General features: G+C 37.3%; 50 protein-coding genes, 2 tRNA genes, 2 pseudogenes and 1 riboswitch. Of the genes and pseudogenes, 27 read left to right on the top strand and 27 right to left on the bottom strand.

The window, feature by feature from the left end; all coding sequences use genetic code 11:
- Nucleotides 1–94: 94 nt before the first annotated feature.
- Genes JEM49_RS01120 through JEM49_RS01110 form a run of 3 tightly spaced genes read right to left on the bottom strand, consistent with a single transcriptional unit; the run spans nucleotide 95 to nucleotide 2,235 of the window.
- Nucleotides 95–733: an NAD(P)H-binding protein gene (locus JEM49_RS01120; protein WP_087176613.1), complete on the bottom strand. Its 639-nt coding sequence runs from the start codon at nucleotides 731–733 to the stop codon at nucleotides 95–97.
- Nucleotides 734–751: 18 nt separating this feature from the next.
- A complete protein-coding gene (locus tag JEM49_RS01115; protein ID WP_025005599.1) occupies nucleotides 752–1,408 on the bottom strand; it encodes an alpha/beta fold hydrolase in 657 nt (218 codons plus the stop codon).
- An 11-nt stretch (nucleotides 1,409–1,419) separates the two neighbouring features.
- On the bottom strand, nucleotides 1,420–2,235 hold the full coding sequence (locus JEM49_RS01110; RefSeq protein WP_191335625.1) for a glycosyltransferase family 2 protein: 816 nt from the start codon (nucleotides 2,233–2,235) through the stop codon (nucleotides 1,420–1,422).
- 158 nt (nucleotides 2,236–2,393) lie between these two features.
- Here JEM49_RS01110 and JEM49_RS01105 point away from each other — a divergent pair, with 158 nt between their 5' ends.
- Complete coding sequence (locus JEM49_RS01105) at nucleotides 2,394–3,338, top strand: DUF1002 domain-containing protein (RefSeq protein WP_201873273.1); 945 nt, start codon at nucleotides 2,394–2,396, stop codon at nucleotides 3,336–3,338.
- A 45-nt stretch (nucleotides 3,339–3,383) separates the two neighbouring features.
- Here the strand turns inward: JEM49_RS01105 and JEM49_RS01100 are convergent, their stop codons facing one another.
- Nucleotides 3,384–4,142, bottom strand: a complete 759-nt coding sequence (locus tag JEM49_RS01100) for a ribonuclease H family protein (RefSeq protein WP_087176616.1) — start codon at nucleotides 4,140–4,142, stop codon at nucleotides 3,384–3,386.
- An 87-nt stretch (nucleotides 4,143–4,229) separates the two neighbouring features.
- On the opposite strand from JEM49_RS01100, the gene JEM49_RS01095 reads away from it, so the two are divergent.
- Both JEM49_RS01095 and cls read left to right on the top strand, forming a co-directional pair.
- Nucleotides 4,230–5,156 (top strand): alpha/beta hydrolase, encoded by a 927-nt coding sequence (locus tag JEM49_RS01095; RefSeq protein ID WP_025005603.1) that lies wholly within the window; start codon nucleotides 4,230–4,232, stop codon nucleotides 5,154–5,156.
- 21 nt (nucleotides 5,157–5,177) lie between these two features.
- Nucleotides 5,178–6,635, top strand: coding sequence for a cardiolipin synthase (cls, locus tag JEM49_RS01090; RefSeq protein ID WP_201873271.1), 1,458 nt, complete (start codon nucleotides 5,178–5,180; stop codon nucleotides 6,633–6,635).
- On the opposite strand, the gene JEM49_RS01085 is transcribed toward cls, so the two are convergent.
- Nucleotides 6,630–7,109, bottom strand: a complete 480-nt coding sequence (locus JEM49_RS01085; protein ID WP_025005605.1) for a hypothetical protein — start codon at nucleotides 7,107–7,109, stop codon at nucleotides 6,630–6,632. The two genes, cls and JEM49_RS01085, sit on opposite strands and share 6 nt — an antisense overlap.
- A gap of 91 nt (nucleotides 7,110–7,200) precedes the next feature.
- Here JEM49_RS01085 and JEM49_RS01080 point away from each other — a divergent pair, with 91 nt between their 5' ends.
- Genes JEM49_RS01080 through JEM49_RS01070 form a run of 3 tightly spaced genes read left to right on the top strand, consistent with a single transcriptional unit; the run spans nucleotide 7,201 to nucleotide 9,248 of the window.
- Nucleotides 7,201–7,905 carry an NAD-dependent protein deacylase gene (locus JEM49_RS01080; protein ID WP_191451193.1) on the top strand — a complete coding sequence of 235 codons (705 nt, stop codon included), beginning with the start codon at nucleotides 7,201–7,203 and terminating at the stop codon, nucleotides 7,903–7,905.
- A 49-nt stretch (nucleotides 7,906–7,954) separates the two neighbouring features.
- Nucleotides 7,955–8,473: a methylated-DNA--[protein]-cysteine S-methyltransferase gene (locus tag JEM49_RS01075; protein WP_191451194.1), complete on the top strand. Its 519-nt coding sequence runs from the start codon at nucleotides 7,955–7,957 to the stop codon at nucleotides 8,471–8,473.
- Nucleotides 8,460–9,248, top strand: a complete 789-nt coding sequence (locus tag JEM49_RS01070) for a TerC family protein (protein ID WP_087176620.1) — start codon at nucleotides 8,460–8,462, stop codon at nucleotides 9,246–9,248. Before JEM49_RS01075 ends, JEM49_RS01070 begins: the two co-directional genes overlap by 14 nt.
- A gap of 37 nt (nucleotides 9,249–9,285) precedes the next feature.
- On the opposite strand, the gene JEM49_RS01065 is transcribed toward JEM49_RS01070, so the two are convergent.
- The gene (locus JEM49_RS01065; protein WP_087176621.1) at nucleotides 9,286–9,648 is read right to left on the bottom strand and encodes a DUF488 domain-containing protein; all 363 of its coding nucleotides are present in this window, start codon (nucleotides 9,646–9,648) and stop codon (nucleotides 9,286–9,288) included.
- A 69-nt stretch (nucleotides 9,649–9,717) separates the two neighbouring features.
- On the opposite strand from JEM49_RS01065, the gene JEM49_RS01060 reads away from it, so the two are divergent.
- The 4 genes from JEM49_RS01060 (at nucleotide 9,718) to JEM49_RS01045 (ending at nucleotide 14,059) form a co-directional block, all read left to right on the top strand.
- Nucleotides 9,718–10,350 carry a DNA-3-methyladenine glycosylase gene (locus tag JEM49_RS01060; protein ID WP_201873269.1) on the top strand — a complete coding sequence of 211 codons (633 nt, stop codon included), beginning with the start codon at nucleotides 9,718–9,720 and terminating at the stop codon, nucleotides 10,348–10,350.
- A 48-nt stretch (nucleotides 10,351–10,398) separates the two neighbouring features.
- Nucleotides 10,399–10,572: riboswitch (Lysine riboswitch) on the top strand.
- Between the two features lie 105 nt (nucleotides 10,573–10,677).
- Complete coding sequence (locus JEM49_RS01055) at nucleotides 10,678–12,291, top strand: ABC transporter substrate-binding protein/permease (protein ID WP_201873267.1); 1,614 nt, start codon at nucleotides 10,678–10,680, stop codon at nucleotides 12,289–12,291.
- A complete protein-coding gene (locus JEM49_RS01050) occupies nucleotides 12,291–13,046 on the top strand; it encodes an amino acid ABC transporter ATP-binding protein (RefSeq protein ID WP_013436961.1) in 756 nt (251 codons plus the stop codon). The genes JEM49_RS01055 and JEM49_RS01050 overlap by 1 nt, the downstream gene beginning before the upstream one ends.
- A gap of 80 nt (nucleotides 13,047–13,126) precedes the next feature.
- A complete protein-coding gene (locus JEM49_RS01045) occupies nucleotides 13,127–14,059 on the top strand; it encodes a DUF805 domain-containing protein (protein ID WP_201873265.1) in 933 nt (310 codons plus the stop codon).
- 98 nt (nucleotides 14,060–14,157) lie between these two features.
- On the opposite strand, the gene JEM49_RS01040 is transcribed toward JEM49_RS01045, so the two are convergent.
- From JEM49_RS01040 to JEM49_RS01005, 8 genes are all read right to left on the bottom strand, one after another.
- Nucleotides 14,158–15,072 carry an HNH endonuclease gene (locus tag JEM49_RS01040; protein ID WP_201873262.1) on the bottom strand — a complete coding sequence of 305 codons (915 nt, stop codon included), beginning with the start codon at nucleotides 15,070–15,072 and terminating at the stop codon, nucleotides 14,158–14,160.
- Nucleotides 15,073–15,717 carry a YfbR-like 5'-deoxynucleotidase gene (locus tag JEM49_RS01035; RefSeq protein WP_013436958.1) on the bottom strand — a complete coding sequence of 215 codons (645 nt, stop codon included), beginning with the start codon at nucleotides 15,715–15,717 and terminating at the stop codon, nucleotides 15,073–15,075. It abuts the gene before it with no gap.
- A 198-nt stretch (nucleotides 15,718–15,915) separates the two neighbouring features.
- A complete protein-coding gene (locus JEM49_RS01030) occupies nucleotides 15,916–17,049 on the bottom strand; it encodes a glycosyl hydrolase family 8 (protein WP_201873261.1) in 1,134 nt (377 codons plus the stop codon).
- A gap of 9 nt (nucleotides 17,050–17,058) precedes the next feature.
- The gene (locus JEM49_RS01025; protein ID WP_201873260.1) at nucleotides 17,059–18,366 is read right to left on the bottom strand and encodes a glycosyltransferase family 2 protein; all 1,308 of its coding nucleotides are present in this window, start codon (nucleotides 18,364–18,366) and stop codon (nucleotides 17,059–17,061) included.
- A 131-nt stretch (nucleotides 18,367–18,497) separates the two neighbouring features.
- The gene (locus tag JEM49_RS01020) at nucleotides 18,498–19,358 is read right to left on the bottom strand and encodes a hypothetical protein (protein WP_201873252.1); all 861 of its coding nucleotides are present in this window, start codon (nucleotides 19,356–19,358) and stop codon (nucleotides 18,498–18,500) included.
- Nucleotides 19,359–19,460: 102 nt separating this feature from the next.
- Complete coding sequence (locus tag JEM49_RS01015) at nucleotides 19,461–19,601, bottom strand: hypothetical protein (RefSeq protein ID WP_003548644.1); 141 nt, start codon at nucleotides 19,599–19,601, stop codon at nucleotides 19,461–19,463.
- Between the two features lie 71 nt (nucleotides 19,602–19,672).
- Nucleotides 19,673–21,451 (bottom strand): glycerophosphoryl diester phosphodiesterase membrane domain-containing protein, encoded by a 1,779-nt coding sequence (locus tag JEM49_RS01010; protein ID WP_201873250.1) that lies wholly within the window; start codon nucleotides 21,449–21,451, stop codon nucleotides 19,673–19,675.
- A gap of 92 nt (nucleotides 21,452–21,543) precedes the next feature.
- On the bottom strand, nucleotides 21,544–21,948 hold the full coding sequence (locus JEM49_RS01005; RefSeq protein ID WP_201873247.1) for an iron-sulfur cluster biosynthesis family protein: 405 nt from the start codon (nucleotides 21,946–21,948) through the stop codon (nucleotides 21,544–21,546).
- 199 nt (nucleotides 21,949–22,147) lie between these two features.
- On the opposite strand from JEM49_RS01005, the gene JEM49_RS01000 reads away from it, so the two are divergent.
- The 3 genes from JEM49_RS01000 to htpX all read left to right on the top strand — a co-directional run bounded on the left by JEM49_RS01000 (nucleotide 22,148) and on the right by htpX (nucleotide 24,823).
- A complete protein-coding gene (locus JEM49_RS01000) occupies nucleotides 22,148–23,254 on the top strand; it encodes an SLC13 family permease (protein WP_056945544.1) in 1,107 nt (368 codons plus the stop codon).
- Between the two features lie 97 nt (nucleotides 23,255–23,351).
- On the top strand, nucleotides 23,352–23,912 hold the full coding sequence (locus JEM49_RS00995; RefSeq protein ID WP_025005621.1) for a LemA family protein: 561 nt from the start codon (nucleotides 23,352–23,354) through the stop codon (nucleotides 23,910–23,912).
- A gap of 14 nt (nucleotides 23,913–23,926) precedes the next feature.
- Nucleotides 23,927–24,823 carry a zinc metalloprotease HtpX gene (gene htpX / locus JEM49_RS00990; protein WP_025005622.1) on the top strand — a complete coding sequence of 299 codons (897 nt, stop codon included), beginning with the start codon at nucleotides 23,927–23,929 and terminating at the stop codon, nucleotides 24,821–24,823.
- A 31-nt stretch (nucleotides 24,824–24,854) separates the two neighbouring features.
- Here the strand turns inward: htpX and JEM49_RS00985 are convergent, their stop codons facing one another.
- Nucleotides 24,855–25,796 carry a helix-turn-helix domain-containing protein gene (locus JEM49_RS00985; protein ID WP_056945543.1) on the bottom strand — a complete coding sequence of 314 codons (942 nt, stop codon included), beginning with the start codon at nucleotides 25,794–25,796 and terminating at the stop codon, nucleotides 24,855–24,857.
- Between the two features lie 155 nt (nucleotides 25,797–25,951).
- Between JEM49_RS00985 and JEM49_RS00980 the strand changes: the two genes are divergently transcribed.
- Genes JEM49_RS00980 through pepI form a run of 3 tightly spaced genes read left to right on the top strand, consistent with a single transcriptional unit; the run spans nucleotide 25,952 to nucleotide 28,850 of the window.
- Nucleotides 25,952–27,301, top strand: a complete 1,350-nt coding sequence (locus tag JEM49_RS00980; protein WP_201873244.1) for an ATP-binding cassette domain-containing protein — start codon at nucleotides 25,952–25,954, stop codon at nucleotides 27,299–27,301.
- 2 nt (nucleotides 27,302–27,303) lie between these two features.
- Nucleotides 27,304–27,957, top strand: coding sequence for an energy-coupling factor transporter transmembrane component T family protein (locus JEM49_RS00975; RefSeq protein ID WP_087176634.1), 654 nt, complete (start codon nucleotides 27,304–27,306; stop codon nucleotides 27,955–27,957).
- Nucleotides 27,958–27,965: 8 nt separating this feature from the next.
- Nucleotides 27,966–28,850 carry a proline iminopeptidase gene (gene pepI / locus JEM49_RS00970; protein ID WP_201873228.1) on the top strand — a complete coding sequence of 295 codons (885 nt, stop codon included), beginning with the start codon at nucleotides 27,966–27,968 and terminating at the stop codon, nucleotides 28,848–28,850.
- Between the two features lie 137 nt (nucleotides 28,851–28,987).
- On the opposite strand, the gene JEM49_RS10645 is transcribed toward pepI, so the two are convergent.
- From JEM49_RS10645 to yycF, 10 genes and pseudogenes are all read right to left on the bottom strand, one after another.
- Nucleotides 28,988–29,134, bottom strand: coding sequence for an SLAP domain-containing protein (locus JEM49_RS10645; RefSeq protein ID WP_241146561.1), 147 nt, complete (start codon nucleotides 29,132–29,134; stop codon nucleotides 28,988–28,990).
- A gap of 31 nt (nucleotides 29,135–29,165) precedes the next feature.
- A pseudogene (locus JEM49_RS10775) lies at nucleotides 29,166–29,363 on the bottom strand (SLAP domain-containing protein); the annotation flags it as partial.
- Nucleotides 29,364–29,503: 140 nt separating this feature from the next.
- Complete coding sequence (locus JEM49_RS00960; protein WP_191335439.1) at nucleotides 29,504–29,893, bottom strand: hypothetical protein; 390 nt, start codon at nucleotides 29,891–29,893, stop codon at nucleotides 29,504–29,506.
- Nucleotides 29,894–30,024: 131 nt separating this feature from the next.
- The gene (rlmH, locus tag JEM49_RS00955) at nucleotides 30,025–30,504 is read right to left on the bottom strand and encodes a 23S rRNA (pseudouridine(1915)-N(3))-methyltransferase RlmH (RefSeq protein ID WP_014918062.1); all 480 of its coding nucleotides are present in this window, start codon (nucleotides 30,502–30,504) and stop codon (nucleotides 30,025–30,027) included.
- A 479-nt stretch (nucleotides 30,505–30,983) separates the two neighbouring features.
- Nucleotides 30,984–32,225: a S1C family serine protease gene (locus JEM49_RS00950; RefSeq protein WP_201873226.1), complete on the bottom strand. Its 1,242-nt coding sequence runs from the start codon at nucleotides 32,223–32,225 to the stop codon at nucleotides 30,984–30,986.
- 81 nt (nucleotides 32,226–32,306) lie between these two features.
- Complete coding sequence (locus tag JEM49_RS00945) at nucleotides 32,307–33,104, bottom strand: MBL fold metallo-hydrolase (protein ID WP_191335442.1); 798 nt, start codon at nucleotides 33,102–33,104, stop codon at nucleotides 32,307–32,309.
- A 16-nt stretch (nucleotides 33,105–33,120) separates the two neighbouring features.
- Nucleotides 33,121–33,945 (bottom strand): two-component system regulatory protein YycI, encoded by an 825-nt coding sequence (locus JEM49_RS00940; RefSeq protein ID WP_201873223.1) that lies wholly within the window; start codon nucleotides 33,943–33,945, stop codon nucleotides 33,121–33,123.
- A gap of 2 nt (nucleotides 33,946–33,947) precedes the next feature.
- Nucleotides 33,948–35,297, bottom strand: a complete 1,350-nt coding sequence (locus JEM49_RS00935) for a YycH family regulatory protein (RefSeq protein WP_201873222.1) — start codon at nucleotides 35,295–35,297, stop codon at nucleotides 33,948–33,950.
- Nucleotides 35,287–37,143, bottom strand: coding sequence for a cell wall metabolism sensor histidine kinase WalK (gene walK, locus JEM49_RS00930; RefSeq protein WP_087235880.1), 1,857 nt, complete (start codon nucleotides 37,141–37,143; stop codon nucleotides 35,287–35,289). The genes JEM49_RS00935 and walK overlap by 11 nt, the downstream gene beginning before the upstream one ends.
- Before the next feature lie 63 nt (nucleotides 37,144–37,206).
- Nucleotides 37,207–37,923 carry a response regulator YycF gene (gene yycF / locus JEM49_RS00925; protein ID WP_056945541.1) on the bottom strand — a complete coding sequence of 239 codons (717 nt, stop codon included), beginning with the start codon at nucleotides 37,921–37,923 and terminating at the stop codon, nucleotides 37,207–37,209.
- 135 nt (nucleotides 37,924–38,058) lie between these two features.
- On the opposite strand from yycF, the gene JEM49_RS00920 reads away from it, so the two are divergent.
- From JEM49_RS00920 to JEM49_RS00910, 3 genes are all read left to right on the top strand, one after another.
- A tRNA-Lys gene (locus tag JEM49_RS00920) sits at nucleotides 38,059–38,131 on the top strand.
- Between the two features lie 120 nt (nucleotides 38,132–38,251).
- The gene (locus tag JEM49_RS00915) at nucleotides 38,252–38,473 is read left to right on the top strand and encodes a hypothetical protein (RefSeq protein ID WP_025005631.1); all 222 of its coding nucleotides are present in this window, start codon (nucleotides 38,252–38,254) and stop codon (nucleotides 38,471–38,473) included.
- A gap of 141 nt (nucleotides 38,474–38,614) precedes the next feature.
- A tRNA-Lys gene (locus JEM49_RS00910) sits at nucleotides 38,615–38,687 on the top strand.
- A 127-nt stretch (nucleotides 38,688–38,814) separates the two neighbouring features.
- On the opposite strand, the pseudogene JEM49_RS10405 reads toward JEM49_RS00910, so the two are convergent.
- Nucleotides 38,815–39,015 (bottom strand): annotated as a pseudogene (locus tag JEM49_RS10405) (hypothetical protein); the annotation flags it as partial.
- A gap of 197 nt (nucleotides 39,016–39,212) precedes the next feature.
- Between JEM49_RS10405 and JEM49_RS00905 the strand changes: the two are divergent.
- The 8 genes from JEM49_RS00905 (at nucleotide 39,213) to JEM49_RS00870 (ending at nucleotide 45,687) form a co-directional block, all read left to right on the top strand.
- Nucleotides 39,213–39,971: a lysophospholipid acyltransferase family protein gene (locus JEM49_RS00905; RefSeq protein ID WP_201873220.1), complete on the top strand. Its 759-nt coding sequence runs from the start codon at nucleotides 39,213–39,215 to the stop codon at nucleotides 39,969–39,971.
- Between the two features lie 101 nt (nucleotides 39,972–40,072).
- A complete protein-coding gene (locus JEM49_RS00900; RefSeq protein WP_201873218.1) occupies nucleotides 40,073–40,909 on the top strand; it encodes a glycosyltransferase in 837 nt (278 codons plus the stop codon).
- Nucleotides 40,910–40,926: 17 nt separating this feature from the next.
- Nucleotides 40,927–41,883: a glycosyltransferase family 8 protein gene (locus JEM49_RS00895; protein ID WP_201873215.1), complete on the top strand. Its 957-nt coding sequence runs from the start codon at nucleotides 40,927–40,929 to the stop codon at nucleotides 41,881–41,883.
- 11 nt (nucleotides 41,884–41,894) lie between these two features.
- Nucleotides 41,895–42,692 carry a glycosyltransferase family 8 protein gene (locus JEM49_RS00890; protein WP_201873212.1) on the top strand — a complete coding sequence of 266 codons (798 nt, stop codon included), beginning with the start codon at nucleotides 41,895–41,897 and terminating at the stop codon, nucleotides 42,690–42,692.
- Nucleotides 42,689–43,558, top strand: coding sequence for a lysophospholipid acyltransferase family protein (locus JEM49_RS00885; protein WP_201873210.1), 870 nt, complete (start codon nucleotides 42,689–42,691; stop codon nucleotides 43,556–43,558). Before JEM49_RS00890 ends, JEM49_RS00885 begins: the two co-directional genes overlap by 4 nt.
- Before the next feature lie 91 nt (nucleotides 43,559–43,649).
- The gene (locus tag JEM49_RS00880; protein ID WP_056945469.1) at nucleotides 43,650–43,868 is read left to right on the top strand and encodes a cytochrome b5 domain-containing protein; all 219 of its coding nucleotides are present in this window, start codon (nucleotides 43,650–43,652) and stop codon (nucleotides 43,866–43,868) included.
- Nucleotides 43,869–44,023: 155 nt separating this feature from the next.
- Nucleotides 44,024–44,203 (top strand): helix-turn-helix domain-containing protein, encoded by a 180-nt coding sequence (locus tag JEM49_RS10400; RefSeq protein ID WP_233187241.1) that lies wholly within the window; start codon nucleotides 44,024–44,026, stop codon nucleotides 44,201–44,203.
- Between the two features lie 569 nt (nucleotides 44,204–44,772).
- Nucleotides 44,773–45,687 (top strand): LysR family transcriptional regulator, encoded by a 915-nt coding sequence (locus JEM49_RS00870; protein WP_087236497.1) that lies wholly within the window; start codon nucleotides 44,773–44,775, stop codon nucleotides 45,685–45,687.
- Nucleotides 45,688–45,725: 38 nt separating this feature from the next.
- On the opposite strand, the gene brnQ is transcribed toward JEM49_RS00870, so the two are convergent.
- Nucleotides 45,726–47,084, bottom strand: coding sequence for a branched-chain amino acid transport system II carrier protein (brnQ, locus tag JEM49_RS00865; protein ID WP_201873275.1), 1,359 nt, complete (start codon nucleotides 47,082–47,084; stop codon nucleotides 45,726–45,728).
- Nucleotides 47,085–47,228: the final 144 nt, after the last annotated feature.

The following is a 47,228-nucleotide window of genomic DNA, read 5'->3' as shown; positions in this document are numbered from 1 at the left end:
AAAAAAGCTGACTGCTAGGTCAGCTTGGCCCTATCCATCCCCGCATTAAAATACGGGGATTTTCGGGCGTTTTTCATTAAAATGATCCACATTTTTAATACCAGCTAGGCTTATCTCCTTCAGTACCTGGCTTACCTAAGCCAATTGATTCGCCAACGTCTTCTTTAGGATTCTTGATCAAATGATAAACATATGCGGCAACTGACTTACGTGATACTTCAGTATCCTTGATTGGTTCACCCTTCTTAGACTTTTCATAATCTACTTCATCTTTATTGTCCATCCAAGTTGGACGAATAATGGTGTAGTCTAAGCCAGATTCTTCAATTCTCTTAGCAGCCTTGGCATATTCAGTAATGTAGTCACCTAAAGTTTCCTTGTTCCATTCACCAAACTTGCCTGGAACTTCATCATAAATGCCCAAAGTAGAAATCCAAATCAATCTCTTAACGCGGGCATTCTTCATTGCTTCAATAACGGCTTCTGCTTCAAGATCAATATCATCTTTGCCGCCTAAGTTAGCGTAAACAATGTCTTGGCCCTTCATAGCTTTTTCAAGTTGTGCGGCATCAGTTGCGCTGCCTTCAAAGATTGTAGCTTGATTCTTTTTATCTTCCATACGCTTAGCATTACGTAAAAATAATGAAGGTTGAACTTCTTTATCTGCAAACAAAAATCTTTCAGCAATTTGGGCTACTTGTCCGTGAGCACCAAGTACTACAACTTTAACCATAATTTTTCTCCTTTTTAATTATTTACAAAATTCTTTAATCAAATCTAATAGCTTAAGGCTACGCACTGCATAGCTATCGTGTGTTTGACGTGGCATAATAACTAATCTCGCATTGGGCATAAATTGACTATACCAGCGAACGTGTTCCACCTTAACCCAATCTCTTTCTCCAACTACACAAAGTGTTGGTATCGTGATTTTCTTCAAATCATCAACAGAGATAAAGGACTCGGTTAATTCGACACGACTATCACGATCAAGCTTCAAAAAGCGGTGAAACCCTTCAGTTAAGTAGTGGTATGGACGAATGCCGGCACCATTAACAAATACCCCAGCAACAATCATTTTCTTAAAAATTGTTGGATATTTTCTAGCTAGCATCATCGCAACTAATCCACCTGCATCAAAACCGAAGCAGTAACATCCTTCGATGCCTACTTGCTTAATAAAGGCATAAACGTCTTCCACTTCAGTATGATAGTGTTCCGCAATATCACCTTCACTTAATCCATGACCACGCATATCGAGTACATAAACCGTGTAATAAAGAGAAAGTGGGGCAACGATTTTATCAAACATGCCCCCATCTAGATGGTGACCATGTAAAAGAAGCAAAGGTGCCCCTTTGCCTAGTTTATGATAATAAAATTCGATGCCATTAACTTTTTCTTTCATAAAAACCTCTCTTATTGAGCGTCACTATCACGCAAAGCTGAACGATCTAGCTTTTTACGCATCTTTTCTTCTTCACGATCTTTCATAATAGTTTTAATGATCTTGTGCCATACACGATAATTACCGCGAAAATTATCCGCTACCTTCTTAAAGTTAGGTTGGTGAATAATACTGCCTTTTCTTTGCCAATAATGATAATACGGCTTTTGAGTATAGTACACACCTCTAGCTACTGAAGTATATTTAACGTTAAAAATCTGATCCTCTAATAAAGAGATATCACGATCAAATCTTAAGTGATATTTATTGATAATCGCTGTTTTATAAGCTTTGTTCCAGCTATATCCCTTCATTGGTGAACCAAATACATTAGTTAATTTAAGGTAAGTTTCACCACGTGTTAAAAATCCACCTTCTGGGTGGCCAACAACACGTTCTTTTTTATCAGGGTAATCAATCCAATAACCGCATGATACAAGATTTACATTTGGATGTTCTTCAAAGGCATTAATAAAGAATGCAGTATAGCCTGGATCTACCCAATCATCGCCATCATGAAAGGTGACATATGGCGTGTCGATATATTTTATACCAACATTACGTGCGTCAGAAGGCCCTCCATTTTCCTTTTGAATTAATTTGAAATATGGAAAACGGGAGGCATAGCTTTGCGCTACCTCAACCGAATTGTCAGTTGAGCCATCATCAACCACAATTAGCTTAAATGCTTTATTAACTTGCTTAAGCAAAGCATCGAAAGCACGTGGCAAGTATTGTGCCGTATTATAAACCGGCATAATAATAGTTAACTTTGGCACTTGTAACATAATGTCCCCCTTTATTGCTACTTATTATATCATCTTTAAGAATCAGTTCGAAATTAAGAAAGTTTTAGAATATGCTCCTATTAAATTTTTAAAAATTTCTAGTATAATGAGGCGTATTAAACAGAATATATTTTCGATGAAGAGGAAGAAGATTAATCATGAAAAAATCACTTACATTAATTACGGCAATTTTGCTTAGCGTTGTCGCGATACTTTCTTTTGGCAAAAAACAGACAGTACTCGCTGACGACGACACCCCAGTGGTCACTCTGGGAACATCTTTAACCGAATCACAAAAACAAGGTACTCTGAAAACCTTAACTGCTCCATTAAATGGCGGCAATTATCAAACCATTACAGTTACTGGTTCAGACCTAGTTAAATATTTAAACCCATCTGGTGATAATTTCACCACTTCATCTGGTGTTTGGTCCAGTGCAATGATTCAAAAAACAAATAGTGGCTCTGGAATCAACGTTAAAATTTTAGACTATAACGGTAAAAACAATATCACAACTATTACCGCTAACCAATACAAAAATGCAGCTTTAACCGCAGGAATTACTGATGCTAATATTTATGTAACCAGTGCTATTCCGATTGATGGTTCTGGTGCTTTAGCCGGTGTTTATGCCTCATATGCTAAAAACGGTAATGCTTTAAATCAAAAACAAGTTAATGCAGCTCAAGATGAAATGAATACTTTGAGTGGCATTACCCAAGACAACAAGGGCAAAAAAGGTTATTCTGATGCTCAATTGAACAATGCGGTTGCTGGCGCCAAATCAGAAATGGCTAAACAAGGACAAAATATTTCTGACAGCCAAATTCGTGATATTGTGAATAATCAAATTAATATTAATCACTTAGGCAACACCATTAACAACAATCAAAAGAATCAAATTATTAATTTGTTAATTGAAATTCGTGATTCTGGTGCTTTAAAGAATGGAGATTTTAAAGGCCAAGCTGCTAAGCTTTCTAACCAAATTGAAAATGGTGCTAAGAACATCTTCAATAAATTCAACACTCCTGAAAACCGCAATCTTTTCCAACAAATTTGGGATAGCATTGTCAATTTCTTCAGTGGTTTGTTTAAGTAAACAAAAATACCTGATTTTTTGAAATCAGGTATTTTTTTATGCTTTTTACATTTTATTGTCCATATAGCGATTTAATTCATGATCCACAAATTCATTGCCTCGATTATTGGCGTGGCCTTTAGTCCATTCAAATGTACTATCTGGGAAATGCTTAAGCAAACGATCAAGTTCTTGCCATTCTGCCACATTTTTTAAAGGTCCGCCAGAACGCTTCCAACCGCGTTTCTTCCAACCGGCTAACCAGTGCTGATTAATTGCATTTAAAACATACTTAGAATCTAGCACAAACAATAAATGCTTTTCATTAAAGCCAAGCTCAATTAGTTTTTTCAAAGCATTAATCAAAGCAGTCTGTTCCATCTTATTGTTAGTTGCACCATATTCACCGCCTGAATCATGAACTTCTTGATCATCCCATTCAATCAAATAAGCCCACGCTGCTTTATCAGTTTTCTTAACATGGCCGCCCTTATATACGCCTGTATTACGAGTACCGCCATCAGTATAAGTCACTGCAAAAAACTCTACGGTTGAATGCGCCGTTACTTTTTTAGCTTGTGGCTTATTTTTTACTCTATTACTTTCTTGTTTAATCTTGGCAATGGCATTTTGCAAGGTATCTTCACCCTTTTGCAAAATATCTCCCTGAGTCCCATTGTTTAAACCTAGATAGTCAGTCGCATCAGTAATATTTTCAAATGACTTATACTCTGCTCCGGAAAAACCATCTACCTGCTTTTTTGCATCATCCCACGTGCGGTAGACGCCTGGTACACGACCATTTTTTACAGCATAAAACTTCATGATTCACCTCAAAAACAAAAAATCTCTACCCAATGTTAAAATATAATTATTATTCATTATAGGGAATTATGTAAGAAGGTGGCAAAAATGTTCTTTAACTCCAAAAAATATGCCGAAGAAGCTGAAAAGAACCATAAATATGATCTAAAACAAGAACCCAGCATGTTTAACATGATCTCATTAGGTCTGCTTGCTTCCTTTGCCCCTACACGTATCTTTCTCAAGTTACGCAAACGACACATCGAAAACAAGGCAGTAATTCAAGAAAGTTCAGTAAAGCAAGTTCCTATTATTTACTTCCATGGCTTTCGCGGTGGAGATTACACTACTAATGTAATGGTTCATCAAGCAATGCATGATAAGGGAACCGATAAATTTTTAAAGGTTACGGTTGATTTATTAGGCAACTTCAAATTAGAAGGTACTTGGTCCGGCGATGAGCATCCTATTGTACAGGTTGCCTTTCGTCAAAGAATTGTGGGAATTTACGGCATTGATTATTATCTTAGCTTTGTTTTACCCTTTCTTTCTAAAAAATATCACTTCAAAAATTATATTGCTGTAGCTCACTCTTTAGCCTGTCCTTGCATCATTAGAACGGAAATGAAGCATGCCTCTAGTAAAACTTTCCCTCATTTAATTAAATGTGCGTTAATTGCCGGCCCCTTTGACGGTGTTACTTATCTAGGCGATATCCCTAACGTAAATATTCTTAATGAGAATGGCCGTCCTAGTGTCATGAATCCTCATTATTTATATTTGCTTTTTAATCGCCGAAAATTCAATTCAAATATTTCAGTGCTAAATATCTACGGCAATGTTCTTGATAACACTAACACTGATAAATTTATTTCTGTAGTTTCAGCTAAAAGCATCCGCTACATTTTGGCTCCTAAAGCACATTTCTACCAAGAAGTAGAAGTTCGCGGCAAAAATGATGCAGAACATAGTTGGATGCATGATAATCCATTCGTTATTGATATTGTTGATAAATTTCTCAATTTAAAAAAATAGACTGTATTTGGGAGGAAGAACATGGTCTGGTGGCATGATTTTATCAGAATTATCTTTATTACTAACACACTCCTTGCTTTTTACATCGTTTTCCACCGAAGGCGATCAGTTTCTACAACTTGGGCCTGGTTAATTATTTTGCTTATTTTTCCAGTAGTTGGTCTTACTCTTTATGCATTTTTCGGCCGGGGTATTTCCCAGGAAAATATTTTTTCAATTAATAAGCAACACCACATTGGCTTACGCAACGTTCAAAAATCAATTGCTAAAGCACCCAAAGAAGTCAGCCCCTCTGACACTTCTAAATTAGGCGAAATCGCGATTCATTTTTTTAACCGCAATAATGAATCTCCTCTCACCAAAAACAACAACGTGGAACTCTATACTGAGGGTGAAACCTTCTTTCATGATTTGCTCAAAGACATAGTTCGAGCAAAGAAAACTATCAATGTAGAGTTTTATACTTTTTATAGCGACAATATTGGTAACCGTGTTTTACAACTTTTAATCCAAAAGGCTAAACAAGGTGTAAAAGTACGAGTTATCTATGATGCCTGGGGATCAATGGGTGCAACCAAGGCCTGGTTTGATCAATTACGCAAAGCCGGCGGAGAGGTTTTGCCTTTTATTACTTCCAGAAATATGATCACTAGATATCGAATTAACTATCATTTGCACCGTAAGATTGTTGTAATCGATGGGCGTATTTCCTGGACTGGTGGCTTCAATATCGGTGATCAATACTTAGGAAGGAAAAAGAAATTTGGTCATTGGCGTGATAGTCAGGTGCGCATCGTCGGCTCTGCTTCTTTGTTATTGCAAGAGCGATTCGTGATGGACTGGAACGCTTCAATCAAACGTCCTGAACAAATTATTCGCTTTAACGATACGCTTTTCCCTGATCTTGATGAAAAAAAGATCCATCGCGGAGATGTTGCTACACAGATCATTTCTGATGGCCCTGACCGTTATATTCCCTATATGCGTAACGGTATGATGCGCTTAATGCAGCTAGCGAGAAAAAGATTATGGATTCAAACACCTTACTTAATTCCTGACGATGCCGTCTTTGCCACATGGCAAACTATCGCTATGTCTGGTGTCGATGTGAGAATCATGATCCCGTGCAAGCCCGATCACCCTTTTATTTACCGGGCTTCTCAATGGTATGCCAATGAGCTTACACGCTGCGGCGTAAAAATTTATATTTATGAAGACGGCTTCTTACATGCCAAGACTACTATCATCGATGATTATTTTTCTACCGTTGGTTCGATGAATCAAGATTATCGTTCATATGATCTTAACTTTGAAGACAATGCCATTTTCTATGATAAAAAATTTACTAAAAAAATGATCGAAGTTTTTGAAGCAGATATGAAAAAGTCTCACTTGCTTACTCACGAGGAAATAAAAAAGCAAGGTCGTATATTACGAACCTTGCAAAGTTTTTCACGGATGCTTTCCCCAATCTTATGATTGGATTTCAACGGGAATATTTTTACCTATATATTTTTGCAATGCGGCAATAACTTCGTTAACTTGAATTCGAAACCGCATCATATATGCCTTATTATTGTTAGTTCTAAAAATGGCCATTACTAATGGCTTTTTAGGATTAGGGACATTAATTAATGTGACACTAGAGATTTCATCGTACTTAACCGTTCGCTTAAAGTAACCTGAAACCACCATTTTTTTAGGACTAAAACCTGAAAAACCATCAACTATGCTAATTAACAAGAATAAGGCTAAAAATACGTTTAAACCTGGATCACCTTTTTCAATGTAGTTCCAGGTAAAACCTAACCAAATAAAAATAATTGCCCAAACGATTGAGGAGATACGATAGTGTCCACGAAATTCTACTTTAGCTTGCCAATACCAACTGTAGCAAGCATAAGCTAGCATCAATATATTAACTACAATGTAAAAATAAGACATATAAGCCATAAAAATCCCCTCAAAAAATTTATTTCTTTTAATTATAACAAAGACAGGATTCATAATTAAACAAACAGATTATAGAACAGAGGCATAAACTATGAAAAAATCTGATTTAATAGAATTGCAACAAGAAATTGATAAAGCAAACCACATCGTTTTTTTAACCGGCGCAGGTGTCTCAACTCATTCAGGCATTCCTGATTATCGTTCAAAAAATGGGATTTATAACGGCGTGCAAGAAAGTCCGGAAAATATTCTTAGTGAAAGCACTCTTTACAACCGTCCAGGATTTTTCTACCAATTTGTAATGAATAATATGTATTTCCCAGACGCTAAACCCAACCTAATCCACCAAAAAATCGCTCAAATTTGCAATCAAAAAGGTGATCTTATTACCCAAAATATTGATTGTTTGGATACGAAAGCCGGAAATAAACACGTGACAGAGTTTCATGGAAATCTATATAATATATATTGTACTAAATGTCACCATTCAATTTCTTACGAAAAATATTCTCAAAATTACATCCATCAAAATTGCGGTGGCATTATTCGACCAGACATAGTACTATATGGTGAATCAATTAAGCCTGAAACTTTAACTAAATCCGTTGAAATTATGCAAAAATCTGATTTAGTTATTATTTGTGGGACAAGTTTTGTAGTTTATCCATTTGCTCAACTTTTGGCCTATCGCAATGAGAAAGCAAAGATTTTTTCCATTAACAAAACTAAGATTCCTGCATCAGGAATTAAACAAATTATTGGTGACGCTCTTGATGTATTTAAAATATTGAATTAATATAACATTTAATATTTTCAAAGTGAAAATTTATGTAGGTGGTGAAAACATGGTAGAGGTTTTTTATTATGATTATGTGACGATCAAACCATGGACTTACTTTTTAACAGCTTCCAGATTTGGTTTGACTTACGTAGGGCTCAAAGGTGACAAAAGCGTTTCTCCCATTTTTAGCTTTTATCCTCACCGAATGCTTGTACATGATCCTAAAAAATTAGCTCCATATATTGAACAATTAAAAGAATATTTCGCTGGAACAAGAAAAAAGTTTGATGTTCCGATTGATATTTCTGAATTTGGCACTGAATTCCAAAGAAAAACATTACAAGTTGTGCAAAATCTTCCATATGGTTTTACAGCCAGTTACGGTGATATTGCAACATCATTACCTAACGCTACTTCTGCACGCGCAGTAGCACATGCGGTAGCGTTAAATCCTGTTTTGATTTTTATTCCAGACCACAGAGTTATTCTCTCCAATAATCAAGTGGGAACTTATCGTCTAGGACAAAAAGAAAAAGTTAGGTTAATTGATTTAGAAAAGAGTCATATGCATGGCAATCTTTAAAATGTATGCCCCATTTTTTGACCTAGGCAACTGGACTCATGTTTTAACCAGTGGTAAAGATTGGATGATTATCCTAACCCTGATTTTAATGGAATGTTTGCTTTCCGTTGACAATGCCGTAGTTTTAGCAGCACAAACGCAAGTGTTGCCTACAAAAGCAGAAAAGGAAAAATCATTATTATATGGTTTATGGGGTGCCTACCTTTTCCGCTTTATTGTTATCGGAATTGGAACATATTTAATTCATTTTTGGGAAATTAAATTAGCTGGTAGTATTTATTTATTCTACCTAGCTTTTAAGTTTTTCTATGATCAGCGTCACCCTAAACAAGCCGCTGAACGTGAAAAAGAAAAGGAAGAGCGTGAGGCCGCTCACCATAAAGGAAAGAAAAAGAAGAAACACGTTTTGTCTTTATTCTGGCGAACGGTTATCTCAATTGAATCCATGGATATCGTATTTTCTATCGACTCAGTTCTGGCGGCATTAGCTGTCTCAAGTAATCCTGTCGTAGTTTTAATCGGTGGAATGATCGGTATTCTCTGCATGAGAGGGGTTGCCGAAATAATTATTAAATTAATGGATATCATCCCTGAATTACAGCCAATGGCTTATCTATTAATTGGGATTATCGCCTTAAAATTACTTTTAGCACTTCCACCTCTTCGTTTTGAATTACCAAACATGGTTTTCGCCATCATTGTTTTTACTATTTTAACTTTGACTATTCTTTTCCACTTCTGGCGTGTTAAACGTCATGGACATAAGCATATTTAAAATAAAAAAGCTTATCTGTTATGATAAGCTTCTTTATTTACTTCAATTTCTTTTCTACATATTTCTTCAAAACAACCGCTTGATTATGTTCCCTATTTTTAGCCCCATAAAGAAAGAGTACATCACCTATTTTCAATTTCTCTTGTACAGTTTTGATAAACTCAGGCATAAAATCATTGGCATCTAATTCTGTAATATACTTTTGTTCAAATTCCGGGAACTTCTCATCCTCATGATTAAACCATTTTCTTAAATCATTTGTCGGTCCAATCTGCTTATCCCATTCATCCAGGGCCGCTTTAACTTTGCTTATTCCTCGTGGCCACATACGATCAACTAATATTCTATAGCCAGCAGGTTGCTCATGATCATAAATTCTTACTAATTTTATTTCACTCATTTGAAAGAATCCTCTCTTTTAGATTAGTCTATAACTAAGATTAAAAAATTTAAACCAGAAAGGCGTTAAATGAACTACACAAATTACTTTACTAATCGTCCAACTGATGAAATTACACACGATTTAATTGGACGACCTCTTATTTATAATGAGGGAAAAGAAAAATTAGGTGGCTATATTGTCGAGGCTGAAGCGTACATGGGCAAAGATGATCGTGCAGCCCACTCTTATGGCGGTCATCGCAGTCCCGCTAACGAAGGACTTTACCGCCGCGGCGGCACCATTTATATCTACGCACAAAGACAATATTTCTTTTTTGATGTTGCCTGTCAAGAAGAAAATGAACCACAAGGGATTCTTATCAGAGCAATTGAACCTGTTTGGGGAATTGATACTATGATTAAAAACAGAAACGGCAAAAGCGGCGTTTTGCTTACTAATGGCCCAGCCAAAATGATGCAGGCTTTTGGAATACACGACAAGAATTGGAATTTGCATTTTCTTTCTGATTCTCCATTTATAATTGATCTTGAAGACAAACACAGAAAACCTGCCCAAGAGATTATTGCAGATAAACGCGTGGGTATTAATCAATCTGATCCTATTTGGGCTAATAAAAAACTACGTTATTACGTAGCTGGAAATCCTTACGTTTCAGATATGAAAAAGAGAAATTATGCTAAAGATAATGGATGGACTTGACATATTTTAATTTTTCTTTTATTATCTTTCCATAGTTAAATAATTTTCCAATGCAATAGAGGTTGCGACAACCACAAGATAATTCAGAGTCCGCGAAGACAATGAAGGTTATCTTAGGGCTGCCGCCGAAATGGATTTAACATTCGCGTGTTGATCTGTTGGGCTATAGAACAATATTCTATAGACTGTCCTGGTTAGTCCCCAGGGAGCGCTATAAGATTTGGTTTTAATACTGATGATTATGACCTCGTTGCTGATGAAGCACCGAGGTTTTTATTTACGCTTTATTGTATTGGCTTTATGTTGAAAACATTGGAGGGTTTTTCATTGAAGTCAAGATTTAGATGGATTGCAGCATTACTAACAATCCTGATCGGTTTATTTATTGGATTCAGCTTTAACAGCCGAGAGACTCAAGCTGCTAAAAAAGATTCCAGCGTATTAAAAATAGGTATGGAAGCTAACTATCCACCATACAATTGGACTCAACCTAAGAAGACAAACGGTGCTGTGCCAATTGATGGCTCAAATTCTTATGCAAATGGTTATGACGTTCAAATCGCCAAAATTATTGGTAAGAGACTTCACAAAAAAGTTGTGGTTGAAAAGACTCAATGGGATGGTTTATTACCTGCTTTAACTTCCGGCAAAATTGATTTAATCATCGCTGGTATGAGTCCTACTGCTGAAAGACGTAAGGCTATCAACTTTTCAGAGCCATACAGAAAGAGTACTTTCGTTGTTATTACCAATAAAGCAAGTAAATACTCAAATGCTAAGAAATTATCTGATTTTAAGGGTGCTAAGTTAACTGCTCAACAAGGTACTTTGCACTACGATTTAATCAAGCAATTAAAGGGTGCTAAGCGTGAACCAGCTATGCGTGACTTCTCAGCCATGCGTCAAAGTTTAGCTTCTGGTACCATCGATGGTTATGTTGCAGAAGACATCGAATTCGAAAGTTACCACAGCGTTAACCCTAACATCATTGCCGTTAACTTGAACAAGATGGCTGGTTTCCACGTTGATCATGATGATTCCGTAACTAGTATTGGTGTTAAAAAGGGCAACACTAAATTACTTAACGAAGTTAACGCTACTTTAAGAACTATTTCTAACAAAAAGCGTGATCAATTGATGTCACAAGCCGTTAAGGAACAACCTAAGGCTGGTAACGAAACTAAGAAGGAAAACTGGTTAGTAACTACCTGGAAGCAATACGGTGGCATGATCATGTCCGGTATTGGTATGACTTTACTTTTAGCCTTAGTTGGTACTATTGTTGGTTTCTTTATCGGTTTGCTTGTAGGTATCGTTCGTACCATCCCTACCCCAACTACTCGCGGTAAGCGTTGGGCTTTAAACTTCGTAAAATGGTTATTATCAGTTTACGTTGAAATTTTCCGTGGTACTCCAATGATGGTTCAGGCCGCTGTAATTTACTACGGTATTGCTCAATTCTGGCACTTAAACTTAAACAGAACTATTGCCGCTTTAATCATTGTTTCAATCAATACTGGTGCCTACCTTGCCGAAGTTATCCGTGGTGGTATTATTTCTACTCCAGAAGGACAATTTGAAGCAGCTAGTGCACTTGGTATGACTCACAACCAAAGAATGTGGCACATCATCTTGCCTCAAGCTATTAGAAACTGTTTACCATCAATCACCAACGAATTTATCGTTAACATCAAGGATACTTCAGTATTGAGTATCATCTCAGTTTCTGAATTGTTCTTCGTTGGTACTACTATTGCCAGTCAATCATTCAAGTTCTTCCCAACTTACTTAATGATTTCAGCAATCTACTTAATTTTGACATTTACTATTACCAGAATCTTCAACTTTATTGAAAAGAAACTTGAAGGTAAAAAGAACTACAACTTGATGGCTAACCAAGTTCAAGTTGGTACTCCAAAAGATGCGGAGGCAAACAATTAATGACTGAATCAAACGAAGTAATTTTAAGTTTAAAGCATATGCAAAAGTCCTATGGGGCTCACAAGGTATTGAAGGACATTTCTTTCGATATCAACAAAGGCGAGATCGTGACCATCATTGGTCCTTCCGGTGGTGGTAAGTCTACTACCCTTCGCTGCATCAACTTGCTCGAAGAACCTACTGGTGGCGAGATCGATTTCCACGGTGAAAACATTTTGGCACCTGGTTACAACCGTAATACCTTTAGATCCAAGGTCGGCATGGTATTCCAGCAATTCGACTTATTCGAAAACAAGAATGTTTTGGAAAACTGCATGATCGGCCAAGAATTGGTCCTCAAGCGTTCAAAAGACGAAGCACGTAAGATTGCTATGGAGAACCTTAAAAAGGTTGGTATGGATCCATTTATCAAGGCTAAACCACAACAATTATCTGGTGGTCAACAACAGCGTGTTGCTATTGCCCGTGCGATTTCAATGAATCCAGAAGTTTTATTGTTCGACGAACCAACTAGTGCCCTTGACCCAGAAATGGTTGGCGAAGTACTAGACGTTATGCAAAAGCTTGCTACAACCGGTTTGACGATGGTGATCGTTACCCACGAAATGGGCTTTGCCAAGAGCATTTCAGACCGTGTATTGTTCATCAGTGACGGTATCATTACTGAACAAGGTTCACCTGATCAAATCTTTGATCATCCAAAGAACGAAAAAACACAAAAGTTCCTGAGTAACTTCAGAAAAATGGACTTTTAAAATTTTAAAAGCAGAGAAGTTTGATTACTTCTCTGCTTTTTTAGTTTATAATTAATAAAAAATTAATTGGAGGAATATTTATGAATGAAAGAGTGTATTACTTCGTCAAATCGTATGATGAAGATTTACCAAAACCACCCGCAGAAAGTTTTGGTCAAATTTTAAACGAAACCTACTTGCATCCCTTCGATTGGAGCGCAAGAACCACTCGTAAGTCCTACTGGTGGAGCGTCTTAACCAACTTCATTATTGCCATTTTAGCTATTGTAGTTGGCTTCTATGCTTTCAATGAAGGCCTTAATCCGGGTATCAGAGTAATCGACGCTGTGGTTGCGATTGCTATCTATGTCTGGGTATTTCTAGCTGGTCTTGGTCAAATGATCCGTCGTTTGCATGACGTTGGCTACAGCGGCTACTGGTACTGGGCTACCTTCACTGGTTATGGCACAATGTTTATGTTTTACTTAGTACTTCAACCATCTGTCCAACACAAGGTTAAATGGGGCAAGTACTTGTTCAGCGATCAAGATTATCCTGAGGACGGCGCAAAAAGTAATGTTCCTATACCAACTATTGGTCAAATCTTGAAGGAACACTTCTTTGACTGCTTCAAGTGGGATGCTAGATCTACTAGAACCTCATTCTGGGTAGGTACTGCAATTAGCCAAGTTATCATGACAATCGGCGTACTTGCTTGTTACCTACTTGCTTTCATGCTTTTAGCTCCTTTCAGCGTTACTGAATTTGATTCTGGCGATGCCAAGGTAATCGGTGTAATCTTCATCATTTTTATTATTTTCTTTATTGCAGCAGCTATTTGGGCCTTTTTAGCACAATTAGGTCACACTGTTCGTCGTCTGCACGACGCAGGCTTTAACGGTGGTTGGTGGTGGCTGGGCGTAATTCCTTACGTTGGTCAACTGTTGCTAGCATTCTTGCTCTTCCACCCTACTGTCCAAAATGAAGTTAAATGGGACAAATATTTATTTGATCCAGAAGATCGAATTAGATAGATCAAAATTAAAAAGATCATTCCTATATGGGGATGATCTTTTTAAAACTCATTTTCTATTTTAAATTGAGTTTACAAAAAATAGCGCTTTTTTACGTTTTAAATAATATCCTTATTTTCCTTAATGCGAGCTAATTTCCAGCCCGTATCAAAATACATCTTGCGCGTTTGACGCAAATCATCATAATCACTTTGTAAACTATCAATGGCATCCTGTAAGCTCTTATTTTGCTTTCTAATCGCATTTAGCTCAGGATCATTGATCACACCCTTAAGGTGTACTTGAGCCGCTAAATAGCGCCGACGATGCTCAAATTCTTCTCTCAAAGTACCCAGCGCATCTTCATACTTAACTAGCTTTTTATTGATCTCAGAAATTTGATCATTAAGTTGAATAAACAACTTATAAGGCATATCCGACTTAATTCGGTTGCATTCCGCACAAGCTAAAGTTAAATTATCTAAGCTGTTGTTGTGACTAAGAGAAACAGGATCCTTATGATCTACGCTGCGGCCACGTCTGCCGCAATATTGGCAGCGGTATTTATACTTGGCCCGAATGCGTTCACGATCAATAAAATCAACTTCGTTTAACTGGAAATTGATCTCCAAATCCATTCCCTTTAAATTTTGCTCAAAAGTTACGCCTTGGTTAGGCACATAATTAAGCTTGCCATCTTCGCTTTTAATTACCGCCAAATTCAAATCAGACCTTTTAATCTGTTGGCGGGCGATTTCATTGCCATCATAATCTTGTAAAAAGGCCTCGTATTTTTTACGGTCCTTTTTATTTTTCACAATAAAACCTGATTGATCTTGTTTCTTTGCACCGACAAACGTGTAAAGCAAGCTTTGAGCAAAAGTTGCGACCGCATCATTTGCGTAATCTTCCGGATTCAGGTTGCGCGTGATACAAATGTCGCAAATACTGGTCAACTTAGGATTCATTAACCCCTCTTGCTTAAAATGCAAAGAGTCCATGCGTAGCCCGCATGAACTACATTGAAATTTCACCTAATCATCCCCTAACAATAGAATGCTAAAAGCTATTCGTTGCATCTTATCCTTTCCCGCGAAATCACCTTTAAAAAGATCTGGCAAAATTTTCTTAATAAAGTATTGTACGCAAACTAAATCGTCGAACTTCTTGATCGTTTCAAGACTTTCCTTGAACATTTGCATATAAACCGGGTTCGGATTACCTAATTCGATTTCTCCATAAGCTTCATATAACAAATCTAATTTATCACAGATTGATAAAATTTTACCCTCTAAAGTATCATCTTTGCCTTCTGAGAGACGTTTAGTATAAATTTCTTGAAATTCTTCTGGAATCTCATCCTTAATGAACTTGGTGGTCATTGTTTCTTCAACGTCACCAATCATCTTTCTAAGTTGAGGAGTAGCGTATTTAACCGGTGTCTTAATATCACCGATGAAACGTTCAGTATAATCGTGATTCAAACTCTTTTCGTAAAGGGCCTTCCAATTGATCTTCTTATTGCCGTGAACTTCTTCGATATCACCCATCATTTGTGCGAGTTCAGCTGTTCTGAAGCAGTGATCAGCTACTGAGTGGTGGTGGTACTTGAAGTAACCTGGTGCACGATCGATTGACTCTAAACTGTTAAAACCTTGAATGTATGCATTTAATCCCATTTTTTGTCCTCCTCTTAAAAATTTATTGCTAAAAATGTTTAAAAATTTTTACTATGTTATCAAAAATCAAAATAAGATGCAAATATAGCTGCCATAATGGTCGGTATCCTAGCTTTGCGACGAGCATTTGCCGGGATGCAAGAACAAGTGAATAAATAAAAACAAAAATAAAAAAAGTCCCACTTTTGTGGGATTTTTTTATAGCTTATCAGCATCTAAAGCAGCCATTGTCGTCAATGCGGCATCATAATAATTATTTCGCGGTAAATGACGCGTAAAAATATACTGCTGAGACATGAACAAATCGTCATAGCCTTCATTTCGATTGAACGATACGGCATCGAAAATCGGTGCACTGAAGCTGGCAGACTGGTACTTGTTTAATGGCTTGCCTTTTAGAGTATAGCCTGCTGTTATGGTGTTTTGCTTACTAAAGAATTTAAGCATCCTCTTTAAAGTGTTCTGTGCTGAGCGATCATTGCATCCCGCCAACATCATCGGAACACGACAAGCATTAGCAGAATAGTAGCCATCATTTTCTGTTGAAATAGTCTTGGGCTTAACCGGTTTGGCGTCATTTTTGCTTACCCAAGCAAAATCAGGCACTAAGCCAGTTTTATTTTGATGACTGAGCTGGTTAAGTCGCTTAAGCATCGTATTTTTGATCACGAGCCAGCGCTTATCATCTGTTTCTTGATAAAAGTTGTCGAAGAATTCCGGCATCACATCAGAAGTCCGCATTAAATTGTAGTACTTGGACTTCGAATCAGCCCAGTCTCCGACAGTCAGCGTTTCAGTATCAGGATTGTACTCATAGCGCAAAATATCTTGCAAAATGGCATGCGCTTCTTTTTGATACTTATCATCATGCCACTGCTTGCTGGCTAGTAATAATGCCTGGGCAATAAATAAGTCACCGTCTGTGGCACTATTTTTATTAATCGTCCAGTGACCATTATTTTCAACGGCACGCCAAGACATTAATGCTGTCTTGTCTTTATTAATCGTTTCGCGGTGCTTGAGATAAAAATTATTCAGTTGATCAAAATATTCTTTCTTGCTCCACTTTCTTTTAGCAGACAAAACAGCAATATACATGCCGTAGCCTTGCCCTTCAGATAGCGCGGTTCTGGTTTTTGTTTTTGGCGTCGTATCAATAAAACTCTCTTGTTTATTAACTTTAACAACGTAATCTTCGTGCCATTGTCTATAAAAATTGTGGCGCAATTGGCTACCGTTTTGCAATCGTACATATGCCATAATCCCTGAAAAAATAGCGATAATAACTATAAAATACAGGGATAAATGATGATTATGATTTAGTCTCTTCATTTTTCTTCCTTAATCGGCAAATCTCTTCGTCTTAACCCACTTAGTACTATCACGGTGGAACAATCTATCGGCCGTAACTGAACATACTGCATGAACGGAAACTACGATAAACAATTGCGAATATGAGAAATATGAGGCCAAGGCTAGCCAAATTTGCCCAGTAGTTGCCTGGCCAAACTGCGTACACATGGCCGCATAAATTTGCAAAATATAAAGCAAAATCATCAGTAGCCAATTAAGCAACAAAATCTGTGCCAGCAAGATGTTGCTTGAAGTAATTGTGAATGGCAATTGCACTCCTGGCTGCCAAATGTGGACGATCATTGCAATCACATTGGCTAAGAAAATAATGTCAGACAAAATAATTGCGGCATTAAACCAGAAGAAAGTACATGAGTAATAAAACGCTTCTAGTTTTACGCGCCAATTGCTTCGATCAAACAAGTGCTTGAAGTTGTTGATGACCACTTCGTAGTTGCCTTTAGCCCAGCGCAAACGCTGGAAGTAATAGTCCTTCAATCTTTCTGGTTCTTGCTGGAAAGCTTCAGAGTTATAAGCCAGTGCAATCAATTTGCCTGAGCCCATAATCTTAAAGGAAATATCGGTATCTTCGGTCAAGGCACCATTACGCCAGCCACCGATTGATTCTACATATTCTTTATTAATAATGAAATTAGTACCTGGAATTCGGCCAATTTTGAACAATTGCCAAATACCGCAGTGTTGAATTCGCTGCGTTACAACGATCTCTTGGTTGATACATCTAGTTAAAAAGTTCTGCTTAGCGTTACGCGTTTTATTTCTACCAAAAGCCGCCATATAACGCTTAGGATTTTCCAACACTTTTCGAACTAAAAAGTACAGCGCATTGCTTTCAGGCATGGCATCTGCATCATAAACGCCTAGGTATTCACCGTGAGCAATTTTCAAGGCATCGTTTAAAACTCCGGCCTTACCACCGGTACCGGTTCGTCTAATTACTTTAGCGTTACGATTTTTAAACCTTTCTTCTGCTAAAACACTGTCTAGAACATCAGCAGTATGGTCCTCACAGTTATCCGCGTAAAATAAGACTTCTAATTTATCCTTAGGATAATTAAGATTCAAAATTGCTGTCGCCGTATTTTTAATTACCAATTCTTCGTTATGGGCTGGGACAACGATCGTCACTTTAGGATAACGAGGAAGCGGTGTGATTTTAACTAAAACCTTGCTGTGCTTTAGCCAAAATGCAATTGCCCCACTTAGAGTAACCATCGACATGAGCAGCGATAGCCAAATCGAAATCAACGTAATTATCTGCATTACATCACTCATTGTCATTCTTCCTCTTCGATTTAATCAAAGTCTGGTTCACATTACTTAAAATTTTTAATGTACAAAAGAAAATGATGAAAAAACAGATGCTAAAAATCAACGTAATGCCAACTGCCAAAAAGTAAAACCAATTAGTCATTTTGATCAGCCTTCAAATATTCCACAATGATATCTGTTTCTAGGCCTCGTTCCAAATGCTTAAAGAGCTTGTCCAGATCAGAAAACTTTTCACAGTTTTGCAAGTTTACTTTCTGAGTTGCTACCTTAAGCATCAACGGAATTCCGGTATCCAATTTTTGCAAAGCAATGTAAGCTTGCTCATCTAATTCCTTATACATCTCATCTGTAACTCTAGGTGAAAGGATCAAGAATTTACCATCGCCAGTGTAATAGATAAACTCGCATCTTAGGCGTGTCTCCTTTAAAATCTTGGCAATCTCACGTAATAACTTGGCATGATATTGTGGATGGTGCTCTTCGACTTGTTGGTGATGTGCCCAACTGATCAATTCCGCATTAACCCAAATATTCATGTCAGGGTAACGTTTCATCTTTCTCAGATAATCTTCATAAAGTTTACTTGCATTGTAATAAGTCTGCAGCTTCACGTTTAAATCATAGTGGCCTATCAAACGCTTAGCATCGCTTTCACGACCAAAGACAATACTCCAGTCCAAAATATGGTGTCGCACCACACTTAATAAAATTGCTTCAACCGGAAAGGCAATAATCAAGAATGTCTTTTCAGTACTTGCCATTACCACATACCCCAGCAGCAAAAAAGCAACTGCAACTGTAGTCAAAATAATAATCAGCCAACTAACTAAGTATCTAGCTGAAAATAGGCCAACGAAGATTGCTAATACAAAAATCATTAACAAACCGTTAATCACGTTAATTTGGAAAGAATCCGCTAGCCAAAATGTAATAATTGGAAAAAGCAGTGCTGCCAGCAGTGCAAAATATACTAGTCTAATATATTTTTTATTCATAACCTACCCTTCTCAAAATTCCCATTGCATGAAAAAAGGCTACTAACAAATCTAACGATCTCTTAGTAGCCCTCCTCTGTTTCTTAATTTTAAAAAACGAAATTACTTGTTTTCGTCTTTTGCGGCCTTGTTCAAGAAAGCAACAACTGCTGCTACGTGAGCAACACGCTTCTTTGCGTTTCTCTTGTTCTTAGGTCTTTGGTTTGGTTCACAACCAGTGTTGTAATTTTCACCTTTACGCATATGCTATACTTCCTTTCAGATTTTCGAAAATCTAGTATAGTTTACCATGTCCAGCCCTTCAGATCAAGTCTTCATGCAGATTCAAAATTTTTCGGCAGATGCAGGACAACAATATAATTTAAGATTCGCGTAGCATAACTAGCATCCTTTTGGAAACTTTTAATTGCCTTTTTAGCTAAATCAACTCGATCAGTAATTAAGCCATCAACTTGTTGATACATCATCTTCTTCATTAATTTTTCGTCATTAACTGTCCAGGCATAAACAGGACGATCCTGCAAATGGGCTTGCCAAATAAAGTCTGAATTCAAGGTAGAATATTCCATTGAATATCCACTAGCAACACTTTGCGGATAAGTAAAATTATAAGGTTGAATGTAAAAGACAACCAAACGTGGATTAATTAAGTGCAGTCCTTCAACCACGCGATAGTCGAGTGATTGTACTTGATACGTATTTTTGAGAATCGTTTTGCCATATTTTTGATTAAAGCGCTGCAGCATTTTCTTCGAATCTTTAGCCGTCGTTTTAATTTCAATTAGCAATTTTTGATGCAGTCTTTTGGCTTCCTCAAGATATTGATCAAAGCTAACTAACTTAGCATGATAGCCGTCTTCTTTGGCAGTTAACTTTTCTAATTGCCGTAAAGTTAAATCATTCGGGGCTTTATTAACTCCCGTTAGCTTCAATAAATTCTCATCATGAATTACGATAAATTTTTTATCCTTAGTTTCATGAACATCAATTTCAACGTAGTCCGGCTTTTCTTTAGCCGTTTTTCTTAATGACTGTAACGTGTTTTGTACGCCATTTTTATCATCAACGCCGCGATGAGAAATAATTACTGGCGCTTTAGCATTTACACTAGTCAAATATAAATAATTGGTGGATATTGCATTAATCATTACTAGTACAAACACAACTAATGTACTTAGAATTATCTTTTTAGTTTTACCTGTTTGACTTATCTTTTCTTGCCTTAAAGCTTTCAAAATAATAGATAAGTCCAGTACACTAACATAGACTAACGCTACTTCACTAATAATTTGAACAAGCGAAAGATTGATAATGGCTACAATTAACGGACATTTCCCAGGTAATAAATCAACTAATAGCTGCAGGCAATACATTGCTAAATAGAAAATTATCATGACTGCTGCAGATAAAACGGCTAAAACAATAATCCTCCAGCAAATCGTCCGCCAACGGTAGTGCGCCGTTAATCGCCAACTTCTTTTTACTGCTTGCGCTGACTTTAAGTGGTCAAAAACGATGATGGGTAAAGCAAATACTAGCCTTGCACCAAGGATCAAAGCGGCTAAATAAAACGCAATCAAAACGGCTAACAAGATTGGCGTTCTCGTCAGATAATCCAAGATAAATTCTGAAATCTGCACTTTGCTTAAAAGTGGTGTTCTAAAGATGACATTGGCTAACGGTACTACCAATAAAAAATAGAGCATCAAAATAAAAAGCGTGCCCAAACGAATTTTTTTGATATTTTGCCAAGTTTGAATAAAACTATTTTTCCACGTAAAAACTTGATGCTTAATATCCCAAACGCCATGAAGTAAATAAGCTAATTGCGCATACAAGATTACTAATAAAAGCAGCAACTCAATTATCAAAATTAAAAAGGCAACCGTATGCGTCGTAATGATCGTCACTACATTTTGATAAGATACGAACGGAATAGCACTAGCCTGCAAAACAAAGGTTGTAATATAGCGAAAAAATGGAATAACAATAAATTGATTAAATAAACTTAATCCCATAAAAAGTAGCAGATACCGCAGCCAATTTTGGCAAAATTCACGACTACCTGCTTTTATTTCTTTGACAAAAGTCATTGTTCTTCCCCCCTTGCATTGAAATCACTTTCTTAATTCTATACTAAAAAAGGACGAGGTCATTCCCTCGTCCCTATGATTAATTTTATTTTTTAACATTGACCGCCGTTTTTTAGATCATCAGCAGTAATTGCTTCAGGTTCATATTGGGTAACGGTCATCCCACCATCAATAATGCCGCTGTCTGAAGATAAACTCAAAGTTGAGTTGCGCGCATTTACCACTAGACCTGGTTCAAAGAAAGTTGTTTCCGGCTGAGCAGTATACAAGTCAAGACCAGCATTATTTTCGATTGAAATATTATACTTAGGATCTTTTTCAGCAAGGATTACAAACTGGAAGCTGTCGCCAATAGTACAAGTGCCGCCTTTTTTAGAATACTTGGTTGAACCATCATCTAAAGCCAAGATGACAATTTGGTGATCTGCATCCATCTTGCTTTTAATAATTTCTGCAGCACCTGGTTTAATATTGATTGAAATTGCATTCTCTGTCATTTTGTTTCCTCTTTTCAATCTAAATTTAATTAATTTACTTATTTAAATATAGCACGACTAGTTCCAACTAACTAAAAATATGCTCGAAAATGCCGCTAATCTTGATATTTTTAAAATTTATCATTGCATGCAACCACAAAAAGGCTCAAAATGGTACATAGGGTTTTTAGACGATTGTAATACGTAAGGGGGACCTTTTATGACCGTCTTAAAGAATATTGCTAAAGATAGAATTTTACAGATTACAGTTTTAATTACAGTAGTAAGTCTTTTTTTCGCTAAGCCGCGGTTAGCAGATATTAACTTTCACACTTTATGGTCTGTTGCCGCAATGCTGACGCTGATCCAGATCTATGCTTATTTGCACGTTCTGGATGTTTTAGCGTACAAACTTACGAGTATCGCAGATAATACGCGTAAGTTGAACATGCTGTTCACGGTTTTGGCCGTTATCGCCGGTATGTTCTTAGGTAATGACATTACTGTATTAACTTTAATTCCACTTTATTTAAATATCGCTAAGCGCTACAAGCTACCACAAATTTTGCCAGTTACCTTAATTGGTATGGGGGCAAATATTGGTGCTGCATTTACACCATGGGGGAATCCGCACAATATTTTCTTAGTAAGTCGCTACAACGTAAGTCCAATTAAGTTTTTTGAATGGTCTGTACCTTATTTGGTAGTTTCATTGATCATCATGTGGCTGGTCTTTTTGTTTATTCCTAAAAAAGATATTCCTACTCAAAAAACAGAACCTATCAGAATTAGTTGGCGTCCTACTATTATTACAACTGTAGTATTTATTTTCTTCTTCTTTGGCGTCTTCAGAGCAATTGATATCATTTGGCCATTAATTGTCGCCATAGTTTTAGCACTTGCCATCAATCCGCGCATAATGCTTAAGATTGACTATGCCCTACTTCTTACCTTTACAGGCTTCTTCATCTTTATTAGTGATATCCAACAAATTCCCGCAATTGTTAACTTAATTCATGGTATGGTTTACTCCGAAATTTCAACTTATTTCGCTTCAATTCTTTCAAGTCAGGTTATGAGTAACGTACCATCGACTATCTTAGTTGGTAAGTTTACTAACTATGTACAAGCATTATTCTTGGGTTCAAACATCGGTGGTTTTGGTTCAGCTATTGGTTCAATGGCCAATATGTTGGTATTAAAGACTTTCAACCAACACGGTAGTGTAAGTAAGAAGAAATTCTTTATTCAATGGACAATCATGCAATTTGCCGGTTTGATTATTTTAACCATAGTTGGATTAGGATTATTAATTTTCAGAATTTAATATTTTTCATTAAGAATGTCGCTTAGACATTCTTCTTTTATTGCCTCCAATATCAGAAATGGATAAAATTAAATAAACGTATAGAAAGGGGAATATTATGTCACCATTAGTATGGATAATTTTAATTATCATTGTCTTATTAGTCGGTATTTATATTGTAATTTACAACGGATTGCAAAAATCTCGCGTTTTCGTTGATGAATCATGGAGTCAAATTGATGTTCAACTTAAGCGCCGTAATGACTTAATTCCTAATTTAGTTGAAACTACTAAAGGCTATGCCAAACATGAAAAATCAACTTTAGAAGATGTAGTTAAGTTACGTGATCAATTAGTTAACGTTCCTCAGGGAGATCACGAAGAAGCAATGAAGTTGTCCAATCAAATTACTGATTCTTTAAAATCAATTTTTGCATTGGCCGAAGCATATCCTGACTTAAAAGCAAATCAAAATTTCTTAAAACTTCAAGAAGAATTAACCAACACAGAAAACAAGATTGCTTACTCTCGTCAGCTTTACAACTCAAGTGTTGCATCATACGATCAAAAATTGCTTACTTTCCCTTCCAACTTGATCGCCAAAATTCATGGCTTTACCAAGATCGATTACTTGGAAACCCCAACTGAAGAAAAGGCTGTTCCTAAAGTTAAGTTTTAGTTAGAAGGAAAATTATGTTATACCAACAAATTGCCCGTAACAAGCGTAAAACTGCGTTAATTATGGTTCTCTTTGTGGTAATTTTAGCCCTCGTTGGTGCTGGACTAGGCTATCTTTTTAGCAATAGTCCATGGATGGGAATCATCATTGCCTTAGCAGGTAGTTTAATTTACTTATTAATTATGTGGCAAAATCCGGCCAATATGATTATGAGTCTTAACCATGCTCAAGAAATTCAGGAAGCAGATAATCCTGAATTGTGGCATATCGTTGAAGATATGGCTATGGTAGCAAGGGTACCAATGCCCCGCGTCTATATTATTCCTGATCCAAGTCCCAACGCCTTTGCGACAGGACGAGATCCTAACCACAGTGCGGTAGCTGTAACAGAAGGCATTCTTCAACTGATGGATCGTGAGGAACTAGAAGGCGTACTAGGACATGAATTATCACATGTACGCAATTACGACATTCTGCTTTCCACCATTGCTGTTGTGCTGGTCGGAGTAATTTCCTTTATTTCCGGCATGGCATCTCGTTACATCTGGTTTGCTGGTGGCGGCCGCGATCGTGACGATGATCGTGATTCAAATGCCTTTGAGATAATCTTTAAAGTGGTAGCCATTGTCTTTGTTTTAATCTTAGGACCATTATCGGCTTCCCTTGCTCAAATGGCTCTTTCACGCAATAGAGAATATTTAGCAGATGCTTCCTCTGTAGAATTAACGCGTAATCCGCAAGGATTAATTTCTGCTTTGAGAAAAATCGAAAATAGTCAGCCAATGAAGCAGGCTGATCGTAGTAGTGCTGGGCTATATATCGAAAATCCATTCCATAATCATGGCCTATCGCATCTTTTCGATACTCACCCACCTACAGAAGATAGAATTAACAGACTTGAACACATGTAAAAAAAGAATCTGGAAAATTTCCAGATTCTTTTTACTTTAAATTGATATTAGCTTGTCTAAATAGCTCTTCTCGCATAGCAGCTGGCGTCATGTGATAGTATTGGTTGAATTTCTTATAGAAGAAAGACTTGCTTGAATAACCTACACGCCCGATAATTTCTTTCAATGATAAATCTGGTTGGGCAAGCAATTCACGTGCTTCTTGCATTCTTCTCTCATCTACATGATCAACAAAGCTCTTACCAGTCTTAGCTTTAACCATATTTGAGAAATAGTTAGGATTAAAGCCAAAGTACTTAGCTGCTTCTGCTAGAGATGCATCCGCAAAGTGCATATCAATATAATTATTCAATGATTTCTTTTCAAATTTAGTTTTATCCAAATTAGTTGGCGTTGCCATTCTTTGGGTTCTAATTGAAATAATAAGCATCACCGTTAACTCGGCCTGAATTAATGCCTTGATGAAGATATCATTATTCAAATATCCTCCAATAATATGTTGCATTACTTGAGAGGCACGAGTGATTTGATTATTTTTTAACCATAAAGCATGCTCGTTTTCAAGGCTATCAACTATTTGCTTAATAACCTTCATTTCCCTGCTGCCTTTACAACTAAAATCATTAAAGTATTTACGATATCTAAAACCGGGCTTAAATTTTAGTTTAGCAAGTACTGTATCTGATGTTTGTTTGGTAATCTCATAAATGCTATTTTCCGTAAGTAAAAGAACATTACCGGATTTCATTGGGATAATCTTTTCACCACTCTTAATCGTCACAGTACCTTTGGCGACATATAAGATTGTCGAGACATCCATGCGATAGCGATGAATGCCAGTATTATGATTTTCAAGGTAGATTGTAAACAGATCAAAATCGGGATTGCCAGCCTCGAGTTTTACCTCGTTCTTATCTGTTATGTTTGATTTTAATACGCTAGCCAGATATTGATCCAGAGCAACAGCTGCCATATGTCCACCTTCCTTAATTAAACAAATAATAATAGTACTATAAGTACATTATAAAACAAAAAGATATTTAGCATTATGTATAATTGCTTTATTGTATCGAAATGACTCTTTTACGGCAGTAGACAGGCAAAAAATCATTTTGTACAATCAGAATTATGATGATAGAAATTAGTGATGTAACCTTTTCTTACGAAAAAGAACCCCTTATCCACCAGCTTAATATGAATATCGCACCTGGTTTTAATCTTTTAATTGGACCAACAGGTTGCGGCAAATCTACGCTACTAAAAATTATTGCGGGACTCTATCCAAAATATGCTGGAAAATTAACAGGAGGAATTGATCTTCATGGTCAAAAAGCGGCCATGATGTTTCAAAATGCTGCGGAACAATTTACGATGACAACGCCACGTGAAGAAATCGTCTTTGCGTTAGAAAATTTGCAAATAAAAGCTAAGGATTATGACCTCCACATAAAAAAGGCAGTGGAATTCACCAAAATTGCAGATTTGCTTGACCAAAAAATTAGTACATTATCAGGTGGTCAACAGCAGCGTGTAGCCCTAGCCGTCTTAATCGCAATGGATGTCGATGTTTTTTTGCTAGATGAACCTTTTGCTAGTTGTGATCCTAACACACGTCATTTTTTGATAAAAAAATTAGCAAGCTTAGCTGAAACTGGAAGAACGATCCTATTAAGCGACCACGTATTGGATGATTATGAGCAAATTTGTGATCAACTATATCAATTTGAAGGTAAAACCGTTAAAGAATTATCTGCTAATGAAAAAAATAAATTGTTTACGCAAAATAAACAATTCCATGCACGATCTTATTCTTTTGTGTTGCCAACCGGCACACCCGTTTTCGAGCTAAACAAGACACAGATCAGACAAAATCGTCTTTTGCTTAAACAAAACAAACTAAAAATCTACGGCAAAACAACTCTAATTACTGGTTCAAATGGTGTCGGCAAAACATCACTATTTAAAGCAATGACTAAAATGATTCCGTACAAAGGTAATTTTACCTATTTAGATAATGAAATTGCAAAGATAAAATACCATAAATATTTATCTCAGGTAGCACAAATTTTTCAAAAGGCAAGCGATCAGTTCTTAACAGTCACCGTCAAGGATGAGATTGAGTTAAGCAAAAAAGACCGCAATCACTTTTTTACTGATGAAAAAATTGATGAATGGCTAGACAAATTACAGCTAAAACAGCATCTTGATCAAGTAGTTTATTCTTTATCTGGTGGTCAGCAAAAGAAGCTGCAAATTTTGTTAATGCTGATGACTAAGCATAATGTGTTGCTAATTGATGAGCCTCTGAGCGGACTGGATCATGACTCGATTGAGTTAGTTCTGCAACTGATGCAAGAATGCCAAGAGAAGTTCCACCAGACGTTTTTAATCATTAGCCATCAGATAGACGAATTAGCTCAATTTTGCGATTACAGGCTTGTTTTTGCGGACCAGCAGCTAAAATATGTGGAGGAGTAGCCATGAATCCTAGTTTAAAGTTTATTTTGGCTTTTATTATTTCCCTGGAAATATCTTTGAAGGCTAGCTTAACTACCAATTTGATTGTCATTGTTTTTGCGTTGATTTATCTATTAATTACTAGAATCAGGATCAAGGAATTGATTTTGTTAATCGCCGTGCCATTTATCGCAGCGTTCACGATATTTGCGACGCTGTTTTGGTTCTCACCGACGCCTGATGCATATTACGCTTGGAATCTGTCGACCCGTGTGTACGTCTATACTTTGACCATTGCTTGTGTCACGAGAAACACTACGGCGACAGATTTCGCTCGTTCGCTTGAACAAAATCTGCATCTACCTAGTAAATTTGCGTATGGCGTTTTGGCGGCAATCAATATTATTCCGCGAATGAAAATTGCAGTTAAACAAATTAGAGCTGCGGCCATGATGCGCGGGATGTATCTGAGTTTTTGGTCACCGGTACTCTACTTTAAGGCAATCTTGGTAGCACTCAACTCCGCCGACAATTTAGCGCAAGGAATGGAATCCCACGGCTATGTCGAAGGACAGAAGAGATCAACTATCGTGGCAATTCCATTAACAAAAAAAGATTGGCTGATCTTCTTTACTTTATTGATTTTGGTTAATATTTCGTTGTTTATTTTTAAGTAGGCAAAAAGATGGAAATTATTGAAGGAAAGATGCCCTTCATGGGCTACGAAACTTATTATCGAATTGTTGGTAAAAGAAGCAAAAAGCCGCCGCTAGTGCTGCTTCATGGCGGACCTGGCTCAAGCCACAATTATTTTGAGGTGCTGGATGAATTAGCACAAAAAGACGGGCGCCGCATCATTATGTATGACCAATTAGGTTGCGGTGAAAGCAGCATCCCTGATGATCATTCTGAACTTTACACTAAGGAAACTTGGGTGAAGGAATTAGTAGCGTTACGTGAACATTTGGCATTACGCAAGATGCATTTGCTTGGACAAAGCTGGGGCGGGATGCTCGCCATTATTTACATGTGTGACTATCATCCAAAAGGCATTCAGAGCTTGATTCTGTCTTCTACCCTGTCATCGGCATCCCTTTGGAGTAAAGAACTCCACCGCATGATTAAGTATTTGCCAATTGAGGAGCAAGCAGCGATTCATAGAGCTGAGTTGACCAGCAATTTTAACGATCCTGACTATTTGAAGGCTAACGAGCATTTCATGAATCAACATGCCATCGATATGACGAAGACCTGGCCGGAGTGCGTGATGCGCAAAAAGCGTGGCGGCACCGTTGCGTATGAAACAGCATGGGGACCGAATGAATATACTCCGGAAGGCAATCTGCATGACTATGAATACACGAATAAATTGGGCAAAATAAAAGTTCCAACTCTGATTACGAGTGGAACCGATGATTTATGTACGCCATATGTGGCTAAAACAATGCAAGACGAGATTGCCGGCAGTAAGTGGCGGTTGTTTGAAGGATGCGGCCACATGTCATTTGTTGAACAAACTGATGAATATGTTGCACTGCTGCAGAAGTGGCTGGATCAATATGATGAATAATAATAGACTGACCTTGATTGGTCAGTCTTTTTTATATAAAAATGTTAAATACGTTTACTTTTTTAAGAATAAAACAAAAACGAAGGAGCAATTTCTGCTTCTTCGTCTTTCTTCATTCTTTCACTGCGTTTGTGAGCCTATTTGAAGTTTACTACTTTAACGTAGCGTTTGTTGGTTGCGGTTGCGCCGGCTACCTGGTAGTAGCGCTTGCCGTTCCTGAACTTGTATGAGCCACCATATGTGGTGATGGTTCGACCCCTTTCTAAGTACAGTGTAATCGGCACGGCGTTTGCTGGTTGCGTAAACGTAGGCGTTACGTTTTAAAGTACGCTTAGTACCATCAATATTTGAAGCCTTGATGTAAGCCTCGTTGTAGTCGTCTCCTAAAGCTAATTTATAATATTCGCTACCATTAATATCTACTGTATTTGGTAAAACAGAAACTTTACGATAAGAGTAATACTTTTTGCCTAATGACTTACCTTTATCGTTATAAAGAATAGCAGTATGCATCAAAGTCTTATTAACTGGTTCCGCAGAAGTAGTGAGCTTAGTATCACTAGACGTATTGCCGCTACCTTCAATATCAGGGGTATGAATGTATATATCCGAATTAGCACTATTAAGTCTAGTATATGAAACATTGTTAACTGTTACTGTACCACAGTTACCGTAGTTGGATATTTACCAGCTACCTCCCAGTTAAAACTATCCATGTTAACTTTAACTGTTACAGGAGTTTTATCATTGCTAGAAACTGTAGCTGTAAAAGCTTTTTGAATTGCTGCAAGTGTATCACTCATAGAATTCACTTTTCTTACAGGGATGTAATTAAATGAAGCATTATCCGTTACATCATTAATTGATTGATCCTGATCATAACTTTTACCAGCAAATGTAATTACAGGATTAGTGCTAGTTTTATTAGCAGTAGTAGTAACAGCATTTGTCGTAGTATCAGCTTGTACAGTTGAAGCAATTGTAGGTGCTACCGTTAACAAGGCAGCTACAGCCAAGCTGATTAATTTAGTTCTCTTGTTCATGATTTTGTCCTTCCTAAATATCTAAAATCACTTAACTTAAACTAATGGCATAGTATATTTCTATCGTGAAATGAGTATACATTATTTTGAAAATGCGCAAATTAAAAAATCCCTTATTAGGGATTTTTGCTCTACTTATGATACGGACTACCCGAATTAATCATGAACGCACGATAGATCTGCTCAATCAATACCACCCGCATCAACTGGTGCGGCATCGTCAACTTACCAAAACTAATCAGGTCATCCCCGCGCTTATTAACAGCATCGCTGGTTCCCAGGCTGCCGCCAATCACAAACGTGATATCCGAATGCCCATACGTAGCCAGATCCTGAATCTCCTTTGCAAATTCTTCGCTACTGCGCTGCTTACCCTTAATCGCAGTCACGTAGACATACTCCTTATCCTTAATCTTGCTCAGAATCCGCTCGCCTTCGATCTGCTTGACGCGTTCATCTTCAGCCGCACTGAATTTCTCCGGTGCTTTTTCATCAGGCACCTGTACAATCGACACTTTCGCAAAGCGGCTTAGCCGCTTTTTATATTCCGCAATCGCATCTTTAAAATACTTTTCTTTTAATTTTCCAACACAAACAATCTTAATATTCATACTTACTAGTTTATCATCAAAATTAACAGAAATTCCACTGTAGTTTTCCACATCCTGTTCAAAACACAATCTACATTTTGTGGTATTATTAACTACATCTTCAATACTTTGTGGTCAAAATTTTATTGAATTTTTTTCAAAAAACTTTCCCACATTTTGCCTATGGATAAGCATTTTTCACAAACTTTACGTTAAAAAGCTTAACATACCAGCATGAACGCACGTTTTAACAAAATTTATTCACTTATTTTTAAAAATATTATCCACACTAATCAAGCACAAAATCAGCCGAGTTATCCACAATCCACAGAGTTATCCACATTTGTCAACAAGCACTCTTTCATTAGCAGTTTCTTGACAAATGAAGAAAACGAACTTTTTCTTGTTACACATTATTATAGTTAATAAAAAAAGCTATATCTGCATTTAATCCGCATGATATAGCTCTTTTTCTTTGCTTAAATATTTTTATTTATTAATTAGTTGCCTTCAAGTTTTACCTTCATGTCAACGTCTTTACCATTTCTGTTCACGGTTACATTTACGGTATCACCGACTTTGTGACTGTAAAGGATACTGTGTAACGATGCAACATCGTCAACTTTCTTGCCGTCAACCTTAGTAATGACATCGCCACTCTTAATGCCTGCATTTGCAGCAGAACCACTCTTATTGACAGATGCAATGTAAATACCACTCTTAAGGTTAGACTTAATCTTCAAACGGCTTCTGTAACCTTCTGGAATACCTTGAAGTGCGATTACTCTCACGCCAAGTTGTGGACGCGTAATCTTACCCTTCTTAACCAGTTCATTAACAATAGTTACTACTTCATTTGAAGGAATTGCGAAGCCCATCCCCTCTACAGAAGTACCATCGCTTGATTGTGCCAACTTCATTGAGTTAATACCAATAACTTGACCAGCTGAGTTAACTAATGCACCACCAGAGTTACCTGGGTTAATTGCGGCATCAGTTTGGATAACTGTTTGTTGATTGCCTGATGAAGTAGAGATTGTTCTTGCAGGTGCTGAAATAATCCCTTGCGTTACCGTAGAAGCATATTCACTACCAAGTGGTGAACCAACCGCAATTACGGTTTGACCGGCTTCTAGGTGCTTAGAATCGCCGAATTGAGCCGTTTGAGTTACATACTTAGCATCAATTGATAAAACGGCTAAGTCAGTTGTACTATCTTTACCCACAACCTTAGCATTTACAGTTTTACCATTAGCAAGCAAAACTTGTACTGCGTCACTACCGGAAATAACGTGGTTGTTAGTTACAATGTAGCCTTTACCATTAGATTTCATGTAAACGACACCAGAACCTTCACTATAAGTTTCAAGCTTGCCGCTCTTACTTGAAGAACTGTCGCTATCATCGCCAAACAAGCTACTATAAAGTGAATCTGCACCGCTTGAAGCTGATTGTCGCTTCAAATTAATGACAGAAACAACCGCACCTTTCACATCATTATAAGCAGCAGTCATCGTACCACCATTTTTGGCACTCTTTTCAGAAACCTTGCTGCTGCTTGAAGAAATACTGGTTTGTGCAGTGTTATTAGCTTGACCATTATTCATTTGGTCCATTGCGTAATAAGACACGCCACCGCCGACAAGTCCGCCAACTACGCCAACGATTGCTGCAGTAGCGATAATTTTGTTACCGCTCTTTCTTCTAGGTTGATTTTGATTATCATTTTGATTTTCTACCATACCGTTACTCTCCCCTCATATCATTGTTAATACTATACCAAGCAAATTTGAAAAATATATGAATAATCTATACAAAAACTGCTAAATTTCTATCAACTTTGTTGGACTAGCGGGTTCTGTATCAATAATTTGCACATCATCACTCAAATTTGCATCCCCTTCAATCAGCATTTCTTTCGCCGTCTCATGTGCTAAGTATTCCGTATTATTATGCTGACTACGGTGTGCCAAAAAGATATGCTTCGTCTTGGGCGTTACCACATCAACTAAAGCCTGGGCTGCTTCATCGTTTGACAAATGCCCAACATCTGACAGAATTCGCTGCTTAAGCGACCAAGAATACGGTCCATCTCTTAGCATCATAGTATCATAATTGAATTCCATCATATAGGCATCCGCATCCTCAATCGTCCCCTCAACTTCTTCAGAGACATAGCCTGTATCTGTTAAAAACACAATTCGTTTTCCACCACTTGTAAAAACATAATACTGTGGCTCGGCCGCATCATGACTAGTTGCAAATGCCGTAACATCGAGATCGCCAAAAGTTTTAGTCTGCCCTGGTTCAATCGTATTCATCTGCTCTGCCGGCAACTTACCGATCTTTTGCGTATCTAATAGATACTGCCATGTGCCGCTATTAGCAAAAGCATCGATCTTGGGATAACGGCGCATCAAAACGCCTAAACCACCGCTATGGTCCGTATGGTCATGACTCAAAAACGCCATATCAATATCATTAATATCTACGCCAACATCGGCCAATAATTGCTTAGTTTTTTTGCCAGAAAGGCCAGCATCCATAAGGATTTTATGCTGGCCTGTTTCGATTAAACTAGTATTACCGGTTGACCCGCTCGCTAAAACGGAAACCTTCATCTTTGTCTTTACCTCTCTACTTTTCAACGTTATACGTAGTCGACTGGAGCATTTGCGCCGTATATGCGTTAACTCGCTTTAACGTAATATTCTTAGTGGTCTTATTTTCTATCCAGACTAACCAAGTCGGTAACAAAATCGTACTGCCACGAACTTCAGTCAATTTAGAATAGCCCAACTTAATTTGCGTTACCTTCGAATTGTTAGTCAACTCTCGATTAGTATACATCGCACGCACTGCACGCACTGCACTGATCGTTGACTGCAATTCTCTTACTGGACTAGCTGGACCCATGTAAGATTCCGCATAATTGATAATCTGATGATCCTTGACCGCGATGCTCAATTGAGCTGAACCAGCATAAATCTCGCCATAGTCAGTTGTTTGCACAAAAACATAATTGTCTTCGCTGGACATATCTGGCTCATACTTGAATTCTTTTCCATAAGGGACATTCTTAGGGTCATTCTTGAATTTATTTACTTGTTCCAGTGCCTTTTTAGGATTTTTATCCAAGAGCGTTGTCATCTTAGGTGCAGCGTAAAGAACATTTTCGTCTTTAGAATAGCGTACGTTAACATTGGTCAAAGCATCTATTTTATTGGAAAGATAATTACGGTTTTTGGTTGCTAAATAATAGCCTGAAGCAGGTGCATTAGAAAGTTTATCTGGCAAATCAATATTATCTGACTTCATTTCTGAACGGATGCTGGCCACGCTACGAGTTGCCGTATCTGCCCCACTTAAATTAACAGGAGAGCGCAGAATTTCAATTCCTAAATAGATATCAATTAACAAGAAAACAATGAAAAACAGCCATTCTATTCGTTTATGGTCCATTTTTATTTCACCTCATTAGTTTTAACTGTCTCCCCAGGTTTACGGTAAGGAGCTACATTCTTCTTTTCCCACTCATCAACGCTCTTCCACTCATCGTAAGCCTTTACGTAATAAGTTGGAATTAAGTTAATCAAGCTATGGTGACTAGAATCCTTCTCTATCTTGAAACCTACAATAATTCGTTGAATATCAGATTGCTTAAGACCATGCGCACCTAATTCACTCACTACCTCAGCAGTCGGCTTTAACTCTTGAGTTTGACCATCAAAAGGAATCGGAATTTGGAAATTGACGCTGTTGAAGGCAACGTTAATTGAATCATATGAAAAAGTAGTTTTAACCTGCAAATCATGCTGGTTCAAGAAAACAGGAATCCCTTCAATATAGTTGACATAGCCCACATTAGAGCCATCCGCGTCAAAGAAGCGCAGATCTTGTTCGGTTAATCCCAATTGGTGCACGTAGTACACGCTATCAAGCAGACGGTTAGTTGCATTCGGAATCTTATTCTTTTCAAAATGAGTATACAAGTAATTATGCTCACCTGATTCAGGATCTGGCACCTTTAATCTGGTGTAATAGTTGAGAGAATAAATGGTTTGTCCACTCTTATTAGTCTTGCTAGTTACTCCAGAAGTTCCCAATAAGCGAGAAACGAAGTAAGAATAAGACTGGTGATTAGTCAAATAGCTGTAAACCTTGCTATTGGTTGTTCGACTATAGAATGGTGAATAACCTTCCTGCAATTTAACCAAGTGTACTGGACTCTTAGTTTTGGCATTACGAGCAAATTTACGCAACTTATCAAAGTTAGCGCCCTTGATCTTAATGCGATAAATCGCACTAGTTTGATCATTGCCTAAATAAATAATGTTATTGGAATGCGAAACAAAGAAACGGTTAAATTCTCGATTATCATTATTAGAATTATTCAAATGATTGAACAAAGAAAAAGTGATTTCATCAGGATAAACTAATTGCAAATAAACATCATCATTCAAATATTCTTCGTACTTAGCGCGAGACTTAACAATTTTCTTTACATCGCTAACTGCCTTGGCTTTTTGAATTTCCTTGGTAAATTCCAAAGTTAAATTATTTTTTGAATCATACAACTGGCATAATCTGCCGTCTACAAAACCGTATGAAGTAGTTGGAATGTACAGATCATACAGTGATTTTGCACTATGGCTACGAGCCTGCTCTTTTGTAGTATTATTCTGATTTTGACCAATATTGCTAAAACGCTGGTCACTCGTCATGATAAAAATCCATAAAACAATGGAAAGAACAATGGCGAGCAGGGTAGCTAAACCTAAGAAAAATTCACCGAATTTGAATTTAAACTTCATCCCAGTCATCCTCCTCTGTCATTGGTTCATAAGGCAAGGAAATATAGAAGGTAGAGCCCTTGCCCTCGCTACTATCAGCCCAAATTCGACCATGATGAGCTTCCACAATTTCTTTAGCAATGGCTAAACCTAACCCGGTTCCGCCTTGAGCACGTGAACGAGCCTTATCTACACGATAGAATCTATCGAAGATCTTACCTAAGTCCTTTCTAGGAATACCTAATCCTTGATCAGAAATACTCAAGATAACGTGACCTTGACTATGAGTTAAGCGAACGGTAATCACACCACCATCAGGTGAATATTTAATCGCATTATTCATAATGTTGTCGATCACCTGCATCATCTTGTCAGTGTCAATCTCTACCCAAAGGGCCTGATTGCCTAACTCACGTTTGATAGTGTATTTCTTTTTGTGGCCCTTATTTTTATCGGTTTTCACAATCATATCAAACCGGTTCAAAATATGGTTTACAAAGTCATTCAAGTTAACGAATTCCAGATCCATCTTTGAAACGCCACGGTCCATTCTGGACAGGCTAAGTAAGTCGTTAATCATTCTGATCATTCGACTTGTTTCTTGCTGAGTGACTTCCAAGAATTTAGGCGCAATTTCAGGATCTTTCCATGCACCTTCATTTAAAGCTTCAATGTAGGCTTGCAAACTTGTTAAAGGTGTTCTTAACTCGTGAGAGACGTTGGAAACAAATTGTCTTTGTGAATTTTCATTCTTTTGTTGTTCCGTGACATCATGAAGAACGCAAACACTACCTGATACGAAGCCTGTTACACGCTTAATTAATGAAAAACTAGCATGCAAAATAATTTCATCACGCGTACCCGGATCAAGAGTAACAACGATTTCCTTTTGGCTAGAAATCAAATCTTGTGACGATGTATCTTTCAAACCTAAAACTTCTGCTATTGGCTTATTAATGATCTCATCTTCGTTCGCATTCAAATAGCTAAGTGCCATGTGGTTAACGACGCTGACGTTGCCGTGACGGTCGGTAGCAAGCACCCCATCACTCATGTGCGACAGCACGCTATCTAGCCTACGTCTTTCACTATCTGATTCTTCTTGCGATTGTTCAATTCGAACGGACAAAGTATTAAAGGCTTTGGCCAATTGTCCCAACTCATCGTTTGAGTAGATTTTTACCTGACTAGAATAATCACCGTTGGCAATATGCAGGGCCTGTTTTTGCATTTCCTCAATCGGCTGAGTAATTGCGCGGGAAATAACTAGTGCTAAAAATGCTCCAAGTAGTGCCGCAATTAATGAAGCAATCAAGAATGTTAAGGAAATCTGCCGCAGATTATCGAAGACATCCTGCATGCTGGCCTTAACATAAATTGCACCAACATTGTTGTTCGAACCGTTGCCACTAGTTAAAGGCGAGATCTGAATCATGTAATTGCCATGATCATCAACCACCTTATTAATCTGGTGCCCGGTTGAAATTACTTGCTTAACATCAGTATTGTTAATTCGCTGACCAATCTTGCTTTTATCGTTCAAATTAGAGACCGCACGAATCGTATCTTTATTATCAACAACGATAATTTCACTAATCGAGTCATTGTTATAATCATTGACGATTTGATTCAAGCGATCATTGGCATTTTTGCTATCGCTGGCTAGTTGATTGGCCAACTGATTGCTTACGATCGTCTGAATCTGAATCGATGATTGAAAGTTTTCAATACTATTTTGTTCTAATTGCCTGGTAAAATAAGCTCCAATTACTTCAATTGTTGCTAGCAGCATCAACATAAACACAATCGCTAGCTTAGTATTAATTGAATTAAATGTAGCGTTTAATTTCTCTCTGAGTTTTTTCATCATTCAACATTTTTAACATAAAAAAGAAAGTCACTTACCTTTTCAGTTTTGTGACTTTCTTCATTAACCTTCACTTGGCTGTTTTACGTAATATCCTACACCACGACGAGTAACCAAAACCTGAGGTTGAATTGGATTGTCTTCAATCTTTTCTCTCAAGCGGTGAACAGTTACGTCGACTGTACGCACATCGCCAAAGTAGTCATAGCCCCACACAGTTTGTAAAAGGTGTTCACGAGTCATAACTTGCCCCATATGTTGAGCTAAGTAGTAAAGAAGCTCAAATTCACGGTGAGTAAGTTCAATCTTTTGACCATCTTTTTCAACAATATAAGCATCTGGCATGATAACCAAGTTACCGATCTTAATATTCTTATCTGTATCATCTTGGCTGGCTGCTTCTGCCTTCTTAACGATGTCACGACGGCGCAAGTTAGCTTTAACGCGGGCAACTAATTCTCTATTAGAGAAAGGCTTAGTGACATAGTCATCAGCACCCATTTCTAGACCAAGTACTTTATCAATTTCAGTATCTTTAGCTGTTACCATGATAATTGGCATATCGTGCGTTTGACGAACTTCACGAGCAACCTCGAGTCCATCTTTCTTTGGTAACATTAAATCCAGGATCATTAAGTCTGGATCGTATTCGTCAACTTTCTTAACAGCTTCTTCGCCATCATAGGCGGTGTCGACATCAAAGCCTTCCTTAGTTAAATTAAATTTAATGATATCAGAAATCGGCTTTTCATCGTCGACGACGAGAATCTTTTTTGGCATCGGGAATGCCTCCTTTGCCCTTACATTATACTGGATTTTGCGGTTTTAGCCAAAAAAATCGAAAAAATTTAAAAAAAGTCTTGCATTTTTTGCCAGTTAATTGCATAATAATATCTGTTGATTGATTAAGCACATGGGTGGCTAGCTCAGCTGGCAGAGCAACGGACTCTTAATCCGTGGGTCCAGGGTTCGATCCCCTGGCCACCCATAATATATTAGTTAGAGATAGGATTTTAATCCTATCTCTTTTTTTGATCTTCTAATTGGATTTAAGGTTGCCGATCTTGGTAAAATATAGATAAGATATTTTGACTAAGGGGGCTTTACTATGAACGAAGCTGTATTTTTCAATCCGGGGGATGCGATTGCATCTTCCCATGACTTCAAGGAAGCACGCAGAAGTGCACAAATTATTAAGGCAGAACGTCCAACGGGCCGCCAGATTGTAATTGCTAAAAATGATAAGAGTGGTATCTATGCTGTCTACTATGCAGACAAGATGCAGGAAGATCAGACTGGCACTGCATATCACATTGAAGATAAGCTTTAAGATTGATCGGTCAAATGGCCGATTTTTTGTTTTTTTATGTTTTTGAGCAATTATTTTGACTTTTTTTAAAAAAGTACTTGTCAAAAGCAAAATCTACTGGTAATATATTTAACTGTCAGCGAGAGAGCTGATAAAAAATATGGGTGGCTAGCTCAGCTGGCAGAGCAACGGACTCTTAATCCGTGGGTCCAGGGTTCGATCCCCTGGCCACCCATAATATGGAAATGGCACTGCAAGAAGGTGGTGCTTTTTTTGTGCTTAAAATTGAATAAAGAAAAAAACTGATATCTCCTTGCTGATTATAGCGAAGACTATCAGTCTTTTTGCTTATATTTCAAAAATTATTTCTTCAATGATGCAACTTTTGCTTCTTCTGGAGTGTTAGATGGGGTAAGTTTCAAACCGATGTCGATAGATTTAACATCACCAGCTTTTACATAGGCATTCTTACCAACATGAATAGTACTCCAACGAGCTGTTGGTGTAGTACTTGCGTAAAAACTCGTACCTACTAAGTGATAGAATAATTCACCTCTCTTTTGATCAACTGATCAGAGGGAATTAAAGAACGTCCATTGGACTTCACCTCTGTTTGATAATATTCAACAAGGTACTAATTTAATTTGACCAATAATAGTCTTTATACTAATTACTGCAACTAAAAACATCCCTGCCTCAGCATAAGCAACGGAGTTTTTTCATGCTATGATTAACAAGATAAGCCTACGGAGGAAGAAGAATGAAACGCGTTTATTACTACCATAAAACTACAGACGATGTTGTCGACAGCCATAACCAAAATTTCAGCTTACCCGATGATTACGTCATCCTGCCAACCTCTCGCGCTGCCAAAATCTGGTCTGCTATTGCTCGACGCCTCGCAGCTGGCTTCGGCTGGATCGGCTTTCGCCTCTTTGACCACGTCCAAGTCATCGGCAAAGAAAAGCTAAAACAAGTTGACGGTGGCTATTTCATCTACGGCAACCACACCCGTCCTATGGGCGACGTCTTCACTTCACTCACTATTTTTCCAGTAAAAAACTTCTACGCAATCGCGGGACAGGCCAACTGGGGCATCCCCTTCATTGGCAAGTATCTCGTCCGCTACGGCGGCTTACCCGTCGGCAAAGACATCAAGCAGTCAATTAAACTAATCAAGGCCATTCAAACCGTGATCAACGACAAAAAAGGCGAGGTCCTCATCTACCCTGAAGCCCACGTTTGGCCCTATTACACCAAAATCAGATATTTTGACTCCACCAGCATGCACTTTCCTGTCAAGCTAGGCGCTCCAAGTTTCGTTATGACGAAAACCTACCATAAAAAGCTCATAGGACGTCGTCCACGCTGCGTTATTTACATTGATGGGCCATTTTATCCAGATCAAACTCTAACCCGTAAGGAAGCGCAAAATAAGCTACACGATCAAATCTGGCAAGCCATGAATAAGCGAGCAAAACTCAGCAACTACGAATATTATCAATACATCAAAAAATAAAAGCCGTCCTATATTTGGGCGGCTTTTATCATTAATGGGCTAAAACTTTTCCATGGTATCATATAGTTGTCAATCTTTATCACTAAAGAACAGGAGAAGATATGAATATACTTTTTTGTGGAGACGAAAACGCGGAAGATGGCGTTTTAATCTCTACTCTTTCTTTAATAAAAAATTCCGGCGCTAAGAAATTACACCTTTACATCTTAACCATGGATGCTCACAGCGATGAACGTAAGTATCATTCATTTTCCATGCAAGCCGCAAATTATATTCGCAGCCTTTTGACCCAGGCAAATCCTAACAATACTTTGCAATTAATTGACTGCACAGAACTATTTGAAAAGCAGCCGCCAACTGTCAACATGAATACGCGTTTTACACCTTATGCCATGCTTAGATTATTTGCGGATCAACTGCCTGAGATTCCTGATCGCATTCTTTATCTTGACGATGACATTATCATCAGAAGCGACATTACCGAGTTTTATCAGCAAGATATGACAGGTATCGAACTAGCCGGTGTGCTTGATTACTGGGGAAAATTTTTCTTCCACAACGTCAAGACTAAGCGTGTCTTTGATTACCTCAATTCGGGCGTTTTGCTTTTGAATATGCCTAAGATCAAAGAAACTGATCTTTTTGCTAAAGTGCGTCAAATGATGCAAACTAAGAAGATGTTCTTGCCAGATCAATCAGCTATTAACAAATTAGCTGTCGCTAAGCGTGTTTTCCCACGCTACTACAACGAACAATACAAGTTGCAGAAAAACACCAAGATTCAGCATTTCACCACCAGCTTTCGTTTCTGGCCTTACTTTCATACTCAGACCGTTAAGCCATGGGATGTTGATCGCGTACACAGCGTACTTCATTTACATGAATATGATGATATCCTTACCGAATATCTCAAAATACGCCATAATTTAAAGAAATAGTTTTTTGGAGGAAAATTATGAAAACAATTCCAGTATTTTACACTATCAGTGACAATTACACACCTTATGCCTATGTTTCAATTCAATCGTTAATTGATCATGCAGATCCTAACAAGGACTACACCATCACCCTTTTAGTTCAAGAAATCTCTCCTGAACACAAAAAGAGCTTGGAAGACATGTCAACCGACAACATTCATGTCCACGTCTTCCACATTGACGACGACATGGTTAAGCCAATTCACAAGACTAAAGAAAACTACCTCCGTGCACAATTTTTCACCATGTCTATCTTCTATCGTCTATTCATCCCTGAATTATTCTCACAATACGACAAGGCAGTTTACCTAGATGCTGATACCATCATTTGTGCGGATATTGCAGATTTATACGACACCGAAATCGGCGACAACATGTTTGCCAGCTGTCCTGATTTGTCTATTCGCTACATGCCACTTTTACAAAAATACATCAAGGAATGTCAAGGCATTTTACCTGCCGAAAAGTACATCAACAACGGTGTTATTTTGTTTAACATGAAGGCCTTCCGTGACAAGCACTTCATCGACAAGTTCTACTACCTCATGGGCAAGTACCACTTCGACAACGTCGATCCAGATCAAGCTTACATGAACGAAATTTGCGAAGACAAGATCTACCACTTACCTAAGGAATGGGACGCAATGCCTAACGAAAGCATCCCCGAAATCGAAAATCCTAAGATCGTGCACTACAACTTATTCTTCAAACCATGGCACTTCGAAGATGTGCAATACGCCCACTACTTCTGGGATGTTGCCAAGAAGACACCATATTATGATGAATTAAAGAAACAATTAGATGATTTCACAGATGAAGATCGTCAAAGAGCACGTGCCGACCTAGAACGGATGGCTGAAAGAGTTGATACAATCGTCAAAGAGCCAAATACCTGGGCTAAAGTTAAGCAACATGAATCAGTAAAGATTGGTTAAGGAAAGCAATTATGACAGTTCCAGTTTTTTATAGCATTAGTGACGACTTCACTAAGTATGCTGCAGTATCGCTTAATTCACTGGTTAAACATGCAAATCCTGAGACAGACTACACAGTATATTTTTTAAACCAAGATTTATCTGGCCAGCATAAACAAGATTTAAGTGATCTTGGCATTCAAAATGTGCACATTAAATTTTTCCATATTGATGATGACATTGCCAAACTTTACAACACCGAACTAGGCAACAACCTATTCGGTGCTTGCACCGACTCCTCTATCCAATATGTAGCCAAAATGGTGAAATACATCAAAGATGTTTTAGCGCTAGATCCAAAGAAATATATTAACTCAGGGATGTTAGTCATGAACTCTAAGGCATTCCGCGATGAGCATTTCATTAACCACTTCATGAATTTACTAGAAAGATACCACTTTGACTGTATTGCCCCAGATCAGGATTACTTAAATGAAATTGGTGAAGGAAGGATTTTGCACCTTGATCCGCGTTGGGATGCGATGCCTAATGAAAATACTAAGCCACTGAAAAATCCTGGTCTGATCCACTACAATCTTTTCTTTAAACCATGGCATTTTAAAAACGTTAAATACGAAGATTACTTCTGGCAAAGTGCTAAAGAGACTAAGTTTTATAATGAATTAAAAGCTAAACTCAATAATTATACTGACGCCGAACGCGCAGATGATCGAGAAAAACTTAATCACATTCTTTTAAAGGAAGATAAAACTGAACAAGATCCTAATAATTGGGCACGAGTGAAAGAACGAGAGGCTGTTAAACTATGATTTTTGGCGATAATCGCGAAGCTGTAATTAAAAATATTCAAAAAGCTGCCAACAAGCGAGACTTTATGGCAAAGGCAGAAATTGGCGATCCACAAATGACGCTTGATGAACGATTGAAGTTAGTTAATGACTATTGGAAAAATCGCAAATCATTTTCTAGCAAAATTAATAATCAAATTGGACACGCTATGCTTACTACTTTTGCCAAAACCTTAGCAGGTTCTACTGAATTCAAGGGATTGGAAAATTTAAACAATCTTCCTATTGGTGGAGCAATCGTAACTGCTAACCACTTTAACCAGATTGATTCTTTACCAATTAAATTATTAGCCAACAAGATGCATCATCAACTCTCAATCGTCATTGAAGATACTAACTTGATGCTGCCAGGCTTCTTCCGCTATTTAATGAACTATGTTGGAACTATCCCTCTAGTTCAAAGCGCAAGTTATATTGGCAATGAATTTCCTAAGCATTTAAGCAACGCACTAGCTAAAAACAACTGGGTATTAATTTATCCTGAACAAGAAATGTGGTGGAATTATCGTAAACCACGTAAATTGCAACGTGGCGCCTACTACTTTGCTGCAAAACAAAACGTGCCAGTTATTTCGCTCTTTATTGAGATTAGGGATTTGCCAAAAATAGAAAAGAAAGACTCTAATTTCTACGAGACTAAATATATTGTCCATGTTTTACAACCGATTTTTCCTGATGTTTCTTTAAGTGCTAATGAAAATGCGCACAAAATGATGAAACAAGATTATCAACAAAAAGTTGCCGCATACGAAAAAATTTACGGTAAGAAACTTAATTATGATTTCACAGATTGGGATATCGCAGGCTGGCGCGGCCATCTTTCATAAGAAAAATATAAGATAATTTGAAATAGTTTGTTCTAAAGTGACAACGTGTTACCATTAATATAACGTATTTTACTTTAGAAAGGAACTTCTTATGAAAAAATTTACCAGAGAAACTCTGTCAAACTATAACGGAAAAAATGGTCGACCTGCCTATATTGCAGTCAACGGTACCGTATATGATGTAACTAACAATTCTCAATGGACCAATGGTGAATACCATAATATTATGGCCGGCCAAGATGTTAGTTTTAACTTAACTAATACGCCAGATGTATTAGTTAATATTAATAAGGTTGGTTTATACAACTAGAAATAAATAAAAAATTTGATCAATAAAATAAATCCCCAAAAGAGAGCAGACTGTAAACATCTGCTCTCTTTTTTCTTCTCAAGTCGAATATTGTTCTTATTTAAAAAGATAATATAATAATAGTTAGTATATTATTATAAGTGAAGTGCTAAATTATGAATCTAAATCAACTTTATTACTTTAATGAATTGGTTAAACAACACCAATTTTCTAGTGCTGCAAAACGATTACATATTTCTCAGCCTAGCTTATCTAATTCAATCAAAACCTTAGAAAAAGAATTACATTATAATTTAATCGAACGGCGTAACGGCCGTATTGAATTAACAGAATAAGGTCAAATATTCCTTGGATCAGCAGATTCCATTATCTTAACCCTCGAAAAGACAAAAAATAATATTAATCATACCAAGCAAATAAGAAATAATACTATAGAAATAGGTTGCATCCCCACTGCTAGAGAGAACTTTCTGCCTCATATTACTTCAGCATTCGAAAAAGAAAATTCTAGCACATTTCATTACATTTACCACAATGCTATTTCTAATCAAATTTGCTTAGAAGTCCAAAACGGAAATTTCGACTTAGGCGTTTGTTCAAAAACTGATAATTATTCTGATTTAAACTTTATTCCTTTATATGTTGAAAATACCGTTTTTACAGCTTCAAAATTGGCATCTAAATTAGAGCTGTCTCAAAGCACGCGAACCATCTATCTAGTCTATAGTACTAAGCATCAGTTATCTCAACCTGCTCAGCAATTAATTGATTTTATTGCAAACTAAAAAATCAGCCAAAAAGGCTGATATTTTTTGTTCTAAATCTATACCTAATTTATAGATGAAATAGTTCTCTAGCTAATGCGTTATAATAATTTTATTATCGAAGGAAAGAAGGGATTTTCATGAATGACCCTGAAGCTTTATTACATTATCTTGATGTATTACTTAAAGAGAGCAATTTTACTAAAGCAGCGCGAGAATTATATATTTCTCAACCTTATTTAACCCAGTTAATAAAAAGAATCGAGAAAAAACTTGGTACCAAAATTATCAATCGTGACCGGACACCTTTTTCATTAACAGAAGCAGGCATGATTTATTACAAGTATTTAGAAAATATTTCTTACAGTGACCAACAATTGGATCGCGACCTTGCTCCATATACCCAACCTAACAAGGAAATCATTAAATTAGGCATTTTAGAAAGCTTAGGTTCATTTTTATTGCCTCGATTATTACCTTCATTTTTACAAAAAAATCCTAACGTGGAAATTCAGTTATTTGAAAATTCTCCACGCAAAAATGAAACAAATTTACTCAATGGTGACATTGATTGTTATATTGGACAAACACCTGAGACTATTTCCCACGATTTAGATTACCTAGTCAAAAATGGAGAACAATATTATGTAGTCATCCCTCAGAATTCGCCTTATTTCCGCTCTGACAAGTTTATTTTAGAAGCAGATGACTTAGACCTTAAGGAAGTTTTGCAGGCTCCTATGGTATTAAGTGCCTCAGAATCGGCAATTCGACATCAAGTGAATGGCTTATTTCAAAAATTTCATATTAAGCCTTGCATTGTTTTAGAAAGTAAAAGCATCATTACGGCTACAGACTTAGCATTAAGAGGAGTAGGCCTTACTATTTCTTCAGCTAGCATACTTAGCCGTATGCGCCAAACTCCAGTGAACCTACTAAAAATTGATGAAAATTTAATTTATATTAACTTCTTTATCGCAACTAAAAAAGAAGCCAAGATTTCTTCTTCTTTGCAAGAATTAATCGAAGAATTTAAAAATCTCGATTTAAGTTAAAAAGCATCTGTAAGTTTTTACCTACAGATGCTTTATTGTTAACTATTTTTAGCTTTAATCTTAAATATAATAGTTCCTAGTATTAAACCGACAATCATAGGAACTACCCAAGATAACCCTTGTCCTGCTAACGGAAGAGTATTTCTAACATGAGCAATAGCCAGTCCAAACGAACTTTGACTAACTACTGGCGGCATGCTGACGATCATATCAAGAATAGCTGGAATTAGTGTAAAAAATAAGCTCACCACGTACATAGTCTTATTTTTCTTAAAAATATGCACACCCAACGATAGAATAATTACTACAATTGCAATTGGATAAAGCAACATAAGTACCGGCTTAGACCAAGCAATAATCGTTTCCAGACCGCAATTAGCTACCAAGAAAGCAGCACCACAAGAAATCCCCAACCAAGTGTGATAGCTTAATTTTGAATAATGAGCATGAAAATCTTGTGCAAAGGCTGCTACTAATCCCACAGCTGTAGTGATACAAGTTAGGATTATTAAAGCTGCTAATAGTGCTTGTCCAGCAATACCTGCATAACTTTGAACAATTTGTGAAAAGGCAATTCCTCCGTCAGCAGAAACTTTAAATCGACCTAAAGACATAGCTCCAATGATGATTAGAAATACGTAGATCAATCCTATGGCTGACATACTAAATACACCTGAATTAGCAGTTACTATTGCGACACTTTTGTCTTCCTTTTTACCCATTTGCCTAATTGCGGTAATAATAGTTACTCCAAATGCCAATCCTGCCAATGCATCCATAGTGTTGTAGCCCTCTAAAAAGCCATTAATAAATGAAAGACCGCTACTACCATATGCCTTGGTTGCTGGAGCCGCATTAGGATCTCCCATCGGAAAAAGAAAAGCAATGAAAAACACTAAAAAGAGTAAGATTAAAAAGATAGGATTTAAAATCTTACCCAGAGCACTTAAAATATCACTTTCTTTATATGCAATAAGATAAGCAAAAATGAAAAATAAAGTCGTAAAAATCAATAAACCAATCTGATTAAACTGCTTTGGTACAAAAGGAGCTATTCCGACGGTATATGAAACAGTCGCCGTTCTAGGGGTACCAAATAATGGGCCAATAGTTAAATGAATCAAAGTCATGAACACTAATGCAAATTTTGCCCCAGCTGGCAAACCAATATCATACACACCATCTGAATGCGTCAATGCAATAGCTAACACCGAAAATAGCGGTAATAGCACACCCGTTACTAAAAATCCTACTGCTGCAAACGACCAATCATGTCCAGCAATTTGTCCTAAGTGAAGTGGAAAGATTAAGTTACCTGCACCAAAAAACAGAGCAAATAACATGGAACTGACTACGAAGTAATCTTTTTTAGATAACTCGCGTTCAATCTTTTCCATTTCATCCATAATATCAACTCCTAAATATTAATATTTCGACATTATCTCATAAAAAGTATAAAAAAAGAAGGAAGCTAGGCTTCCTTCTCTCTCCTTACTCCGGCTGTCAGACTCGAACTGACGACATCTTGATTAACAGTCAAG

The sequence above is a fragment of the Lactobacillus sp. A27 genome, assembly GCF_016742815.1.
GTDB classification, from domain to species: domain Bacteria; phylum Bacillota; class Bacilli; order Lactobacillales; family Lactobacillaceae; genus Lactobacillus; species Lactobacillus gallinarum.
The sequence above is the reverse complement of the archived record's forward strand: the minus strand, read 5'-3'. Positions and strand labels throughout refer to the sequence as shown.

Coding starts and splice junctions, on each gene's coding strand:
- JEM49_RS01120 (WP_087176613.1), bottom strand. CDS start 733: ATGGTTAAAGTTGTAGTACTTGGTGCTCACGGACAAGTAGCCCAAATT.
- JEM49_RS01115 (WP_025005599.1), bottom strand. CDS start 1,408: ATGAAAGAAAAAGTTAATGGCATCGAATTTTATTATCATAAACTAGGC.
- JEM49_RS01110 (WP_191335625.1), bottom strand. CDS start 2,235: ATGTTACAAGTGCCAAAGTTAACTATTATTATGCCGGTTTATAATACG.
- JEM49_RS01105 (WP_201873273.1), top strand. CDS start 2,394: ATGAAAAAATCACTTACATTAATTACGGCAATTTTGCTTAGCGTTGTC.
- JEM49_RS01100 (WP_087176616.1), bottom strand. CDS start 4,142: ATGAAGTTTTATGCTGTAAAAAATGGTCGTGTACCAGGCGTCTACCGC.
- JEM49_RS01095 (WP_025005603.1), top strand. CDS start 4,230: ATGTTCTTTAACTCCAAAAAATATGCCGAAGAAGCTGAAAAGAACCAT.
- cls (WP_201873271.1), top strand. CDS start 5,178: ATGGTCTGGTGGCATGATTTTATCAGAATTATCTTTATTACTAACACA.
- JEM49_RS01085 (WP_025005605.1), bottom strand. CDS start 7,109: ATGGCTTATATGTCTTATTTTTACATTGTAGTTAATATATTGATGCTA.
- JEM49_RS01080 (WP_191451193.1), top strand. CDS start 7,201: ATGAAAAAATCTGATTTAATAGAATTGCAACAAGAAATTGATAAAGCA.
- JEM49_RS01075 (WP_191451194.1), top strand. CDS start 7,955: ATGGTAGAGGTTTTTTATTATGATTATGTGACGATCAAACCATGGACT.
- JEM49_RS01070 (WP_087176620.1), top strand. CDS start 8,460: ATGGCAATCTTTAAAATGTATGCCCCATTTTTTGACCTAGGCAACTGG.
- JEM49_RS01065 (WP_087176621.1), bottom strand. CDS start 9,648: ATGAGTGAAATAAAATTAGTAAGAATTTATGATCATGAGCAACCTGCT.
- JEM49_RS01060 (WP_201873269.1), top strand. CDS start 9,718: ATGAACTACACAAATTACTTTACTAATCGTCCAACTGATGAAATTACA.
- JEM49_RS01050 (WP_013436961.1), top strand. CDS start 12,291: ATGACTGAATCAAACGAAGTAATTTTAAGTTTAAAGCATATGCAAAAG.
- JEM49_RS01045 (WP_201873265.1), top strand. CDS start 13,127: ATGAATGAAAGAGTGTATTACTTCGTCAAATCGTATGATGAAGATTTA.
- JEM49_RS01035 (WP_013436958.1), bottom strand. CDS start 15,717: ATGGGATTAAATGCATACATTCAAGGTTTTAACAGTTTAGAGTCAATC.
- JEM49_RS01030 (WP_201873261.1), bottom strand. CDS start 17,049: ATGAAGAGACTAAATCATAATCATCATTTATCCCTGTATTTTATAGTT.
- JEM49_RS01025 (WP_201873260.1), bottom strand. CDS start 18,366: ATGAGTGATGTAATGCAGATAATTACGTTGATTTCGATTTGGCTATCG.
- JEM49_RS01020 (WP_201873252.1), bottom strand. CDS start 19,358: ATGAATAAAAAATATATTAGACTAGTATATTTTGCACTGCTGGCAGCA.
- JEM49_RS01015 (WP_003548644.1), bottom strand. CDS start 19,601: ATGCGTAAAGGTGAAAATTACAACACTGGTTGTGAACCAAACCAAAGA.
- JEM49_RS01010 (WP_201873250.1), bottom strand. CDS start 21,451: ATGACTTTTGTCAAAGAAATAAAAGCAGGTAGTCGTGAATTTTGCCAA.
- JEM49_RS01005 (WP_201873247.1), bottom strand. CDS start 21,948: ATGACAGAGAATGCAATTTCAATCAATATTAAACCAGGTGCTGCAGAA.
- JEM49_RS01000 (WP_056945544.1), top strand. CDS start 22,148: ATGACCGTCTTAAAGAATATTGCTAAAGATAGAATTTTACAGATTACA.
- JEM49_RS00995 (WP_025005621.1), top strand. CDS start 23,352: ATGTCACCATTAGTATGGATAATTTTAATTATCATTGTCTTATTAGTC.
- htpX (WP_025005622.1), top strand. CDS start 23,927: ATGTTATACCAACAAATTGCCCGTAACAAGCGTAAAACTGCGTTAATT.
- JEM49_RS00985 (WP_056945543.1), bottom strand. CDS start 25,796: ATGGCAGCTGTTGCTCTGGATCAATATCTGGCTAGCGTATTAAAATCA.
- JEM49_RS00980 (WP_201873244.1), top strand. CDS start 25,952: ATGATGATAGAAATTAGTGATGTAACCTTTTCTTACGAAAAAGAACCC.
- JEM49_RS00975 (WP_087176634.1), top strand. CDS start 27,304: ATGAATCCTAGTTTAAAGTTTATTTTGGCTTTTATTATTTCCCTGGAA.
- pepI (WP_201873228.1), top strand. CDS start 27,966: ATGGAAATTATTGAAGGAAAGATGCCCTTCATGGGCTACGAAACTTAT.
- JEM49_RS00960 (WP_191335439.1), bottom strand. CDS start 29,893: ATGAACAAGAGAACTAAATTAATCAGCTTGGCTGTAGCTGCCTTGTTA.
- rlmH (WP_014918062.1), bottom strand. CDS start 30,504: ATGAATATTAAGATTGTTTGTGTTGGAAAATTAAAAGAAAAGTATTTT.
- JEM49_RS00950 (WP_201873226.1), bottom strand. CDS start 32,225: ATGGTAGAAAATCAAAATGATAATCAAAATCAACCTAGAAGAAAGAGC.
- JEM49_RS00945 (WP_191335442.1), bottom strand. CDS start 33,104: ATGAAGGTTTCCGTTTTAGCGAGCGGGTCAACCGGTAATACTAGTTTA.
- JEM49_RS00940 (WP_201873223.1), bottom strand. CDS start 33,945: ATGGACCATAAACGAATAGAATGGCTGTTTTTCATTGTTTTCTTGTTA.
- JEM49_RS00935 (WP_201873222.1), bottom strand. CDS start 35,297: ATGAAGTTTAAATTCAAATTCGGTGAATTTTTCTTAGGTTTAGCTACC.
- walK (WP_087235880.1), bottom strand. CDS start 37,143: ATGAAAAAACTCAGAGAGAAATTAAACGCTACATTTAATTCAATTAAT.
- yycF (WP_056945541.1), bottom strand. CDS start 37,923: ATGCCAAAAAAGATTCTCGTCGTCGACGATGAAAAGCCGATTTCTGAT.
- JEM49_RS00915 (WP_025005631.1), top strand. CDS start 38,252: ATGAACGAAGCTGTATTTTTCAATCCGGGGGATGCGATTGCATCTTCC.
- JEM49_RS00905 (WP_201873220.1), top strand. CDS start 39,213: ATGAAACGCGTTTATTACTACCATAAAACTACAGACGATGTTGTCGAC.
- JEM49_RS00900 (WP_201873218.1), top strand. CDS start 40,073: ATGAATATACTTTTTTGTGGAGACGAAAACGCGGAAGATGGCGTTTTA.
- JEM49_RS00895 (WP_201873215.1), top strand. CDS start 40,927: ATGAAAACAATTCCAGTATTTTACACTATCAGTGACAATTACACACCT.
- JEM49_RS00890 (WP_201873212.1), top strand. CDS start 41,895: ATGACAGTTCCAGTTTTTTATAGCATTAGTGACGACTTCACTAAGTAT.
- JEM49_RS00885 (WP_201873210.1), top strand. CDS start 42,689: ATGATTTTTGGCGATAATCGCGAAGCTGTAATTAAAAATATTCAAAAA.
- JEM49_RS00880 (WP_056945469.1), top strand. CDS start 43,650: ATGAAAAAATTTACCAGAGAAACTCTGTCAAACTATAACGGAAAAAAT.
- JEM49_RS10400 (WP_233187241.1), top strand. CDS start 44,024: ATGAATCTAAATCAACTTTATTACTTTAATGAATTGGTTAAACAACAC.
- JEM49_RS00870 (WP_087236497.1), top strand. CDS start 44,773: ATGAATGACCCTGAAGCTTTATTACATTATCTTGATGTATTACTTAAA.
- brnQ (WP_201873275.1), bottom strand. CDS start 47,084: ATGGAAAAGATTGAACGCGAGTTATCTAAAAAAGATTACTTCGTAGTC.